Source organism: Clostridium sp. CM039, assembly GCF_055081075.1.
In genome coordinates this window covers 3,716,544-3,774,214 of record NZ_CM143649.1, presented here as the reverse complement: position 1 = coordinate 3,774,214, position 57,671 = coordinate 3,716,544, and the positions used below count along the sequence as shown (strand labels likewise).

Here is a 57,671-nt window from a genome sequence, read left to right as displayed (position 1 = left end):
CAGTACATTTTTCTAGCATTCTTATTGCTTTTAGGGTTATTAGTTCCTCATCTCCTGGACCGACTCCCATTAAATAAACCTTTCCCATTAGTATCCCCTTTCTACTTTTTAATATGATTAATTATCTTCTAATATTTTTTTAGCTAGATCAGCACCTAGCTTTATATAATCATTTTTATCTCCTGAGAGTTGTTTTTTCACTATTTTCCCATCAACTTCAAACACACCAAGCATGTGCATAGTTTCTCCTTCAAAATAAGCATATGCTCCTATACAACCATGGCAATCCCCATTAAGTGTCGCCATAAAGCTTCTTTCTGCGTCTACGCAAATTCTAGCATCGTAGCAATCTAATTTTCTAATCATAGATACTTGTGGATGGCTTTTAACCATTTCAATACCTAATGCACCTTGGGCTATTGCTGGTACAACTTCCGTTGGTTCAAAATAGTTAGTAATTATCTTTTCCATACCTAGTCTTTTTAGTCCTGCAGCCGCTAGGATTATGCCATCTAGGTTTTCCTTTTCTATTTTTGCTATTCTAGTCTGTACATTACCTCTTATAGGTACAATCTCCACATCTGGTCTTAGTATCTTAATTTGAGTGCCACGTCTAATACTACTAGTTCCTATTCTTGCGCCCTTAGGCAAGTCATAAAAACTAATGTTGTTAAAGGCAACAAATGCATCCCTAACATCTTCTCTAACTGGAATAGCCACTATTTCAAACTCCTCTGGTATTTCGTAGGGTACATCCTTCATACTATGTACTGCTATATCAACTTTTTGCTCCAGCATTGCAACCTCTATTTCCTTTACAAAAAGACCCTTACCTCCTATTTTATCTAAAGTTACATTTAAAATTCTATCTCCCTTAGTCTCAATAAGTACCTTTCCAGAGTCAATATTAAATTTTTCTTTAATCATAGCCATAACTGTATTAGCTTGTACTTGTGCAAGTTCACTTCTCCTAGTTCCTATATTAATTTTCAAAATTTATTCCTCCTTTAACTTCAACTTTCAATTCTCAACTATCCCAAATTCAGCTCCATAAAACATTTCTAAAATAGTATTTTGCACTCCCTTATTATAGAAAAAGTAGAAATCTTCACTACATACAAAATTCATAATTTCCTTTTTGACTTCACTCTTCTTTACCATATTTCTCATGCTACATGTATAATTTATAAAACCTTCATACTCACAAATTTTATCTTCTATGACTTTCGACATGAAAAGTGTTGTTTTAGGGCTACCGTTTTTAGTATGTAATGCAAATTTCATATTGGGTGTACTTCTTTGAACTGGTGTTACAAATAACCCTTGTTTATAATCCCCGCAGTGTACATATAGTTTACTTTTTCTATCGCAGTATTCTTTTATACCATCATTTGTCTCTATATTATCTGTAGCAATAATTACAATATGATTCTGATCCACATATCTTTCATCATATTCACCCTTTATTAATTTTAGGTTATAAATATTTTGTAGTGTGTAAAATTCTAGGCAAAACTCTTTTGATACTACAGTAATATTACAACCTTCTTTTGAGAAAGTTTTACATTTTATAAGAGCTGCCTCTCCCCCACCAACTATAAGTATATTAATCTTATCTGATAGCAGTGAAATCATGGTATAATTTAAACCTGAAAAATCCTGCTTATTATGTCCACGCATTCCTTAGACCTCCCCTTCAAATGTTCCTCCTTTAACACCTCTATAGCTTTGTTTACATAGGCATTTGAAGTACTCTTCAAAAGTATCTCTGCTAATTTTTCATTATCCTTAGTCTCTTTCTTGTGCTTAAAAGTCTCTAGTCTTTCTTTGTAAACACCTTCACCATTGTGTTTTAACTTTTTTATAAAAGGCGATAACTCTTCCATGGTTTTCCACTCTATATACTCTTTTATAGCTTCATCCACAATGTATCTATTATCCCTCATAGAGGCTTCACGTCTTTTGTAGTTGGCATCATGGATATCGCCTAACATATCTATGTCATACACTTCATATAAGGGGTTTTCACTTACTATTTCTTCAATGTCCCTTGGTACAGCTAAATCAAATAATAATAAGTGTTTGCTCGGTAACTCCTTTAAGTGAACCACAGTATGAGGGGCCGTTGTACAAGATATAACACAATCCACCTTTTCATAATATTTATGTATGTCGTTAAACGGTATCATTTTCACCCTCGGATCTTCTATATTAGCCTTATGAATATCCCTAACTGCAATATATAGTAAATTTATTTTTCCCTCTAGTATATATTTTGAAGTTAATTCTCCTACCGCTCCATAGCCTAAAATCATAAAATTTTTGTGTCCCCTATCTATTGCTTCTTTAACTACCATAGAAGATGAAGAAACCGGTATCTCACTTATTTTAGATTTATTTCTAAACTTCTTGCCACAAGCGATAGCATTTTCAAAAAGTCTTTGAAGTTCCTTTTTAGTTGATTTTGAACCTTTTGCAGCTTCATAAGCATCCCTAACTTGCCCTAAAATTTGGTCCTCTCCAAGTAATAGTGAATCAAACCCACAGACCACATCCATTAAATGTTGTATTGCTTTTTCTTCCTTATAATTTTCTACACACTTTATTAAAGACCTATCCCAATTTAATGCCTTAAAAATCTTATCAACAATCTCTTCATCCTTAGATTTAAAATATATCTCTGTCCTGTTGCAGGTACTTAAAATAACTGCCTCTTCGCAAATATTTAAAAGTTCCTCTAAGCACTTTCCTTGGCGTTTTGGTATAATTGAGAGTTTTTCTCTAATTTCTATTTTCACATCATGCTTTAGCCCTATAAGTTGTATCATTATATCATCTCCAAAAATACATCACTATTACTAATATTTCATATATACGCATATTTCATATAACATGCATATTATTATTAAATAAAACATTGCCCCATACATTAATTTTATTGTATCTATTATATGTTCTTTCCCCAAATCGTTTATTTTGTTTCCTATTGTTGGTTTATACATTTTTTCTCCAAAATATTCATTCGTACCACCTAGTCTAACTCCCATAGCCCCCGCTGCTGCGCCTTCTGGATAAGCACAATTAGGACTTTTATGATTTTTTCTATCTCTTATCATCACTTTTATACTGCAAGCAATATTTCCTCGAACAAGTGGTGATGCCAAACAGATTAAAAATCCTGTTATTCTTGCTGGTATAAAATTAAATACATCGTCTGTTTTAGCTGGAAAGAACCCAATATATTTATATTTTTCATTCATATATCCAAGCATTGAATCCATGGTATTTATGCCCTTATACATCATAGCTAAAGGTGCTCCCCCTAATAATGCATAGAGAATAGGGGCTATAACACCATCTGCTGTATTCTCTGCAATGGTCTCCACATCAGCTCTTACTATTTCATACTCAGTAAGGGTTTTTGTATCTCTCCCTACAAGGTACGATAATTTAACTCTTGCGTCATAAATATCATTATTAACTAAAGAATCATAAACCTTCTTACCTTCTTTATGAAGGCATCTAGCAGCTATTGTCGTCCAAAGCAATATTATATTGAGAATATGGTACAACCAAAAAAACTTATTAGAAATTCTCAAAATTATAAAAGGCACTAAAAAACTAGAAAGTGCTACTATAACTACAATAATTCCGCCAAAAACTTTAATTTGACCATTAGTTTTACATATCGTTCTGCCTAACTTATCTAATTTAGAAATAAGCTTTCCTATATAAATCACCGGATGTTTAAACCAATATGGATCTCCAATTAATAAGTCTAACATTACCGCTAAAATTAAATCTATTATGTTCGTCTGAAATAGTATTGCCATTTTAATTCCTCACTATCTTATACTGTTATAATTTTTTAAATAGTTGTTAACTGTCCCTAACTTTTTCTTTTTATTCCTATGATTTTATAGATTGAATCCATATCTACATTATCTCTAACTATATCTGCTAGCTTGTCTAATTCTTTTTCTCTTAGATTTTCATAAACCTTAGATTTTTTAGGTTCCATAGCTTTTTTTACCCTTAAAGTATTAATCATATGTTCTCTAAACTCTACTCCATCAAAAACTCCATGAATATATGTACCCATAACATTTCCACCTGCATTTATTGCTCCATCGAAGGATGACGTATCAGAACCATTCTTATCATAGATTTCAAAAAGTGGTTTTGCATTATGACCATATTTACAAATTCCCATATGTATTTCGTAACCATAAGTTTCTATACTAGTATCCCTAATGTTAATGCTACGAGCCTTTACTCTTGTAGTTATTTTCTCATCTTCAAATATTGTGTCTACGTCTAAAAGCTTCATACCCTCTGTTTCTTTTGAATTTCCCTCTAAGCCATTAGGGTCACTTAAGCTATTTCCTAACATTTGATAGCCTCCACAAATGCCTAATACGTTACCTTGTACACTATATTGCTGAACCGCTTCTGCAAGTCCCGAATTTCTTAAAGAAATTAAATCATCAATAGTATTTTTTGTTCCCGGTATGATAAGGAGGTCTGGTGTGCCCAATTCTCCTTTAGTTGTAACAAATCTAACTGATACATCTTCTTCAGCCTTTAATGCGTCTAAATCCGTAAAATTCGATATATGTGGAAGCTTTATTACAGCAATATCAATAGGTGCAGTAATTTTTTTGTTAAATTCTACTGCACCATCTTCATCTTCGAGTTCCAATCTAAAATAAGGAACTACTCCTGCACATGGAATATGTATAATATCCTCAAGCATTGTAAGTCCTGGCTTTAAGATTTCTAAATCTCCTCTAAACTTATTAATAATAGTGGCTTTAACTCTTTTTTTCTCGGCCTCATTAAGCAAAAGCAAAGTCCCTGCTAGTGACGCAAATACTCCACCCTTATCTATATCTCCTGCGAGTATCACAGGTGCATCTATAAGTTCCGCCATTCCCATATTCACTATATCTCTATCTCTTAAATTAATTTCTGCTGGGCTACCTGCTCCTTCCATTACTATAATATCAAACTTCTTCTCTAATTCTTCAAACTGCTTTTTTAACATGTCTTTGAATTCCAATTTCATATTATGATATTCCATAGCTGTACTATTCCCAAAAACCTTTCCATTAACGATAATTTGGCACTTTTTATCCGAGGTAGGTTTTAATAAAATCGGATTCATATATACCTCTGGCTCCAATCCTGCCGCATAGGCTTGAAGCACCTGCGCACGTCCCATTTCTTTTCCATCCAATGTAATATAAGAATTCAATGACATATTCTGTGACTTAAAAGGACATACTGAAAACCCATCTTGCACAAAAATTCTGCAAAGTGCTGTTACTAATATGCTTTTTCCTACTGATGAAGCGGTTCCTTGAACCATTACTTTAGCCATTACTATTTCTCCTTTCTTCCTGCTTGTATTCTTATTTGGCACACAACAAAAAAACAGCAAGCTTGCGCACCTGCTGTTATGTACAAATTTTTCATTGCACTAACTTGAATTCTACAGTTCTTTCCCGCCGAAAGCTTAATATTACTAATTTAGGCAGGTCTCCTGGCTCTTGATACACTTTCTCTTATCACTTTCCCTTTCAGGTAGTTATAAAAGATTTTCTCTCAATTACAGTAGCGGGGGCTGCTGTGGAATTACACCACATTCCCTTTTCACCTTACTAATCATATACTAAAGTAGCTGCATCCACTTTAGTGGCTGATTAATAATAGGCACCTAAACAAATCTATTCATTTTTAACTAATATAATTCATAATTTTCATTTTTAAAATTTTCAATTTAATACATTTCTATGTAATTAAGTTTATAGCATTATGTTAATCCTGTCAATAAATAAGAATCTAAAATGCTTAAGCCTCATATGGTTATAAGTTATCTCCTGCGAAGCTGCAACAGTTCCACAGGAGATGCATTAATTCGCTAAATTAATTTTGCCTGTAGAAACATAGCTTGTTTGCCTATTTCTGTGAATTTAGCTTCATATTCTGTAACTACGTTATCTTTAAAATCACTCTTATGCAAATCATAGGTTGAAAATAATATTTCAAACCCACACTCTTTGAAATAATCTACCGATTCTTCGAATAACTCTGTATCATCTGTTTTGAACCAAACTTCAGATCCCGGTTTTAAGAATTTCTTATAGCTCGTCAAGAACTTAGTATGAGTTAATCTTCTTTTATTATGTCTGTCTTTTGGCCAAGGATTACAAAAATTTATATAAATTCTGCTTATCTCATCTTTTGCAAACACATCATCAATAAGCATAATGTTCATTGGCATAAGACGTACATTTATGTCTTGTTCCCCTTCAACTTCTCTTACTTCTATAACTTTTCTAAGGGCAAATACCAGAACCTCATCTTTTAAATCAATGCCTACAAAATTGATATCGAGATCTCTCCTGGACTTTTCTGATATAAATCTACCTTTACCGCAACCTAGTTCTAGATGAATTGCATTGTTATTTTTAAACTCTTCATTCCATTTTCCTTTGTGATCATATTGGTCAGTTATTACAATATGACTAGTTTCCAGCTCTGGCCTAGCCCAATATTTTTTTCTTAAGCGCATATATTTTTCTCCTTACATTCTAAATAATAAAAAATCACTATATGATTTTCTTAGCTTTATATTAATATTAAAACATCCCTGCAATATTTAAAAATTGTTTAAATAACCATAACCCTGGCGCTTGCACGATATAAGTAAAAACTGATTGTCCACCAGGTAATATAGGCAATATTAACACCATAAATATTAAGAATTGATACCTATAAATTGTATCTGGTAAATTGTAAAAAAACTTTGGGAACAAATCCCTAACTATATGAGATCCATCAAATCCCGGTATTGGCACTAAATTAAGAAAAAACAAAATACAATTTAGGTACCCTGTAATTATTAAAATTTGGCTAATAATAGTATATAATCCACCATGAATTGGTGGAAATTTCGAAAATAACACAGTAAGAATTGCAAATACAAACCCTAGAATTAGATTAGCAATTGGGCCTGCAACTGAAACTTTCAAATCATCCTTATAATAATTTTTAAATGCACTAGGATTTGTCTGAACAGGCTTTGCCCAACCAAACCCTACTAATATAATCATAAGAAATCCCATTGGATCTATATGTGCGATTGGATTCAGCGTAAGTCTCCCTTGAAATCGTGGAGTTTTGTCTCCTAACCTATCTGCTACGATAGCATGCGCATACTCATGAAAAGTAAATGCTAATAAAATTGCGGGTATCATCAAAATCTTATTTAATATTTGTTGTGTATCCAAATTTATTCCTCCTTATACTCCTACATGGTAGGCAATGTTAATCGCTACTCACCTTGTTAATGCATCTTTGACTTGTTATTTTTTAAGATGTCTACTATCCTATTATAACAAAGTTTATTGTTATTTTGAATTGAATATTCTTAAAATAAAATAATATATTCCCACAACTATATCCTTATGAATTAACTTATATTTTCAGATTATAGAAAAAACCTTATCTTAAAAAGATAAGGTCTTAAATAAACATCATAGTATCGACTACTTAAAAAGAACAAAAGATACTTCTTTATCATTAACCAATGATACTATTCCCTTAGTATACAATTGCAATAATTTTCCTTTATAGCTAGTTTCAGTTCCAGAACTAACATCTTTTATTACAGCTTTCATTACATCATTTTGATAGACCTTACCAAGAGATGTAACAAATAGATCATTTTTTTTAGAAGGTTTTTGTAAATCAATCACTTTCCAATTTTCAGTATTTTCTAATGTTTTCCCATAATAAATTTTGCTTACCAAATTATCTTTTAATTCTCCAAGATACACATTGTCCTCATCATCAGTGCCAATTAAAGTAAGTTTTTCTACACCTTTAATATTTATAGGTTCCTCAAGGGTGGTAGAATACATTTTATTATAGACTAATCCCTCGTACACCAAATTATCTTCATGGCGCGCTAATGCCATATTACTCACACTCTTTGGTATTGTATCAATTTTTGTCATCTCTTCGTCTCTGTCACTTCTATAGTCTCTGTCAATTCTATATATACTACTGCTACCACCTTCATTTAAAACCTTTATATAAATAACCCCTGTTAAAATTGATACTTGAATATCTTCTACTTCATCATTTGTACCAGTATAGGCTAATTTTCCTATCTTTACTTTTTCACCTTTTTCTACGTCATAAGAATATACTACTAATTTACTAGACTCATCATCACTTTTTTCTACTAAAAACATTCTATTTCTATCTGGAAGCCATTTATAAAAAGAAATTTCACTTCCATCTTCAGCCTCTATATTTTTAACGTTTCCATTCTTACCATCAGCAATTTTTAATTCTTTATTCTCATAATAGCATAAATATTTAGCACCATAGGATACTAATATATTTTCTGCGTTTGCTGGCAATGTAATATCAATATTTTTTAATTTATCGCTTTTATTTTCATCAATTTTTTCCGTAACCATTTTTGAATCAGTAGCTAAAAAATAATGATCTATATAAAATAGAACTAAACATTGCATGGATAACGAAAATACTATCCATATACTTATTCTTTTCTTCCAACTCATAGTTTCTTCTCCTTTAATTTAAAATGTACTATGCTCAAATTTCACTTTATTGCCTACTCTCCACATAAATAATTGAAGGTATAGATCTTTCTCCATAGCTGTCGCTAGGATTGTTTATAACTTCATCATCATAAAACAAGGTAGAAGAAGAACCTCCATCTAAATTAGTAGCATTATAAGCACCAAACTTATACAATTCGTCTTGTACCTCTCTTAAAGTAGCCCCTAAACTGCCTACCTGTCTACCATCGATAACTAATAATATTATTGCTCCATCTTTTCTTTGTCCAATAGCTGTTCTAGGTGCTATCCCCTGCCCTCCGACACCCGTATTTATAGTTTTCTGTCCATTAACTATAAGTGCCGGACCAAAAGATACCGCTTCCATCACTTCAAGCTCTTTCATTTCTTTAATTGAATGAGCTCCAACTAATAGATTTCCCGACTTAGTAAATGCTACAACCTCTGTTTTTTCATTTTCATTTTTTATATCATTAAAAATTTCTTTACCATTAGACATTATAATTCCTGTTGGATTTGCTCCCGTTCCTGCCCATTTTGTGTCACCAGCTTTATCTGTAAACGCGCCACCATTAACCGCTGCAATTGCATTATTATTTTTTGCAATATCACTAGTTAATTGCCCTTCCCTTAATTGCCCTTCCCGGTTGAGCTTACTACTATACCCTACTTTTAATCTAGTCGCGTCACTGATTACTAACACATGCCCTTTAAATTTTGTCCCTTTAATATCATATCTTTCAATACTATTATCATCTTTATTTTCTACATTTACGCCAGCCAAGTTATCTTGAGCTATAGTTTCCACTACTTGGTCCTTCATAATTTCTTTTATTTTTTCATCGGATAAAAATGATGTTGCTAGCCACTGTAATGAAAGAGTGGTCATTGCTGAACCTACCACTGTAGTCTTTACATTTTTAAACGGACCATAATAAATCATAAATGGGCCTGTAATAGCTGTAAAAGTTAATTCAAATATTATAAAAAATAAAACAAGCGTGCTTTGACTTCTTTTTTTTCTCTTCCCACATTTTTCTATTTTTTTCATCTTTCCCATCCTTTTCTTTATTATGTACTATCATATTATACAATAAAACTATATATTTTAACACATCTTTTAAATGTAATTTTTGTGAATATAAATATCATATGATAAATTAATACAAAAGAGAGTATAAATTTTTATACTCTCTTCTATAGAATTAAATTTTTATAATTTTTTAGAGCCTTCGTATGCTAGGGGCGACCTCTCACATTCATCATATTTCAAAGTTACTTGATAACACAAGTCACTACCCTTCATTTTTTCAGAGGCATAACACAAACCATTTGACCTCGAATCAAGAAAAGGATGATCTATTTGTTCTGGGTCACCTATAAGAATCAACTTAGTTCCCTCTCCAACTCTAGTTATTATTGCTTTAACTTGTTTTGGCGACAAATTTTGTGCCTCATCTATAATTACCCAATTTTTAACTATGGACCTTCCTCTAAGATAAGCAACAGCTTCAGTAGTTATAATTCTCCTATCAAACAAGTCATTTATTTTATCTAATAGTTGCTTCTCATTTTTGTAACGTTCTTTTTCATCAGATTCCACAAGTATCTCTAAATTATCAAATATTGGCCTCATGAATGGTGATATTTTTTCTTGTTCTGTACCAGGTAAAAACCCTATTTCCTCATCCATAGTAACATTGGGTCTGCAAATTAAAATTCTTCTGTAATGTTCATTACTATCCTGTAATATTTTTTGAAGACCTACCGCTAATGAAAATAATGTTTTAGCTGTTCCTGCAGGTCCTTTTATAATTACGAGTGGTGCTTTTACTGAGTCAGCGCTTAAAGCTTCCAGCATAAATTTCTGACCTACATTTCTTGGCGAAACTCCTGAAGGTTTACTTTCCTTATTATAAAGAGGTAGTACATTTTTACCATCATATCTAGCTAGTGCCGTTTGTTTAGGATTTTCCATTGAATGAATTATTAAAAATTGATTTGTGTATAAAAATGGAGTGGTATATTCTTCTGTTTCCTCATCATATTTAAGTAAGGCACCAACTTCCAAATTTTTTTTACTAAAAAACTCCTGAAGCTTTTCTGGAGATACAAATACCTCTATTCTTCCTGTATACTGATTGTCATATTCCGGTACAAATTTTTCATAAAAATCTTCTACATTAATATCTACGGCATCTGCCTTTATCCGTTGGAAAATGTCTTTGGTTATTAACCATACATCCTCGCCTTGCTCTTTAAGCCCTTTACATACCTGCAATATTCTATTGTCAGCTTTATCTTTATTCCAAGAATCAGGAATTTTGGTATCATAATGATTCATCTCTACTCTAAGTCTTCCTCCACTTGTTAAATCAATACCCTCATTTAGTTTCCCCTGCTTCCTAAGTTTATCAATAAGTCTAGCCGCATATCTAGCATTAGCCCCTAAATCACTTTTATCTTTCTTAAAACTATCTAATTCCTCGAGTACCACTTCAGGTATTATTACATCATTATCTCCAAAAGATAATATGGCGCTTGGTGAATACAAAATAACATTTGTATCTAGTACATAGGTTTTTTTCAAAATGTCAGCTCCCCCTTTCTCTATTACTAATATATGTTACTTATCCTATAAATGAATTAAAAATAAAATAAAATTTAAAATTCCTATTAATTCTAAATATATTATTTTTTTGACAAGTAATAGTTTTTATTATATAATAAAACCTACAACGGATTTGATAACATTATAGGATGGTGTATATGGATAACATTACAACAATTTTTAAAGAGAAGAAATTAAAACTTACACCTCAACGGATTGCTGTTTATAAATATTTGCAATCAACAAAAGAGCATCCTTCTGCAGAAGTGATTTACAAAGCTCTGCAACCAACGTATCCTACTATGAGTTTAGCTACGGTTTATAAAGCATTGAAAACTCTTATAGAAGTTAAATTAATAATTGAACTTAATGTAGGTGAGGGTAACTTTAGATATGATGGCAATGTGTCTTCACATCCTCACATACATTGCATAAGTTGTGGCAGGGTTGATGACATAGAAGGCATACGTTTTTCAAATATACGCGAAGATGTAAAACAGCATACTAGCTATGAAGTTTTAGAGAGTAAAGTATATTTTTATGGTTTATGTGAAAATTGCAAAATAATTAAATAAAGAAAGAAGTATGAAATTAAATTCATACTTCTTTCTTTATTTACCAAATCATTTATAACTTTCTTTTAATAACTCTTCCCATTCTTTAGAGCTATAACCACCACCTAAAATCTTTTTCAAAGCCAAAAGTACATTGTTTTTGAGTTTATCAGGTAAATTATATAATATAGGTATATTATTATCATTAGCTTTATATATATGTTGAACCATTATTTTACCAATACCTGTGACTTTATTATTTGCGATTTTATTTCCACTTATAATTCCTTTCTGCACAATTCTTGCTTGAACCTCATCACTGTAAATATATTTAATAAACGCATCGGCATTATCGCCATTCTTTGCATTTACAGGAACACTTAATAAAGAATTAATTATAATAGGCCCATTAGACCCATACTTTGAATTATTCTCGTAATCTCCTATTATGCCTATGTTACTTCCATTAAGTTTAGAATTATAATAAGAAATACATACTAATAATGGAGAATCGCCATTATTAAAACCCGTAATATTTTGTTCATTACCTAATTCAAAAGAGTCTTTAGTAATTCCATTATTTTTTGTTAAAGAATCAAATTCTTTAAATATTCCCTGTACATCTTTCAATTTTTTATAAGATTCCTCACCACTATCATATTTTTCCTCAACGTCATGAATACTTATGCTCTTGCTAGCTATTAATGAAAATAGAAATCCACTCGCATCTACATCTCCCGTTAACACTACAGGAGTTTTCATACCCTTACCATTAATTTGCTTTAGCACATTTAACCATTGTTCTAAATTATTAGGGTTAGATATTTTTAATTTCTCAAGATTCGCTTTATTATATAGTAGCTCAATAGAATATGGCACAACCCCTATTCCATAGTATTTATCTCCTACTCTACCATAAGAACTCATAATATTATAGTATCTATTATTTATAGTATTATCATCATAAGAATCTTTCATATCACTCAAAACTCCATTTTTACTAAGTTCAATAAGTTTATTCCTATTAGTAAAAATCACATCAATTTCTGTTCCTAAATTAATGGTCTCCATGATATCACTTTTATCACCTAGTGCATCATTTAGTTTTACTTCAACATCAGGGTTGTTCTTTTTAAAATCATCAATTAAAAGCTTAATTACTTTTGAAGAAGACTCATCAGTTGTGTCTAAAAATATATTTAATTTTTTTTCTTTTTCATCCATTTTGCATGATGAAAAGCTAAACACCATAGTTAAAACTATAAGAACACAACATAAATTTTTTAATGATTTTTTCATAAGTTCACCTCACTTTATTAATAAATATGAATCTTTTTTAAATTTATTTAATATAAATTAATTAAACATACAATTGTTACATATAATTTAGAGGGGGGTGTAATATATGAAATTACAGATACTATTTTTTAAGAAGAAAATTGTCTATTATACTTTAGCAATTATTACCTTTACCATAATGCTTACATTCTTTTTGTTTTTCAGAAAATGTTCAATAAGTACGTTTAATGTTGTTAATGAAAACAAAATGATGCAAGCTGATCTAACAGCAGATGGAAATAAGGATATTCTCTACATAAAAACAGATGCAGATAAATATTATATCCAAATAAATTCAGAATCTAAAAGTTATTACCTAGAGCCTTCTAAAAAAAGTAACACAGTGGGAAATTATTATTCACAGTGGCCGATGCGACTTACTTTAATGGACATATCTAGAAATAATATACCTGAAATATTTACTCAAGCATCAGTAAAGGATGAGGCTATTCAGCATGTATTTCTTTGGACCGGAGAAAAATTTGATGATATATTTTGCAGCACAAACAATATTTTAGGTTTTATAGATAGTAAAAATAATAAAACTCCTAAAGTTATATCTGGAAATATTAAAGATGGTGAAATGAACTTAGTCAGTTATATTTTCATTAAAAATAATTTAAAGTCTTTTAACTATAATTATGCCGATAATTATATGGGTAAAAACACCATGTTAGGTTTTGTAAACCTGATGGAAAGCTTTCCATTGTCAGAATTAAATATGTCAAAAGAACTTTTCGCACCTTATTTAAATGGTAATGATATTTCACTATTAGGCGATTTATCAAGCCAAAAAATACATTTTACTTTTCAAGATGCCGTTTTCAAAGATTATAATTGGGACAAAGACGGTAATGCCAGTGAAATTCTATGGACATTAAATTTTAAAGGAACTAATACAAATGATTTAAAAGAAACAAAAAACTATACTATAGACCTAATTGTAAAGCTTATGCCTAATGAGAATAAAGTTTCTATCTTCAAGATCAGCTCTGTAACCCTTAAGTAATAAAGCGATATTATTAAGATATACACAATTATAAAAGGGACCGTATTATCGGTCCCAAGGGGGATGGGGGGTTACGCATAAAATAATTATTTTATGCTAATGGAGATTTCAACTCCGATTACATTTATAATATTACCCTTTTTACGGAGTTTTATTCATTATAAAATATATTTAAATTTTTTATATAGAATACACATTTATTTGTAGAAATTCTAATGTCTTGAGGTATCATTTTCCTCTACGATTTTATTGAGCACTTCAATTTTTTTATCATCTACTAGATGAGCTAATATAAAAATAAGCTGTTCCTTATCCTCATCCTCTAAGAATTGTAAAATGCTATGTGTACTTTCTTTAGGACTCGTATGTTTAAATTCAACGTCTTTGCTTTCAAAAGAATCATTATTCGATATGGAATTCATAATATCATCAAGATTTGGATTGTTTAAGTCTAGATTATTTAAATCTATTCCAGATAGCATATTTGAAATTTCGCTTAAATCTATACCACCCATACCTGAAAATATATTTGATAACATGTTATCTTGCCCATCTTCATTTGAATTTACTAAATCATTATTCTCATTAAGATCATTGTTTTTTTCATTACTATTACTATTACCATTATTACGATTACTATTACTATTACCATTATTACGATTACTATTATTACTATTATTACTATTATTATTTTTATTTTGATTATTTTGATTATTATTACCATTTTGATTATTATTATTATTTTTTGCTGAATTCGATGTTGAATTTACATTTCCTGAATAACTATCCGCTGAGTTGCCTCGCATGTTATTACCTTGCCCTCCTAAACTGTCCATCAAATTTCCTAACATATTATTGTCTTGTCCGCCTAAACTGCCAATTAAATTTCCTAGCATATTATTGTCTTGGCCACCTAACCCAGAAATTAACCCTTCAAGCATATTATTGCCCCCGCCATTATTTCCTCCAAGAAAGCTAGTTAATAATCCCATCAAAGGATTTGCAGAATTTCCATTAATCATTTGTGCTAATGGGTTATTGCCAGAATTGTTATTGTTATTATTGTTGCCGTTGTTATTATTATTGTTACTGTCATTGTTATTATTTGCATTATTATTATTATTTTCATTATTCATATTATTTCTATCATGTTTATGATGTTTTGACATATTTATCACCTCATTTATAAATGGGAGAGCATAAGCTCTCCCTGATTTTTAGAATTAACAACAACATCCTCTCGCTGGTGTTTCAACATTTCTACCTTTACAACAACAACAAACTATGAATATCAATATTAGCAAGAAAGCATTTTTGTTTTCAAGTAGACATGTTCTTTGAAGTATAATTAAGAGTATTAACGCACAACATGGATTTGTACATATACTTGAAAACTGATTTCCATTTCTACATCCACATTCTGATGTTCTATCACAACATCTTCTTACACGACGTCTTCTTTTTGACATATAAAACTCCCCTTCCTGGGCCATGTTTTAATGCACTATTTATTTTAACTCAAGTTAATTAATATTTTAATTTATCTATTTGTGCAATTACAATTATTTATCTAACAATCTTCATCACAGTTATCTAGATTTATAAAATTATTTGTGCATCCTCTGCCTTGTCTACCATTATTGCCACCACATGCGAATATAAGAATTAAGATTATTATCCAGCAACATGCACCGCCGCCGCCGAATCCGCCACATCCGCCACCAAATCCACCAAATCCGCCAAATCCACCTCTACTACTTGAGCCACATCTGCAAAGTTCCTTGCAGTGTTTAGGATCGCATCCGCAGACAGTTCCACTCTCTTGTCCTTGACCCCATCCTCCGCATAAGCATAATAGAATAATGATCCAAATTATTGAGCTTCTTCCGCCGCCGAATCCGCCACATCCGCCACCAAAGCCGCGTCCACAGTCACAGTCTCCTCTGTTGTTACAGTTGCCACCTCCGATGCCACAGTTGCCACCGCCTAAATTTCCTTTGCCACTACTCAAGCCACTTAATAAGCTATTCATATCCATTTACTTGCCTCCTTATTGTTGTTTTACCTTTTAAAATCTTTTTCTTTGGTTCTAATATATACTATTCTTGTAGAAATAAATTGACACAGATTTTCAAATTAAATCATCTTTTCCATGTGCTTAAATCATTACCTGCGATCTGTATATTTTTTACACATGCTAAAGGCAAAAAAAAATAGACCTCATTACTTTATGCACAAAGTACTAGTTTGCACGCCGTAATGTAGGTCTCTTTTATTTTTTATTCTTCTATGTGATCATCTTTAAACATGTTTCCTAGTAACTCTTTTACACCTATTTTCTTTAGTGAGGAAATATTAATAATTTCCTCATTCGCCTCAAGAGCAAATGTTTCCCTTATCAACTTATTATTTTTTACAAGCTCTGCTCTATTTAACTTATCTTTTTTTGTTGCCACTATTACAACTTCATAACCAAAATGTTTAATCCATCCGTACATTAGAAGATCATCTTTAGTTGGCTTACGTCTACAATCCACAAGTAATGCTACCTTTTGAAGTTGTGGTCTACGAATTAGGTAGTCCTCCATCATCTTACCCCATTTAGCTTGTTCAGTTTTTGATACTTTTGCATATCCGTAACCTGGTAAATCAACAAAATAAAAGCTATTGTTTATTAAAAAAAAGTTTATAAGTCTAGTTTTTCCAGGTGTTCCACTAACTTTAACCAGCTTTCGCCTATTTGTTAACGTATTTATTAAAGAAGACTTTCCTACGTTGGACCTACCAACGAAAGCATACTCTACCATATTATCTGTAGGATACTGGTTAGGTTTTACTGCTGAAATTATGAATTCAGATTGTTTTATCTCCATTATATATCTCTCCAATTAATGCATTTTCAAGCACATGTTCTACTTTACTTGCAATTATAAATTTTAGTTTATTTTTAATACTATTTGGTATTTTTTGTATGTCTTTTTCATTATTTTTAGGTATTATAATTGTATCAATTCCTGCCCTATAAGCAGCTAGCGATTTTTCCTTAAGTCCACCAATAGGCAGCACTCTTCCTGTAAGTGTAATCTCCCCTGTCATCGCTACATTATGTCTTACTTTTTTGTTAGTTAAGGCAGATACCATTGCAGTTATCATAGTTACCCCGGCCGATGGTCCATCTTTAGGCACCGCTCCCTCTGGTACATGAATATGAATATCTTTATTTTTATAAAAATCTTTATCAATATTATATTTGGCTGCATTAGCTCTAACATAGCTGTATCCAGCTTTAGCAGATTCTTTCATAACATCTCCTAATTGACCGGTAAGTTGAAGCTTACCAGTTCCATCCATAGCACTTACCTCTACAGGCAAGATAACCCCACCAACCTCTGTCCACGCAAGGCCTGTTACAACTCCTACTCCATCTTCCTCGTCAGCTTTATCATAGGTATATAAAACTGGACCTAAATATCGTTTAACATGTGAAGTTGTAACATTAACATTTTCTTTACCCTTTTCTACCGTTTCAGTTATTGCCTTTCTTATAACTGAGGCAATTTTTCTTTCAAGATTTCTAACCCCTGATTCCCTAGTATAATTTTCGATAATGCAATTCACCGAAGAATCGGAAAAAGTTATTTTATCATCATCCATATTATGTTCTTTTAACATCTTTGGAATAATGTGATTTTTAGCGATATGGAATTTTTCTTCTGAAGTATAGCCTGACACCTCAATAACTTCCATTCTATCTAGTAATGGTCTTGGAATGGTATCTAATTTATTTGCAGTAGTTATAAATAAAACTTTCGATAAATCAAAGTCTAATTCTAGGTAATGATCCCTAAAAGTTGCATTTTGTTCACTATCCAAAACTTCTAAAAGCGCATCTGCCGGGTCACCCTTAGAATCACTGCTCATTTTATCAATTTCATCTAATAAGAATAATGGATTTCTATATCCGGCTTGTTTCATGGCATATATAATTCTACCTGGAATTGCTCCCACGTAAGTTTTTCTATGTCCTCTTATTTCAGCCTCATCTTTTACTCCACCAAGTGACATTCTAACGAAATTTCTATTTAATGCATTAGCAACAGACTTTGCTATAGATGTTTTTCCAACTCCTGGTGGACCTACCAAACAAAGTATAGGACCCTTAAGCGTATTACTGATTTTTTTAACTGCTAAATATTCTATTATTCTTTCCTTAACATCCTCGAGCCCATAATGTTCCGCTTTAAAAACTTCTCTAGCCTTGTTAATATCAATGGTATCTTTAGTCACTTTATTAAAGGGTAGTGCTAATATCCAATCCAAATAGGCTTTTGTTACTCCACTTTCAGAAGAATAACTCCCTGAACTTTTCAATCTATTTAGTTCATAAATTGCTTTTTCTTTTGCCTCTTTAGGAAGCTTTGCCTTTTTTATTTTATTTTCATATTCTACTATTTCTCTCTTATCTTCGTCATCTTCTCCTAATTCTTCTTGTATAGCTTTTATTTGTTCTCTTAGGTAATATTCCTTTTGGATTTTATCAATTCTACCTTTAACCTTGGTTCCAATCTTCTTTTCTATTTTTAATACTTCAACCTCATTTTTTAATATAAATAACAATTTTTCTAATCTTTTAATAACTTCTACTGTTTCAAGCAATTCTTGTTTTGTCTCTGGCTTTAGTATTAAATATGAGCTTACCATATCACAATATCTTCCTGGCTCTTCCGTCTCTTCTAAACTGAATAAAGCATCTGGGAAGTTGTTAACTGATAGATTTATGTATTCTTCAAAGGCTTTATCTATACTTCTAATGTATGCCTTACATTCCTTATTATCTTCATACAGTTCATCTTCAATAATTTCTACTTCCACCCGTACAAAAGGTTCCTTCTCTTTGTACTCAAGAATCTTACCTCTCTTTATTCCCTCAACTAGTACCCTAATTGCATCTCCTGGCAACTTTAATATTTGTTTTACGTTACAAATAGTACCAATATTATATATATCCTTCTCTTCTGGTTCTTCAATTTTTGATACTTTCTGTGAACCCAGAAAAATCTCTTGATTATTTAGCATAGCATCCTCTAATGCAAGTATAGATTTTTCCCTACCAACATCAAAGTGCAATACCATATATGGAAATATATTCATGCCTCTTAACGGAATTAACGGAAGAAGTTTTGTAATTTTATCCATTTTTCTCCCTCTTTTCTATATTATATTAATTTTTTTCTATTAATGTAAAATCAAACTTCTACTTTACAAAGAATAGATATCACAAACTATAAATATTTGATCATTATATTTTTATGTTTTTATATTTCGACTACTATAGTATACCTATAATACAATTATTTTTCAATACTACAAAGTTTAAAATAAAAAAGGTAATCTACTATAATTAAATAGTGATCACCTTTTTTTTAAAATATGATTTATCCTTTTAATGATTCAGCTGCTATAACATCCACATCTTTCTCAAATGCAATTGAAATATTTTTAGGATTCTCCTGAAGTAACGCCTCACGAATTACCTCACTAATATTACTCACTGGTATAATCTTAATATTTTCAATACTTTTAAAACTATCTTGCCAATTATCCCTCGGAATAATAACTCTTGTGGCACCTGCTTTTTTTGCAGCAGCGATTTTAGCATTGACACCGCCTATCGGCTTTACATTACCATGAATTGATATCTCTCCTGTCATTGCAACCATATTATCAACTGGCACACCTTTTATTGCACTATATATTGCAGTTGTTATGCTAACCCCGGCTGATGGGCCATCTACTGGTGATCCACCTGGAAAGTTTACATGAATATCATAATCATCACAATCTATATCAAAATATTTTTCGAGTACTGTAACCACATTTTCTACTGATGATCTCGCAGTACTTTTTCTTTTCAATTTTTTATTGCTACTACTTATTTCTTCTTCTTCAATAATTCCTGTAATTTTAAGAACACCTTTTCTAAGCTTTATTTTTTTTGCACTAGCTTCAATTTCCATTACCGCTCCTATATTAGATCCGTAAACCGCAAGCCCGTTTACATATCCAATTTGTGGTTTATCGGATATCATATTTTCGAACCTTGGGGAGTACTGACCATTTTCTATAACCCACTCAACATCCTCAACACTTACTTCATCTCTATCATCGTTAATAGCCATACCACTAGCTAACTGAATTAAATTAACAGTATCACGTCCATTGCTAGAGTATTTACCAACAAGCTTTAATGCTTTTTCACATATTTTAAGACCTATTTTATTTATTGAATTTTCAGCGATTGTTTGTAATTCTTCTGGTAGTAATGCCCTAAAAAATATCTCTATGCACCTTGACCTTATTGCAGGCATTATTTCTTCTGGATTACGTGTAGTTGCACCTATAAGTCTAAAATCAGCTGGAAGCCCTTCATCAAATACTTCTTTTATATAAAGCGGCATGTTAGGATCTTCTCCATTATAATAAGCGCTATCTAAAAATACTTTTCTATCTTCTAATACTTTAAGGAGTTTATTCATTTCTATAGGATGTAGCTCTCCAATTTCATCAACAAATAGAATTCCGCCATGTGCTTTTGTAACCGCTCCAGGCTTTGGTTGAGGTACTCCAGCCGCTCCGAGTGGTCCGGCTCCTTGGTAAATGGGATCGTGAACGGATCCAATAAGCGGATCTGCAATCCCTCTTTCATCAAATCTAACAGTTGTTCCATCTATTTCTACAAACTTAGAACATTCATTAAATGGAGATCGTTCTCTTTTTTTAGCGTCTTCAAGTACTAATCTAGCAGCCGCTGTTTTTCCTACTCCAGGTGGCCCATAAATTATGACATGTTGAGGATTAGGTCCGCATATTGCTGCTTGCAGTGCCTTAATTCCTTTTTCTTGTCCTATAACCTCCTCGAATCTTGTCGGTCTGCTTTTTTCAGTAAGTGGTTCTGTAAGGCTTATGCTTTTCATTTTTCTTAAATTTTCCATTTCTTTTTTGTTTCCTTTATTAACAACCACCTTACTACTTTGCTGACTTTTTAATGCATTAAAAAAATATAATCCAATAACTATTGTAAAAAAAAGTTGTATTGCCATAAGAAGTTTCATTGTCATATTATTTAAAGTTTAATATTTAATATATTAAACTAATCCTCCTTTCTCATATTAAATTTGCATATTTTAGTAAATATTGCATCATTTATATTATGGTCAAGAAATGAATAATATATTCTTCTTATTCCATATATTATTCAAATTTTTAATTTTATAATTTCCTCAAAATAAAAAAAAGACAGATATATAATCCGTCTTTCTTCTACATTAATATTACACCTGCGTAGGTGATGATTTAGTCTTAGTTTACTATGCTGTTTCTGGGCCTTTTTTAGTTTTAATTTTCTGTGCAATCTTTAATTTTTCTCTTTTTCCACTTTCAGCTAAGACTAATTGTGGGTTTCTAGTTCTAATAGTATCCTCATTAACTATTACTTTAGATACTTGTTCATTAGATGGAATATCAAACATAATTTCCTTCATTGTATCTTCTATAATAGATCTAAGTCCACGAGCTCCAGTTTTTCTTTTGATAGCTTCTTTAGCTATAGCTTTTAACGCTTCTTCTTCAAACTCTAATTCTACGTTATCCATCTCAAACAATTTCTTATATTGTTTAATGAGCGCATTTTTAGGTTCACTAAGAATTTTAACTAATGCTTCTTCATCTAACGCTTCAAGAGTAACTACTATCGGAAGCCTTCCTACAAACTCTGGAATTAATCCAAATTTCAATAAATCTCCTGGCATTATAAATTTCAACATTTCTCCTACATTTGCTTCTTCTTTTGATCTTATTTCAGCTCCGAAACCAACAGATGTAGTTCTAGTTCTTTTTTCTATAATTTTATCAAGTCCATCAAATGCTCCTCCACAGATAAATAAAATATTTGATGTATTTATCTGAATAAACTCTTGATGAGGATGCTTTCTTCCACCTTGTGGTGGAACTGATGCTGTAGTGCCTTCTAATATTTTAAGTAACGCCTGTTGAACGCCTTCTCCAGATACATCCCTAGTTATAGAAGGATTTTCAGATTTTCTAGCTACCTTATCTATTTCATCTATATAGATAATACCTTTTTCTGCTTTTTCTACATCATAATCAGCATTTTGTATTAATTTAAGTAAGATGTTTTCTACATCTTCTCCTACATATCCTGCTTCAGTAAGTGTAGTCGCATCGGCTATTGCAAAAGGTACATTTAAATATTTTGCTAATGTTTGAGCTAGTAAAGTCTTACCACTTCCTGTAGGTCCAAGTAATAATATATTACTTTTTTGAAGTTCAACATCACCTTCATTAACATTTGAATTTATTCTTTTGTAATGATTATATACTGCTACAGCCAAAGATTTTTTAGCGGTATTTTGCCCAACTACGTACTCATCTATATATTTTTTTATTTCTGCAGGTTTTGGTAACGACCCTAGGTCTAGTTCAACATCCCCCTGGAATTCATCTACAATTATTTCAGAACATAATTCTATACACTCATCACAAATATACACTCCTGGTCCTGCAATTAATCTTCTAACTTGTTCTTGGGTTTTACCACAAAAAGAACATTTAAGTTGTTTTTTTTCATCAAACTTTGTCATATTTTCACCTCAACTAACCTTATTTCGTTTAATGTTATTTCTTTTTAGATATAACTTCATCTATTAATCCATACTCCATAGCTTCTTGTGCACTCATGAAGTAATCTCTTTCAACATCATGTTGAATTTTTTCAATTGATTGTCCAGTTCTTTCACTATAGATTTTATTTAGTGTAGCTTTAGTTTTCATAATTCTTTTTGCGTGAATATCAATATCAGTTGCCTGACCTTGGAACCCACCTAAAGGCTGATGTATAAGTATTTCGCTATTAGGTAATGCAAATCTTTTTCCCTTTTCACCAGCATTTAATAAGAACGATCCCATGGATGCTGCCATACCAATACAAATAGTTGAAACTTGTGGTTTTATATATTGCATTGTGTCATAAATAGCCATCCCTGCTGTAATTGATCCACCTGGACTATTTATATATAAATAAATGTCTTTATCAGGGTCTTCCGACTCTAAATACAATAACTGAGCAACAACTAAACTAGCAGTGACATCATTTACCTCTTCTCCTAGGAAAATTATTCTATCATTTAATAATCTCGAATAAATATCATAGGATCTTTCGCCCCTATTAGTTTGTTCAACAACCATTGGCACTAAACTCATATAATTCACTCCTTTACTCTAATAATAGTACTGTTTAACTAGGTAATCTATTCCTTAATTCTATCCCAAGTAATTATTTTTTAATCAATTAATTTTATCCTGTATTTAAAATTAATTGCCAGAGAAATATCTGGCAATTAATTCTAGTATAAATTATGCAGTAACTTTTGCACTATCAACTAACATATCTATTACTTTTTCATTTACAACATCAATTTGTAGATATTGTTTTTGCGCTTTCATAATTAAGTCTGCTGTTTTATCTATTTCTTTGTCTCCATATTGCGCCGCAACTTGTTTAGCTTTTTCTAACAGTTCTTCATCACTAGCTTCAAATTTTTCTATTTTCGCTATCTCTGTTATTACCAAATCAGTTTTAACTCTCTTTTCAGCTGCTTCTTTCATGAACTCCCTAACCTTTTCTTCAGTGTTGTTAGTGTACTGATAGTACGATTCAAGATCTAACCCTTGTTGTTTTAATTTCATTTCTAAATCTTTGAGCATTATATCAGTTTCTCTTTTCACCATAATTTCTGGAATATCCATTGCTACGTTAGAACAAACTGCATCTATTACAGCTTCTTCAAATTCTTTCTTTTCTCTATCTGCACTTGATACCTCAAGTGATTTTTTAATGTTATTTCTTAATTCTTCTAAAGTATCGAATTCTGACACTTCTTTAGCAAATTCATCATCAATAGCTGGTAATTCTTTTTCTTTCATGCTTTTAATAGTTACATTAAAAGTTGCAAGTTTTCCATTTAAGTCTTCTCTTCCATATGCTTCTGGAAAATTAACTTTAACTTCTTTAGTTTCTCCAGCTTTTAAGCCTATTAATTGTTCTTCAAAGGTATCAATAAATGATCCTGAACCAATTTCAAGTTCAAAATCTGTTCCTTGTCCGCCTTCGAAAGCTACATCTTCAACAAATCCTTCGAAGTCTATAATTGCTATGTTGCCCATTGCAACAGCGCCATCAAGCTTCTCTTCAACTCTAGCATTTTTTTCTTGCATGCCTTTTAACTGATTTTCAATTTCATCATCTGTTACCTTATATTCAGTTTTCTTAACTTCTAATCCTTTGTATTCTCCAATTTGAACTTCGGGTGCTACTGCAATTGATGCAGTGTATACAAAATCTTTTCCTTCCCCTATTTCAACAATATCAATTTGAGGATAATCCAATGGCTTTATATCATACTCTTTTAAAGCTTCTGGATATGTATCATCACAGCAGAAGTTTATAGCATCTTCAAAGAAAACACCTTCACCATACATTTTCTTTATTATATTCATTGGAGCTTTACCTTTTCTAAACCCAGGTATATTAATAGTCTTTGAGTTTTTTGCACAAGATTTTTTCAAAGATTCATTAAATCTTGTTGCTTCCACCGTTATTTCTAATTTAATAATATTTTTTTCTAATTTTTCCATTTTAATGTTCATTATATTACTCCTCCTAATCGCCACAAATGCTTATTACTTTAAATATTATAACATAACTTTTCATGTATTTACAAATATTCTTAAGCATATTTGCTCAAATAGTCTAATGCTATAATTATAACCAAATTGCTTATAATTTACAAGTTAATTTTGCCAAGCTTTTCTCCTTGCTATAGTATAGAACTGTCACTTATAGAAGTGCGAGGCTTTCCTTCTGAACTATTGTTAAATTTTTCAACAACAAATTCCTTTGCTTGTGTCAGTTCCTCGCAACTTAAATAATTGCTGCTATAAACTTCTATAGTTCCTTTTCCACTATACTTAACGCTCTTAAGTTTGTTATATATATATTCATAATCCAAATTACCTTTTCCAGGTAAAAGACAAGGGGAATTTTCATCTCTATCATTAATATGAAGGTTCACTATATTTTCACCCATAACCTCAATATACTTTTCTATAGAAACATTGGCTTTATACGCTTGTTTAAAATCTAAAGTAAAATATATTGGGTACTTACATTTAGCAGCCAAAAATGTTAAAAACTTTAAATTTGCCGACATACACCAAGATACATTTTCCTGCGCCAATTTAATCCCCATTTCCATTGCAATATAGGAAAGTTCATTATATGTATCTATAACAAATTTAGTATCAAGCTCATTAAAATCTGCACTGCGCATACCATGAAATGTATAACAGCTTGCACCTAATATCTTTGCTGCCCTACAAACTTTTTTAAAATGTTTTAACATGTCCAGGCGTCTTCTGTCATATTTATCAAAAAGATACGGCTCAAATGAACTTGAAAATGCATGAACCGAATTTACATTGAATTCATAGGTTTCTTTTTTTTCAAGTAACCTCTTTAAAAAATCTTCCTCGTACTCACCCGGTGTATTAAAAAATATTTCACCATGATTAAACCCTAACTCTTTCATCTTTTTTATACTGTTTTCCGTACTCAAATTAGGATAAAAACATGCCGAAGATAATCCTATATCCATGCTTAACCTCTTTTCTCTACTGCGTTACTTCACCTAATGAATTTACATACACTACCTGACCATCTACAATTGTTTCAAGCCCCTTTGCCGTTATGTTTTTAAAAGTAATTTGCTTACCATATAATGACATTACCTGCGTATGCTCATTATTTTTTAAATTCACCTTCCATATATATTGAACTTCCTTTTCCTTCATCCAAGGTAATTCACTAACGTATGCAATATTATCTTCATCAATGAACTTAGGTGTAATTGACCAAATATATGTTGGTTTCTCTTTAAGCTTATTTACTTTAGGAAAAACTTCACCTTTACTAGATTTATATTCTTTTTTTGTGATGTCTTTAGTGATTTTATTCACATCAATGTATAGCATATCCTGGTTTTTCGTACTCTGCACTACTATTGCTTTCTTACTTGGACTTATGTCATATGATATATCTTTAGTGTTTGATACACCTTTTATATTTTTTTCGCCTGATTTTACATTATATTCAACGCTAATTTTCTGCCCATCCGAAAATGAAGCAGTAAAGATCTCATTTTTTTCAACCGCTTCCGCTTTTAAAGCAGCCTCTGCCTTTGCTTTTGCTGAAGCCTCTGCAGCTTTCGACTTTTCATCATCTGCCTGTTGTTTAACAACTTCTTCTGATTTTTTTTGTGATTCCGCTGCCTTACTTCCCTTATCCTCTGCATTGATTTTTGGTTTACTTAATAAAAAATCAAAATCTGTAGCTAAAAATATGCTCAACCCTATTATAGGTACAATAATCAATAATAATATTGTTTTTCTTCGTTTTTTCACTTCTTTCTCATAATCCTTACTAAACATGCTAGGCTTCTTCATATAATTTACCTCCATTATAATTGATGCAGTATTATTAATTATACATCATTGTAAATGAAAATAATATGGTTTTTTAAAGATGACATATATGTCTCTTTGTTTATCCCATATCATCTACCCCTTTAGCGATATATATTTTCCAAGTAGTCTATATTAAATAATCTTCTGCAAAACTGCAACATCTAATTTGATTAATAGTCTGCATTGATATAATTTGTTAAAGTTTCAAGTAATTAAGCATATTTTTCTATTATAATCCAATCCAGTATGGCCTTGTTTCATTTTAAAAACATCCTGTTGTTTTTCTTCGTTAAATGTTTAACACTTCTAAAGTGTTGTATTTCAACGTTCGCATAGTCATCTGAATATTCTCAATTTTCCAACTTTTATAAAACACTTGAACTGTTTCATTTTTAATATTACAATATATATATCGACATAATCAATTTAAATTACCACTACTATATATCGATTATTTTATGAATTCGTTGTGATTTTACGTAAAACCAATCACTTTAAAAAATATTATAACATTAATGTATTATAAGGAGGAAAACAAATGTTTAAACAATGGACAGGCTTTAAAGGCGACCAGTGGAAAGATGAAATTAATGTAAAAGACTTTATTCAAAAAAATTATACCTTATATGAAGGTGATGATAGTTTCTTAGTAGGAACAACTGATAAAACTAATAAAGTTTGGAATAAAGCTAACTCCCTTATTATAGAAGAAATAAAGAAAGGTATTATAGATGTAGAAACTAATGAGGTTTCAGGCATAGATAATTTTGCACCTGGATATATAGATAAAGAAAATGAAGTAATTGTTGGATTACAAACAGATGCACCACTCAAAAGAATAGTAAACCCATTTGGTGGCTTTAGAATGGTAGAGCAATCACTTGAAGAGTATGGCTACGAATTAAACAAGGATATAAAAAAATACTTCCCTAAGTATAGAAAAACTCATAATGAAGGAGTTTTCGATGCATATTCTGATGCTACTAAAGTTGCAAGAAACGTAGGATTATTAACTGGACTTCCAGATGCATATGGTAGAGGAAGAATAATAGGAGATTACAGAAGAATAGCTCTTTATGGATTAGATTATTTAGTAGAGCAGAAGAAAAAAGATTTAAAAGAATTAACAGGACGTGCATCAGATGATTTAATAAGACACAGAGAAGAACTAAGCATGCAAATTAAAGCACTTGGTCAAATAAAAAGCATGGCTTCAAAATACGGCGTTGATATTTCAAAACCGGCTACCACTGCACAAGAAGCTGTACAAGCAGTTTATTTAGGATACCTTGCAGGAATAAAAGAAAACAACGGCGCTGCAATGTCACTTGGACGAACTACTACTTTCTTAGATATTTATTTTGAAAGAGATTTGGCGAAAGGTTTAATAACCGAAAATGAAGCTCAAGAGATTATTGATCAATTCGTAATTAAACTTAGAATGGCAAGACATCTTAGAACTCCTGAATATAATGATTTATTTGGTGGCGATCCAAATTGGGTAACAGAATCAATAGGTGGCGTTGCTCTTAATGGCAAAGCAATGGTAACAAAGAATTCTTTTAGATTCCTTCATACATTAACAAACCTAGGATCAGCACCAGAACCTAACATGACTGTACTTTGGTCAGAAAAATTACCAGAAACTTTCAAAAAGTATTGCGCTAAAATGTCTATCGAAACTGATGCCGTACAATATGAAAATGATGATATAATGAGACCAATATATGGTGAGGATTATGGTATAGCTTGTTGTGTATCTGCTATGGAAATTGGTAAGAGAATGCAATTCTTTGGAGCAAGAGCTAACCTTGCAAAATCTTTATTACTATCACTTAATGGCGGAGTCGACGAATTAAAAGGCAAACTTGTGGTACCTGGAATTGAAAAGACAACTGATGAAATTCTTGACTACAAAACAGTTAGAAAAATGTATTCAAAAGTTTTAAAATATGTTGCGCAAATGTATGTGGATACAATGAATACCATACATTATATGCATGATAAATATGCTTATGAAGCTGGTCAACTTTCTCTTCATGATAGTGATCTTAAATACTTCATGGCATTTGGAGTAGCAGGACTTTCTGTTGCAGCCGACTCCTTAAGTGCTATAAAATTTGCTAAGGTATCTCCAATAAGAAATGAGAATGGCATAACCGTTGATTTTAAAATTGAAGGAGATTTCCCTAAATACGGAAATGATGATGATAGAGTTGATGATTTAGCTGTTAATCTTATAAAGGAATTCAGCGATAATCTTAAAACACACCCTACATATAAGGGAGCAGAGCATACTTTATCAGCACTTACTATTACATCAAATGTAGTTTATGGTAAGAAGACAGGAGCAACTCCTGATGGAAGAAAACAAGGTATAGCACTTGCTCCTGGAGCAAACCCAACACAATGTAACGATGAAAATGGAGCATTAGCATCATTAAATTCAGTTGCTAAGATTCCTTATAGAAATTATTGCCAAGACGGAGTTTCAAATACTTTTTCAATAGTACCAGCTGCACTTGGAATAGATGAATCTACAAGAATAAATAATCTAGTTTTCCTTTTAGATGGTTATTTTGCACAAAGTGCACACCATTTAAATGTAAATGTACTAAATAGAGAAGTTTTAGTTGATGCTTATGAGAATCCAGACAAATATCCAACACTCACAATAAGAGTTTCAGGATATGCGGTTCATTTTAATAGATTATCAAAAGAACAACAACTTGAAGTTATTAGCAGAACTTTCCATGATAAAATCTAAATAATTTTATATATTATGAGAGGTGCTTATTATAAGCACTTCTCAATTTATATAAAACTAATTGTGGGTTTCATTTTATATTAAAGCAAAAATATTGTTTTTGTTTTAATATGAAATGAATATAATCTAGTTTTGACATTGAAATTTCTTGTAACAAATCTGAAGGAGGAGTATATATGGTAAAAGGTAAAATTCATTCTATAGAGAGCATGGGCCTGGTTGATGGTCCTGGAATAAGAGTAGTAGTTTTTTTTCAAGGCTGCAAACTAAGATGTGCCTATTGCCACAACCCCGATACTTGGAATCTAAGTGGCGGCATTGAAATGACTGCGGAAGAAATTGTTCAAAAAATCATTAGATTCAAACCATATTTTAATAGATCTTCCGGTGGAGTTACTTTCTCTGGCGGCGACCCGTTAGTTCAACCACAATTTCTACTTGAGTGTTTAAAATTATGTAAACAAAATGGTATCCATACTGCCATAGACACAGCTGGTTTTGGTGATGGTGACTATTCAGAGATATTAAAGCATACAGATTTAGTTCTTTTAGATATAAAGCATACAACTGGTCAAGGTTATGTTAATTTAACTGGCAGAGATTCAACTGATGTTAATACATTTTTAGAAGCGTTAAGACACTCTAAATCTAGAGTTTGGGTAAGACATGTTGTTGTACCCGGAATTACAGATTCTGTGGAACATATAACTAAACTCGCGAAAATTATTAGTAAAGAGGTTCCGCATGTTGATAAACTAGAGCTTCTTTCCTATCACGTTCTTGGAGTAAATAAATACGAAGCTTTATCTATCCCTTATAAATTAAAAGGTGTAGAACCAATGGATAAAGTTAAAACTAAAGAACTCCAAACACTAATAAATAATTTACTTAAGATCAAATAAAAATACGAAATTTTTCCTGCATCACTACAAATTAGAGTTTGAAACATGGAAATCCATTAAGGAATTCTAATGTTTCTACTCTTCTTATTTTAAGTCACTTCCGGAGAAGGTTCATGCTATTATGTATATGACGTCGCAAGCAAAACCCATATCAATTATGATGTGGGTTTTGCTATATTAACATCCTGAATATAATTTAAGGTACTAATTGTATAATAAGTAACGATTGACTCAGTTGAATTTTTGCAGTAAAATAATAAACGAACATATGAATATGTGAACATATGAATATATAAACAACTACATATAAAAATATAGATTTTGTTATTGGAGGTTTTCATTTACTTAATCCCTCATCCCACAAATATAAAACTATAGAATTTATAATCTATATAGGAAGATATTTTAGTACAAATCCAAATATTATTAACTCAATAAGGGAGGAAAGTATGCATTTACATTTACAATATAGGATTATTTCAAAATTTTATGATTTAGTAGACGTTTTCTACTTTAATTGTACAAAGACCAATCCAAGAGAAGGTATATTGGACTTTATATCAGAGCAAAAATCAAAAGTATTGGAAGTTTGTATTGGAACGGCTACCAACAGTATTATTATTGCAGATAACAGAATAAACACTGAAATAGTTGGCATTGATTTATCTAAAGAAATGTTAGCACTTGCCAAAGAGAAAATAGAAAAAAGGGGAATCCGAAATATCGAAACCCTTGTTATGGATGCAACAAATATGAACTTTGATGACAATTATTTTGATGTCGTCTTAATTTCATTAGTTTTACACGAAGTTGATGATAACATAAGGTATAAAATAATGAAAGAAGCCAAAAGAGTATTAAAAAACAAAGGCAAAATAGTCGTTGTTGAATGGGCTCAACCTAAAAAACTTATTCAAAAACTTCTATTTTCAATTATTAAACTATTAGAACCAAAGGGATTTAAAGAGTTTTTACAATTGGACATAAAAGAATATGTTGAAAAATTTTCTCTAAAAGTCTTGAGTGAGAAAAAATGTGATTATACTCGAATATTTGAAATTACAAAAGAAGAATAATTTTAGTAACATAGTGCGTTATCTTCTTAAACAACTATTAGCAACCCAATTATATCTTTTTTCTTAGAGAATGCTAATAAAAGTATATATTGCGTAGAATGCGTTCGAGCGACGCTTAGTAATTCTTAATTAATATTATTTTCAGTTGAGTAAAGAAAAATGCATGTTTGAACGCAGCAAGTTTGCATTTTTTAGCAACTTAAAATAATATTAATTTTAGAATTTCTTGGCAAAGCGAGCGCATTTCAGCAATATATACTCTTCATTACAGCATTCTGTGAGAAAAAAAGATTACATTTATTTTATATTTCTACTACCAGGTTTTATGTAAGCTGTTCCAGCTTTACAAAGTGGGCACTCTGATGGATCGTAACTTTCAATATCTAGTTTTATTGAGCTATAGATAGGATAATCAATAGTGCTACTTCCTCTATCTACTATGCAACATATCCCAACTACTTCTGCCCCAAGTTCTTTTAAGACTTTTATTGTTTCTAAAGAAGACTTGCCAGTAGTTACTACATCCTCTGTAATTAAAACCTTTTGTCCCTTTTTAATTTCAAATCCACGTCTAAGTTCGAAGGTGCCGTTTACTCTTTCAGTAAATATAGCAGGCTTTCCTGTTTGTCTACCTACTTCATAAGCTACTATTATACCACCCATCGCCGGGCCTACTACCACATCAAAATCTATATCTTTAATCTTTTCTACTACTACACTTAGTACCTTTTCAGCCTTGTCTGGATACTGAAGCAATTTTGCACATTGGCAATACCTATTGCTGTGTCTTCCTGAAGATAACAGAAAATGTCCCTCAAGTAGCGCACCTGATTCTTTTAATATATCTAAAACATTAATATTCATAGTATCTCCTCCTATATAATCCCTCTAATTTCACTTAGATCTTTAATACCTTCTTTTATCATATACTTCTCAATTCCGTCGATTATATCATTGCAAATATCCGGTTTTATGAAATTGGCAGTTCCAACTTGAACCGCCTCTGCTCCCACCATTATAAATTCTATAGCATCCTCAAAGCTAGTTATACCACCCATACCTACAACTGGTATATTTACAGCTTTACATACTTCATGTACCATTCTGAGTGCCATAGGTTTTATAGCTGGTCCTGATACCCCTGCATATATATTATTAAAAATCGCTTTTCGTTTATGTATATCAACTGCCATACCTTTAAACGTATTTACTAAAGATAATGCATCTGCTCCAGCTTCACAGCATTTATATGCCATATCTACTATGTCCTCTGCATTCGGTGAAAGTTTAACCATAAGAGGTTTCTTGCAAATACTCTTAATTTCTTTCACTGCTTCATATGCTACCTTTGATTTAATTCCAAAAGCCATACCCCCACATTTTACATTAGGGCAGGATATGTTTAATTCGACTATATCTATAGCCTCATTATTTAATTTTTCTATTGCCATTATGTATTCTTCTATACTACCTCCACCAACATTTGCAATTATAGCTGTGTTATATTGTTGCATTTGCGGAAGTTGTGTATTTATAAAATTTTCAATACCTGGATTTTGAAGTCCTACACTATTTAGCATTCCCCCACGGGTTTCATAAATTCGTATTCCATCATTACCTTGCTTTTCATTTATCGTAAGACCTTTACTTGATATGCCGCCAAGTCTTCCAATATCGTAATACTTACTATACTCCTCGCCAAATCCAAAAGTTCCAGATGCAGCTATGACTGGATTTTTTAAATGCACACCGCATAATTCTACTTTAGTCATTAAAAATCAAATCCTTTCCTTCAAAGACTGGACCATCCTTGCAGGTTCTCTTATTTCCACCCACGGTTTTACAAGTACATACAAGACATGCACCTATTCCGCAAGCCATATGGTTTTCCATAGACACATATACTGGCACTTTTTCATCACAACACATATTTACAACCTTTTTCATCATAATTTCTGGTCCACAGCAAATAACAGTTTCATATTCTTTTACATTTATTATGTCTGTTACGTATCCCTTATGACCAATTTTACCACTTTCTGTGGATAAGTTAATTTTATTTACATATTTTTCCACAGAATCCACAGAATAATCCACAGTCCTAAACCCTGCATACAAATCTATTTCACACGACCTAAGTTTTTTGATCAGATAAACAAGTGGCGCTATTCCAATTCCTCCAGATACAACAGCAATTTTCCCTTTTATTTTTTCCACATCAAATCCATTTCCGAGTGGCCCCATTATCTGAAGTTCATCATTTGCGCAGAGTTTACTAAGATATTTTGTACCTTGACCTACTATTTGGTATAAAAAACTTATTTTCTCATCATCCACATCATACACACTTATAGGTCTTGGTAATAATGGCTCCATTTCTTTTACCTTTAACATAAAAAATTGTCCTGGTTTTACGTTAAACTTGCCCTTTATAGAAAGCTTATACACGCCATCACTTATTTCAACATTTTCATATGTCTTTTCTACTGAACATATCAAATAAACCCCTCCAGCATTTTAATAAAGAATATATCTTATTTTTTGTTTGCGGCTTTTCTTATTTCGTCTCTCATTTTTATAGCTTCTTCGCGAGCACACTGTTCAAAACGAATTTGACCATTATCTGCTTTCTTGTATGCAAGCAAAATACTTCTAGATGCATTTACTACTCCACCATTCCCATTTTTCAAATATATGGCTACATCTTTCGCTGCTCCACCTTGTGCTCCATACCCCGGTATTAAGAAAAACATTTTTTGAAGATCATTTCTCATCTTTAACCCTTCATCTATATGCGTGCACCCAACTACTCCACCTATGGAGCTATATCCACACTCTCCAATAAATTCACTTCCGATTTTTAATAACTTTTCCCCCACAATATCATAAACCTTTTTATTTTCTTTATTCTCTATGTACTCTATATCTTCTGCTCCTTTATTGGAGGTTCTTACTAGTGAGAATAATCCCTTTTCCTTATTTTTTAAATAAGGAAGATATGGTTCAATACTATCCATCCCCATGTACGGATTTATAGTTATAAAGTCACTTTCAAAATCCCCTTCAAAATGAGCTTTAGCATACATTTGTGCAGTTTTTGCAATGTCTCCTCTTTTAATATCTGCAATCACTATGCCACCTTTGCTTTTTATATAACTCAAGGTGTCTTTGTATACTTTTAAACCTTTTAATCCAAGAGCTTCATAATATGCTATTTGCACCTTATAGCAAGCTGATACATCAAAAGTAGCATCAATTATCATTTGATTAAATCTGTATAACGCGTGCTCCTCATGCATAAACTTATTCCTAAACTCTACTGGTAAATATTCTAAATCCGTATCAAGCCCAACGCATACATGACCGTTTTTTTCTACACTTTTAAATAATTTATCTATAATCAAAGATTATTCCGCCTTTACCATTTTATTTACAAATCAACACTTTGTTTGTTTCTACTTATCTTTATAAATTATTCTCCCTGCCTTAATAGTACACATTACCCTACCTACTACAGCCTTACCCTCAAATGGGGAATTGTGTCCTTTAGATAAAAACTGCGAAGGATCAATGTTATATTTAGATTTAGTGTCTAACAGTACCAAGTCTCCATCATAACCTATTTTTATTTCGCCCTTGTTAAATCCCATAATTTTAGCTGGGTTTTTTGACATCAATTCAGAAAGTTTATTTAAAGTAATATGACCTTCTCCTACCAATTTAGTGTAGCATACAGGAAATGAACTTTCTAGTCCTGATATACCAGGAGCGCCCTTTATTTTATCCTCAACACTATGTGGCGCATGGTCAGTAGCTATAACATCCACAAAGCCATCTTTTATAGCTTGTATTAAGAAGCTTACATCCTCAACTTTCCTCATAGGTGGATTTACCCTATAGTTTGTTTCTTCTGTTAATGCTAGATGATGCGGCGTAACTTCACAGGTTATTCGTCCCCCCTGCTGTTTTCCTTTTATAATATCTTGCATAGCTTCTTTTGTACTAACATGAGCTAAGTGAAGTTTACAACCTGTGAATTTTGAAAGGGCTATATCTCTCCATGTCATCATATTTTCAGCAAGCCTTGTATCAACTTCTACTAACTCTTCATTTTCAGCATGAGATATTACTGTTAAATCCTTTTCTTTAGCTTTAACCATTGCCTCAAGCATTATACGACTATCATAAACCCCTTTACCATCATCCGATATAAATCTTACTGCATTGGTTAACTGACCTAGGTGATCTATAGATTTCCCCAATAGATCCTCTGTAATAGATGCACATTGATGAATGTCCAAGAGATTTATTTCCCTAGATTTTTTGAGCACCTTATCTATTGTATCCATTGAGCTACATACTGGTTTTGTATTTGCCATAAGGTTTACCGCAGTATATCCACCCCGCACTGCGGCCTGGCTTCCCGATAGTATATCTTCTTTATATGTATACCCCGGTTCTCTAAAATGACTGTGAAGATCTATAAAAGAAGGGGCTAAAATATATCCCTCTCCATTTATTACCTCACAGTCTTTTTCTAGTTTTTTTCCTATTTCATATATTGTTCCTTTATTTATATAAACATCGCCAATAAAATCCTGTGATGAATCAACTACCCTTGCGTTCTTAATTAACAATTCCATAGTTCTACCATCCCTTCACACTGTATTACGATTTTTTTTGTACGGTCTAAGTCACAATTTAAACCGTACACTTTATATTAATAATTATGTGTTTTATTACGATACAGTAGTATGGTTATTAATCTCATCACAATATATACATCTATACTCGCCCTTTTCACTATTTGCTAAGTAGAAACTATTCAAAATTTCTTGCTCTACAGATGTTATGCATCTTGGATTATTGCATCTTATAACATTATCAATTTTATCTGGCAGCTTTAGTTTAACTTTATTTTCAATTTTTTCTCCAGTTATTATATTTATTGTTATGTTAGGGTCTATAAACCCCAACACTGTAAAATCTATATCAATCTCGTTTTCTATTTTAATTATATCCTTTTTTCCGAGCTTCCCGCTATGTGCATTCATAATAAGCGCCACTGTAAATTGAGCATTATCAAGACCTAAATAGTTGAATATTTTGAGTCCTACACCCGCTTTAATATGATCTATTACTATTCCTCTTTTTATGCTATTTATTGTTACCATTACTTATCCACCCCCAAAAGTTTAGCAATAAGTGCCATTCTTGCATACATACCATATTTTGCTTGTCTAAAGTAACATGCCCTTGGATCAGCGTCGATTTCCACAGCTATTTCATTAACTCTAGGTAGTGGGTGAAGAATTATCATATCTTTCTTAGCTTTTAGCATTTTTTCTTTATCCAGTATATAAATATCTTTAAGTCTTATATAATCTTCCTCGTTAAAAAATCTTTCTTTTTGAACTCTAGTCATATATAAAATATCTAAATCTCCAATAACATCCTCTAATTTTTCAACTTCAAGGAACTCCATATTATTTTTTTCCAATACTTCCGATTTAATGTATTTAGGAATTGTTAATTCATTTGGTGAAATTAGTATAAATTTAATGTTTTCATATCTTGACATGGCTTTTATTAATGAGTGAACTGTTCTACCAAACTTTAAATCACCACAAATTCCTATGGTTAAGTTTGATAATGACCCTTTAATATTTCTTATGGTTAAAAGATCTGTTAATGTTTGAGTTGGATGTTGATGCCCACCATCACCGGCATTTATTACTGGCATTTGAGAGTGCATAGATGCAACTTTAGGAGCTCCTTCTTTGGGATGTCTCATGGCTGCAATATCTGCATAACATTCTACTGTCCTTATAGTATCTGCTACACTTTCCCCTTTTGCTGCCGAACTTGATTTCGCCTCAGAAAAACCTAAAACCTGACCTCCAAGTCTTAACATTGCCGCTTCAAAGCTTAATCTTGTTCGTGTGCTTGGTTCATAAAATAATGTTGCCAAAACTTTCCCATCACATATATGAGAAAAATTTTCAGGTTTTTTAATTATTTCATCTGCATAATCAAAAATCTCCTCAAGCTCTAATATTGTAAAATCCATTGGTTCAATTAAGTGTCTTCCTTTTAGCATATTACATCCACTCCTTCTCAGCCTCTCTGAGCTAAATTTAAAGGTACTATAAGTACTTTTAATATTACATTTACTTCTAAACAAAAAACGCCATCTCTTTTATGAGAAGGCGTAGTAATATCGCTGTAAAACATCTACTTCCTTCTCAGCCTCTCGGGCAAAATTAAAGGTTCTTTATTCTTTTACCTATAATACTATACATTTTAATCCCTGTCAACATAATTTACCACAAAACCATAGCTCATAAATTTCTAGTTTTAACTTTTTTAATAAGTTAAATTTTAAATATCAAGACTTTTTCAGTTGCCTCATTTCAATGACCTTTTTTTATGTAGTTATTTATATGCTTCAGGCGATATCTCTGATGATGCTTGAATAGTTTTATAATAAACTTTTGTACCATCTTTATTTAAAATCTTCAAATCCCCCTCTTTGGCTCCTTGCTCTAAATTATTCTGCAATTCCTGTTTAACCTTATTCATATCATCATTAATATGCTCTTCTGGAGTATCCGCAAATACATTTACTGAAAATAGTGATGCTCCTGATATTACAAGTAGTAATGCTCCTGTGATTATTCCTTTTTTCTTTGATTTCAAATTTAACATACTCTCAATTCTCCTATTCATTATATTTTTATCATCATTAAAGGGTGATATTAAGCTATTTGATAATTTAAACTGATTATTAAATTTCATTGAGTTTATAAGTGTTAAGGCATAATTTTTTCTTTCATCTATTCCTAGTGATTTTAAGAGCTTTTCATCACAGGATAATTCACAATCTTCATTTAAAATACTTTTTAACTTATAAATTAAAGGATTAAAGAAATGTAATGATATAACTAAAATGCTTAGAAGTTTATATATCCAATCTTTTCTTTTAAAATGAATCAATTCATGTTTTATTATCCATTTTAAATCTTCATCTTCATATGTTCTTTCTGGTAATATAATTGTTGGTTTTACTATACCTATAATAAATGGTGTTGAAATACTACTGCAAAATTTAAGAGGAATATTTCTTTTGATACCCATTTCTTTTTTCGATTTGCTATATATTCTCATGATTTTTACATTGTATATATTTCTTGAAGTCTTTTTAATACTGCTATTAAATTTTTTGTTACATAAAATAATAAATAAAAATATTATTGTAGATGTTATGAAATAAAGATATGGAATTATACTTATAACATGACTAATTTTAGCCATGTTATCATAGATACCACTAGGAATTACATTATCTTTTACCATTAACACATTCTTAGGAACATATATTGAAATTTTAAGGGGCAGAACCATTTTTAAAATTATAACTATACAAATATAGTAATTGAAATTTGCACTATATTTACTAAGTACCTTTTTTCTAAATATTAATAGCAATAAAATCCAAAAGGTTCCTATTAATGAGGCTTCTATAATGTTTTCAAACAATGTTTTTAGCATATTATCACCTATTTTTTATCATTCTATCTAGTTTTTCTAAATCCTCGTCTGATAATATGTCCTTAGTATCATGTAACATTGATACAAGGCTAGTTAAAGAATTACCATGAATATTTTTAAGGAATTCCTTTGTTTCTAAAGACTTATATTCTTTTTCTTCTACCTTTGGAAAATAGTAAAACTGCTTTCCTCGTTTTTCTGCTGAAAGAAAATCCTTTTTTATTAAACGTTTTAGAAGTGTAGCTGTTGTTCCAGCTTTCCATCCCTTTTGAAGAGTGATTATCTCAGCAACCTGGTTTGTTGATAAAGTTTCTTCATTACTCCAAATTAAATTCATAACTTCCAATTCTGTTTGTGGAAGTTTTTTTAAATCCATCATTAAAGCCTCCTTTAATTTAATAATACAAACGTATTATTAAATTGTCAATACATTTGTATTATTTTCTTTAATAAGTATAATTACAACTATAGCTATTTAATCTTTATTATATTAATACCTGACGATTTAAGTCATACCTATGCTACTCTCCTATTTGAGCTAAAGAAGAGCCCAAAATAGTACAAAGTCATCTAGGTCATAGTAATATTTCTATTACCTTAAACACCTATACTCATGTACTTGAGATTATGAAGGTGAAGGCTGATACAAAACTTAATGACTTGTATAATTATATGGGGTCAAAATAACCCTCATTTTTTCATAAAATTTTATAAGGGTCAAAAGAGGGCAAAAGTAAAAGCCTTACAAACTTAGTGTTTGCAAGGCTTTGGTGGTGCGCCCAGAGGGAGTCGAACCCACGGCCTTCAGATTCGAAGTCTGCCACTCTATCCAACTGAGCTATGGGCGCATAATAAAATAATTTTTAAAAAGTCTTTAGTATAAATACTAAAGACTTTTATTGGAGCGGGTAGAGGGAATCGAACCCTCGTAATTAGCTTGGAAGGCTAACACTCTACCATTGAGTTATACCCGCATGTTTGGAGCGGGAGACGAGATTCGAACTCGCGACGTTCACCTTGGCAAGGTGACGCTCTACCACTGAGCCACCCCCGCATATTGTTGTTTTTATAAATAGTATTTGGTGCAGGTGAAGGGAGTTGAACCCATACACCCGAAGGCGCTAGATCCTAAGTCTAGTGCGTCTGCCAATTCCGCCACACCTGCATATTATTACTATTTTGGTGGCTTACCGGGGAATCGAACCCCGGACACCATGATTAAAAGTCATGTGCTCTACCAACTGAGCTAGTAAACCTTATTAGTTAAATTCAAACCTATACATCTAAGTAAAGAGTCCGATGCCTTACGGTTTTGAAAGGCATCCCAATTTTAAATGGGGTGGACGATGGGACTCGAACCCACGACAACCAGTACCACAAACTGGCGCTCTACCAACTGAACTACGTCCACCGTATTGGGAATTTTAAATTTATTAAGGTTATATTATTTTCTAATACAATAACCCTTTATTTGTAATTTTATTTTTAAATGGGGTGGACGATGGGACTCGAACCCACGACAACCAGTACCACAAACTGGCGCTCTACCAACTGAACTACGTCCACCGTATGGTGCGTCTTAAGGGATTCGAACCCCTGGCCCACGCCTTAGAAGGGCGTTGCTCTATCCAACTGAGCTAAAAACGCTTATATGTTAATGCTCAGTTGAACGTTAACATATTTGGAGCGGGTAGAGGGAATCGAACCCTCGTAATTAGCTTGGAAGGCTAACACTCTACCATTGAGTTATACCCGCATATTATATTTTAATGGTCGGGGTGACAGGGATTGAACCTGCGACCTCATGGTCCCAAACCACGCGCGCTCCCAGCTGCGCTACACCCCGGCATATATTAAAAAATGGTGCGACATCGGGGGCTTGAACCCCGGACACCCTGATTAAGAGTCAGGTGCTCTACCAACTGAGCTAATGACGCATATTGGTGCATCTTAAGGGATTCGAACCCCCGGCCCACGCCTTAGAAGGGCGTTGCTCTATCCAACTGAGCTAAAGATGCTTGTATACTTAAACTAATATGTATAAACATATTTGGAGCGGGAGACGAGATTCGAACTCGCGACGTTCACCTTGGCAAGGTGACGCTCTACCACTGAGCCACCCCCGCATATTATTGTTTTTATACATAGTAATTCATTTGTAAATAGTAATGGTGCAGGTGAAGGGAGTTGAACCCATACACCCGAAGGCGCTAGATCCTAAGTCTAGTGCGTCTGCCAATTCCGCCACACCTGCATATTATTACTATTTTGGTGGCTTACCGGGGAATCGAACCCCGGACACCATGATTAAAAGTCATGTGCTCTACCAACTGAGCTAGTAAACCTTATTGGCTGGGATAGCAGGATTTGAACCTACGGATGCCACAGTCAAAGTGTGGTGCCTTACCGCTTGGCGATACCCCAGCATTAAATGGGGTGGACGATGGGACTCGAACCCACGACAACCAGTACCACAAACTGGCGCTCTACCAACTGAACTACGTCCACCGTATGGTGCATCTTAAGGGATTCGAACCCCTGGCCCACGCCTTAGAAGGGCGTTGCTCTATCCAACTGAGCTAAAGATGCTTGTATATTAGTGTTTAAATAAACATTAATATATTTGGAGCGGGTAGAGGGAATCGAACCCTCGTAATTAGCTTGGAAGGCTAACACTCTACCATTGAGTTATACCCGCATATAGTGGTCGGGGTGACAGGGATTGAACCTGCGACCTCATGGTCCCAAACCACGCGCGCTCCCAGCTGCGCTACACCCCGCTACCCATTAAACTTTAAAACCATTTAATGTCCTAAATTAATCCTGACCTCATAACCATTTAAATTCAATGATTTTTTCTGACGACATGGATTATTCTACACCATATGTTTTAATACGTCAATACTTTTTTTAAAACTTTCTCATTTTAATATTAAAATAAATCCTATCAACCTGTTATTTTTTATTTTAACTTATTTTAGTCTGATTAAAAAAACTAAAATTTTAGAAGTTCACATTTAAAATACCTAGCTATAAACAACTAGAATCTTATCAAATTTGGCTCTATGCATCCCTGGTTGATACTTATAATAGCAAAGCTCCGAGCTCCATCTCTTGGTAGTGACGCACTTCCAGGATTTATATACCATATTCCTTCTTCAAAATCTATTTTTCCAATATGTGTATGTCCATACAAGACTATGTCAGCCCCCGTTTCTAAAGCCTTATATCTTAATTTAGCCAAACTCTCTTTTACACTATATCTATGTCCATGAGTTAAAAAAAATTTTTTTAAGCAAATTTCTTTTACCCTGTCATTAGGTGTACTTGTAGAAAAATCACAATTGCCTTTAACATTAATTATTTCTCCATTATAATGCTTTCTTATAATGGATATGTCGTCTACATTATCGCCTAAGTGGATCAACACATCTAATCCCTTTATTTCGCATCCTAGCCGTTCTATGCTGCTAATAATGCCATGTGTATCGCTTATAACACCTATTCTCATTTAAAATCACCCTCTTCATTAATATAACGTATGCATCTTAGACTTTTTTGAGATGCCTAATAATTATACATCATATATTAATTTTTCAAGCTCACCTTTTAGTTTATCTAGTGCCCTTCCCCTATGACTAATAGCGTTTTTTTCATTACTTTCCATCTGTGCAAAAGTTTTATTGAATTTTTCCACAAAAAATAGCGGGTCATATCCGAAACCTTCTTCACCTCTAAAATCTGCTGTGATTATCCCCTCTGACTCTCCTTGTACTTTTACTATTTCATCTTTATTAATTATAAGTACCATTGCGCAAATGAATTTAGCTTTTCGCTGTTCTTCTGTTTTGCCATCTAAAAGGTGCAATAATTTTTCATTATTCGCTTTAGTATTTCCGTGTTCCCCCGCAAACCTCGCTGAAAAAATGCCTGGAGCTCCATTTAATGATTCTACTGCTAATCCCGAATCATCGGCAAGTACCATATCCCCATGGGCTATTTTGAAAATTTCACTTGCCTTTATATCTGCATTCTCCATGAAAGTGCTTCCTGTTTCCTCTACATCAATGTTAATATTGGCTTCTTTTAAAGATAGTACTTCAAAAGGAAACCGTGATAATATTTCTTTTATTTCCTTAATTTTATGGTCATTATTACTAGCAACTATTAATCTTCTCATTGTATACTCCTCACAACTCTCTAGGGTAGATAATAATTAGTAATCATTATCTACTCTAAAAGTAATCTATTTTAAAAATTATATACTAAATAACTCATCTCTAGTAGGGGGCAAAACATCTTTACAAGTTTCATCTTTTACTAATATCCCTCTAGACGCAGTCATTTTTCCTATTACCGTAGCTTGTACTCCATTGCTATTTAATTTATCCACCAATTCTTTCCCAGATGCCACCGTTATTAGCATGCTTCCAGAAGATATAAATTTCAAAGGGTCAATATTAAGTCTTTCACATATTTTATATGTAATATCACTAATTGGCATTTTATCACTATACGCCTTAAATCCTAAATTGCTAGCCTCCGCAACTTCCCATAATGCTCCTAGAACACCACCTTCAGTTATATCATGCATAGAATTAACCCCGAACTCTCCTGCTATACGTCCTTCATTAACCACACTAATGCTACTAATATAGTCTTTAGCTATTTCTATTTCTTTAGGAGTTAAAACGCCTTGTATCCTGTCTAAATGATCATTTACTATAATTGAAGTTCCTTCCATACAAAGCAGTTTGGTAACGACAATTTCATCTCCGATTTTTGCACCTGAAGTTGCCACAGCACCTTGTGCTTTCCCTTTTCCTATAGCAGTGCATGAAACTATTATTTTATTTACAGCTTCTGTAACCTCAGTATGTCCACCTAATATCTCCACATTCAGTTTTTTTGTCTCTTCATCAATTTCACTCATAATATTTTTTATATCTTCTATCGTCGCTGTTGGCGGTACAAGAATTGTAACTAAAATGCCTACAGGCTCAACTCCACAAGAAGCTATATCATTGCAATTTATATGAACTGCTAATTTGCCCATATTTTTATCAGCTCCGGTTATTGGATCTGTAGATACTACGCACTCATATTCGCCAAAATTTATTACACTGCAGTCTTCGCCTATTCCACTTCTAATTCTTACATCGCCCCGGACAACACTTTTATTGTTGTCAATTATTTGTTTTAAGTCATCCCAATTTAATTTTCCAACTTTCATTTAAATTCTTCCTTTCTAATTTCATAAATCTAGCACATTTTAACAATTGTAATCATATTATCTATATAAGTACTAATTATATGGTGGTGTTATGTTGAATTTTCTAGGACCTTTTTTAAAAACCAATACATTAAACAAAACTAACATAAAAAATCAATTTTTCTACTTATCAAAAGAATCATTAAAGGATATAGTTTTCGATTCTAAATGTGGCATATATATTCCCTCACGCGATTTAAAATCTAAATCCTTTTCTAAGATTGATATTAACACAATTAATTTAAATTCTCCACTTTTATGTGTTTACAAAAAAGCAGATGCTAAATTAAAATCGAAAGAAGGCATGTTAAATTGGAATGAGAACAAAGTAAAGAAAGAAATAACTGTTAATAGTAATGCATTCATGACTTTATCACTACTGGAACTCGTAGACTATTATAATAACTTTAAGGACGTCGATGATACAAAATATGATCTAAGCTCTATTTACCTTAAACTTTGCAAAGAACAATTAGAATTTTATGCTTCTTATTTTCGAAATAAAGATGGGCTCTTTGTTGACAAAAAAGATTTAACTAATCCATTAAACCAAGAATTTAATTTTGAAGATAAAAACAATAAATTCAAATTTTCTGATCAAGCCTTTATGATGTCTGCTTACTACAAATATTCTACTTATAATAACGTAAAACAAGAGCATGAATATAAACAATTTGCTCTAGATATCCTAGATATGTTTTCTCAGTATAAGGAAGAAATTTACAATGTTTCTTTTGAGGAACTTAATAAGATATGCTTAGCATTAAATATTTTTTATAAGTACTCTGGCTTAGAACTATGCGAAACCCTATTGCTAGATTTTTTAGATTTGCTTATAGATCAATATAATGCTAAGCCATCTTTAATTGTTAATGCTAAATTAGATCATTCCTGTATGCTTTTTATAAACTGTACGCTTATGTATAATAATACATTAATTCTTAAATTTAAAGATACTAGTGACGATTTATATGAAAAGCTTACAGACTTATACGATGCCGATAAAGGTATCTTGCTAAAGGAAAGTGCTGATAAAGAGACAAATTATACTTGTGATGAGCTCTTATTATACATTTACAGCCAAATCATATATTCTGATTTTAACAATATTGAAGATAATTCTTTCATGCTTCAGGATATTTTCAAACATCAAATTTTGGATTCTGGTATAATTTTAAGCTGGCCTGAGTCCCCCTCTTTAGATAACGCTGAACATTACAGGGATTTTTCACTAAAATCAGAGGATTTGATACAAGAGGATGATTTTAGAATGCCTGAAATCCCCACACCTGAAACCAATGAATTAGCTTCTATATTCATTAAAAATGTGGTATACAATAAACGAAAGGAGAGCTTTAAGCAAAGTAAGTTATCTTTTGATAGCAGCAAAAATATGTTTATATTCTTCTTAACAATATTTTTCCACACTCACTAATATTAAGAGTTAATAATTTTCTCTTATATTATGCTATAACAAAAAAGTATATATGGCTAAAATGCATTCTACGCAATATATACTTTTATTAGCATAGTATAAGAAAAAAAGCTTAATTTTATTTGGAATCAGTCTTAGCCTCTTTATAAGCATAATCAAACACTAAATTCCCGCTTTTAGTTAAATAGATATCTTTAATATTTTCTCTTTTACAAATAACTGTATTGCCTATATATATAGGTATACATGGTAAGTCTTTTGCTAATATAGATTGTGCATGATTATAAATTGTTACTTTATTTTTATCGGTTTTCTCCATCAATGCTTTTTCTATAGTTTTATCATAATCCGAACTCTTATATCCATAAATATTATCTTTTGAATATGATGTCCATCTAGTAAAGAATTTATAAATGTCTCCATATTCCTCATCATTTTTTGAAAATACTATGTCATAATTTCCCTCTTTAAGTACTTTTTCGAGTTCATCTTTTGTGTATCCAGTGCACACTACCTTTATACCTAAATATTCTTTAATATTTTTAGCTATTTCCTTGCTTATTTTAGTATCAAAATTTTTATTTTCATATACCATAACTAATTCTTGTTTTTCTTCATAATTACTACTTTTTTTTAAATATTCTAAGCCTTTAATTTTATTCTGGGATGCATTAAAAATCACTTTACCACTATTGTCATTAGACCTAGTAAAAGGTGTATAATTTATTGTTGGAACCGCTACATCTTCTGATATAGTTTCTATAATTAATTCCCGATCTATAATTGAACCAATTGCATTTCTAAAATTTATATCCACTGAATCTCTTTTTTCTAGTATATTTTTAGTTTTTAGATTGAAATTCATATAATACATACTCTGCGATAGTTTAACTTCAGTTTTATTTTCCGTGCTAAGGGCACTTACTTCACTTATTGGTGGACTTACAAGTACATCAATTTTTGAGGTATCACTATACTGCGAAGTTTCAAAATTTGCTAAAGCTTTCTCTTCATCCTTTATAGAAGTAAATAGCATTTCATTACTAACAATTTCATTGGCTCTCCAATACTTTTCGTTCTTTACTAATTTTATTTCTCCATCTTTGTTTACCTCTTTTATAATAAATGGACCACTATATTGAATTTGACTGTAGCTATCTTTCCAGTTCCTTGTATCCATATTATTTCCCCTTAAAGTGAAAACTGGATTGCTAAGGATATTTATAAAGTTCTCATTAGGATTATTTAGCCTTATCTCTAATGTTAAATCGTCCTTTGCAACAATACCAACATTTTCAAAATCTACTTTTCCTGCACTAAAATCCTTAGCCCCAAATATGCAATATAATTGCTTAGCAAAAATATTTCCTTTTTCCAATAAAATGTTGTGAAAGAACCTTTTAAAATCATCAGCTTTTATAGACGTTCCATCGTTATAATGTAGATCTTTTCTTAATTTAAAGGTATACCCTATTTTGTCCTTACTAACCTCAATTTTTTCTGCCATGGCAGGTACAATTTTACCATCTTTATCTTCTCTTACTAATCCTTCAAATAAAACTAATAACAAGTCTTTTTCGCGAACACTATCATTATTTGTCATAAGCAAGTCTGCCGGCAATTCTCCCAAGTTATAAACTAAATATTTTCTAGATGTTGTTGGTTTTACTTTCTTTTGAATACATCCACTGGTTAGCATCGTCATAAAAATCAACATTATACATAATAACTTTTTCATAATTACCCCCAATATGTGTATTATTAAGAGTATTAACTTTTCATATATGAAATAATCAAATATCCAATAAAAAATAAAAAAGTATATATTACTATTAATGCATTCACTTCGCTAAGAACTACTAATTTTATTTTCAATTAATCTCCTGAAAAACATAAACTCGCTGTCGCTCAAACATATGTTTTTCTTAACGTATCTTAATTAAAAATAAAAAAAGAAGTTCTAAAGCTTGTTTCAATGCATTATACGCAATATACACTTTTTTTTGCGCTTAATTCTGTAATATATTTTAACTATATATTATATAAATGAATACATATAATCATTGTACTGTGTAAAATTGACTTGTTATTTATCTTAATGTACATTATTATATTAATATGTACTTACAGATTTTATATATGTAAGTATTTAGGAGGCCTATTCCATGTTAATCCTGACTATAAGAATTTTTTCTATATTTTCCATGTTAATTTTTATGCTTACATCGATATGGGGCTTTATTTTATTAATTAAAATATTTAATCAGTTAAGATATAAAAATTATTTACTGGAAAAACTTCTACAAAACGCCTCTAGCTCATCTTCAAAACAGAGACACAAGGAATATCCTAAAGATGATTTTAAAGTCGAAGATATTTCTAGTCCAGGTGAAAAATAAATATTAGTAGCGCAACATAAAGAAGACGTCATTTGACGTCTTTCTTACATTTTCCACACTATTTTAACATATTTACTAGTTCTTCTTCAGATATGACTGTAATTCCAAGCTCTTGAGCTTTGGTAAGCTTACTTCCGGCATTCTCGCCTGCTAAAACGTAACTGGTTTTATTAGAAACAGAACCTGATACTTTTCCTCCATGATTTTCTATTATCAATGTGGCATCACTACGCCCCATTGACGTAAGGGTTCCAGTTACTACGAATGTTAACCCGTTAAATAGATTATCGACCTGATTTGAGTCTTCTACGGCCATATTTACGCCATACTCTTTTAACCTATCAATTATTTCTCTGTTTTTATTATCTTCAAAAAATCTTAGTACACACAAAGCACTTATTTCACCTATATCAGAAACCTCTATTAGTTCATCCAATGTTGTATTTTGCAAACATTCAATAGATTTATAATGCTTCATTATGGATTTCGCTGCTATCTTACCAATATTAGGAATTCCGAGGCCTGTCAGCAATCTTTGTGCTTCATTTCCCCTTGATTTGTCTATAGCATCTAGTAACTTATCTGTATTCTTTTCTTTTCCAATTATACCTTTCTCTATAAGCTCCGCGCGGTAATTAAACAGTGAATATACATCTGCTACATCTTTAATATATTCTAAACGGATAAGTTCCTTAATATAAGCCGTACCAAACCCTTTTATATCCATAGCATTCCGACCAACAAAATTAATTATGTGTCTTTCTAATTGAGCCATACAGTTAGGATTTGTACATTTGATATCAGCCGTATCTTTTTCACGGACAGTAGGTGTTCCACATACCGGGCATCGGTCTGGAATTTGGAATCTATTTAACTTCTCAGAACGTTTTTCTTTGACTACAGCCTTAATTTTCGGGATAATCTCTCCTGATTTGTATACAACAATTATATCTCCAATCCTTATATCTAAATCATTGATAAAATCTTGGTTATGAAGAATTGCTCTAGATACAGAAGTTCCGCATAAACGAATTGGCTCAAAAATTGCTGTAGGAGTAATTCTTCCGGTTCTTCCTACTGATAGTTCAATATCAATCAATTTTGTTTCTTTTTCTTCTGGAGGGAACTTATATGCTATAGCCCATTTGGGAACTTTTGAAGTATTACCAAGCTTTTTTCTATCTTCCAAGTTATCAATTTTTATAACAACTCCGTCAATATCGTATGCTAAATTACCTCTATCTTCTCCTATAGCCTGGATAGTATTCCACACTTCATCAGCTGTTTTACATTTCACATAATTCTCAATAACTTTTACACCCTGTTTTTTTAACCATTCATAGCCTTCGGTATGTGTTTTAAATTCAATTCCTTTGGAGTCTTGAATATTAAAAATAAACAGAGATAATTGTCTTTCCTTTGTTATTTTACTATCTAACTGCCTCAATGTACCAGCAGCACAGTTTCGAGGATTAGCAAATATCTTTTTCCCTAATAGCTCTTGCCCCTCATTAACCTTATCAAACGCAGCACTTGCCATATATACCTCACCACGAATCTCGAGGTATGGCACTTGCTCTTTCAGTTTCCGCACGACATCCCCAATTACTTTAGCATTTTCAGTGACATCTTCACCTTGAATGATTCCATCACCGCGAGTTACAGCTACTGTTAATTTACCTTCTACATAACGTAGTGACATTGACAAACCATCAATTTTAAGTTCAACAACAAATGTTGGATCACTAAGTTCTTCAATCATTTTATTTACATAGGCATAGACTTCTTCTTTTGTAAATACGTCTTGCAAACTGAGCATTGGTACATTATGTTTTACTAATACCCCAGCTTTTCTTTTAGCGTTCCCACCTATGTTTTGAGTCGGGGACTCTAATGTGATAAGTTCTGGATATTCTTTCTCTATTGCTTTAAGCGCAAGCATCAATTGATCATATTCATAATCTGATATTTCCGGATTATCTTGGTTGTAATATCTATCACTGTGATATTTAATTGTCTTTTTTAATTCTTCAATTTCATCTTTTACACCAATTTTCATAAACTACACCCTTTCCCACGAAATCAACGTTCATCTGCTAGGTATATGAAATAAAATAACTAGCACACTCACTAGCTATTTTATCCAAAATGCCTTAGCGCATTCAAATAAATAGCAAATCAGTATGCTAGCCCTATTTTCATGTGCCTTATAACATTTCTAAAGGCGCTTTATCTAATATCAGCTTTTTTATTCCCATGTTATCAAACGCTATTGAAATCATTGTATCATTATCAGAACTCGATTTTGACACTATGGTACCTATTCCAAATTTAGTATGTCTAACTTTCCTACCTACCGTAGCTTCTCTATTCATAGCATTCTCACTATTGACACTTTGCTGCCCTGGATCATTTCCTTTCGCTGTAGCTGATGCATAATCTTGAGGCGAAGTTTTACTTAGTAGTCCATGCGGATTATAATTTTGTGAATTTCCAGTGTTTTTTCTCTTTAATACCTGCACAGTCCTATTCTTAGCTCCCCCGATAACTTCTTTTAAATCCGGAGAAATTTCACTGATAAAATCAGAAGGCTGATACCCAACATTTCTTCCAAATACCATTCTACTCTCGGCAGATGTTATGTAGAGCTTCTCCTCCGCCCTTGTTATAGCAACATAGCACAGGCGCCTTGATTCTTCCATTTCAGTAAAGTTGTTAAGCGAAGACATGCCGGGGAATATCCCATTTTCCATACCAACCATAAATACTACTGGAAATTCTAACCCCTTTGCACTATGAACAGTCATCATTGCCGCAGTCTCTACTGTTTCATCAGGGTCATCAGTGCTCGAACCTAAACTTACTCCTTCTAAGAATGTTAAAAGCGACTTATCTTCTGAAGTTCTTTCAAATTCTACAGCATCTGATACTAATTCCTTTATATTCTCTACCCTGCTCTCATCCTCTGGTTCCTTAGAAAGTTCTAATTGCTTTAAATACCCTGTATCACTTATTATAGATTTAATTAACTCAGAGACTGTTCCTGTTTCATTTTTGGCCATAAAGCTATTCATAAGACTTACAAACTTATTTATAGATGCTTTATTTCTAGTTGTCAATGTAGGTATAAAATCTACATCTAGAATAGCACTATACAAGCATTGATCTATACCTGTTGCAAATTCTTGAATCTTTTGAATAGTTGCATCTCCTATACTTCTTTTAGGCACATTTATAATTCTTTTTAAAGCGATATCGTCAAGTGGGTTATTAATAAGCTTTAAATACGCCATTATATCCTTTATTTCTTTTCTATCATAGAATTTTAATCCTCCCACTATTCTATATGGAATCAAATTTTTTCTGAAACTCTCCTCAAAAATACGTGATTGAGAATTCATCCTATATAAAATTGCAAAGTCCTTATAGCTTCTATTTTCCTCAGTCATAATTCTCTTAATTTGACTTGCTACAAAATTTGACTCGTCTCTATCTGTAAACGCTCTATATAAATTAATTTTCTCTCCACAATCTTTTTCAGTCCTTAGAGCCTTATCTTTTCTTTGAGAATTATTCCTTATAACTTCATTAGCTGCCATAAGTATATTTCCGCAAGATCTATAATTTTGCTCGAGCTTAACAACCTTTGCCTTTGGATAATCTTTTTCAAAATCTAAGATGTTGGTGACATCCGCACCTCTCCAAGCATAAATACATTGGTCATCATCTCCAACTACGCATATATTTTCACGCTCATCTACTAAAAGCTTTATAAGCTCATACTGTGCTTTATTTGTGTCTTGATACTCATCAACCATAATGTACTTGAATTTTGAATGATAGAAATCCAAAACTTCCTTATTATTTTTTAAGAGTTCAACTGCTTTAAAAATTAAATCATCAAAATCTAGTGCATTGTTACCTTTTAGTCTTTTTTGATAAAGAACATACACATCAGCGATTTTGTTTTTTCTATAATCGCTTTCATTTTCTTTTTTAAATTTTTGTGGACTAATAAGTTCGTTTTTAGCACTCGATATTTTACCTAAAATTTCTGAATCTGTTAGATCTTTTTCATTTATTTGAAGTTCCTTCATACACTGTTTAATCAAACTTTTTTGATCATAGCTATCATAAATAGTGAAATTCTTATTATATCCCAGCCTATCTATCTCTCGCCTTAAAATCCTAACACAACTAGAGTGGAAGGTAGAAATCCACATATTATCCGCTATATTGCCTACTAAAGAACGCACTCTGTCCTTCATTTCACCAGCCGCTTTATTAGTAAAAGTTATGGATAAAATTTGAGACGGATATATAGCTAAATCCTGAATCATATGCGCAATTCTATAGGTCAAAACCCTAGTTTTCCCAGATCCCGCTCCAGCTAATATTAGCAATGGGCCATCAACTGTTATTGCAGCCTCGCACTGCTCTTTGTTTAACAAACTTTTCAAATCCATGAAACCACTCCTTATATATTATATTAACCGTCCCTCTCTATCCGCATCTAAAATGTCGTTAAAAATGAATACACTTATTTCGCTAATTCCAAACGCTCTAATATAAGTTTATACCCATCACTACCATAATTTAATGCTCTGCCGATTCTACTTATTGTAGCAGTACTTGCCCCTGTTACACCTGCTATATCCAAATAGGTCCTTTTATCTGCTAACATTCTTGCTACTTGAATCCTTTGCTCAAATGCTTTAATTTCATTTATAGTGCATAAATCTTCAAAAAATCTATAGCATTCTTCCTTTGTTTGAAGGCTTAAAATGCCATCAAAAAGGAAATCCATATCATTACTTTCTAATTTAGAACTGTATTCACTCATCATCCTTCACCTCTAATAATCATAGATTCATATATACTATTAAATCATCTACTGGGTCTCTACTCATCACCTGAACACTTAAAAATCATATAAAAAAATGCAGCTTATTAATTTTTTTTAAATAAACTGCTGTGAAGTATAAAATATTTATTTGATTGTACCTAAATTATTACTTAGATAAGTATATTATTTAACTAAATTTAACATCACTGTAGTTATAGCAAAGAAAATTGCTGAAACTACTGTGATTCTTACTAGTACTGATTCTGCTGTTTTTGTTTTATTTTTTGCAAAAAAAGTTTCAGAAGTTCCTCCTATAAGGCCACTTAATCCATCTGATTTACTAGGTTGCATCATAACGGATACAATTATAGCAATTGAAGTTATAACCTGTAAAACTACTAGAAAACTATGCATGTGTACACCTCCAATTCATCGAATACATAATTATTTTAGCATACTCTAAGACAGTTTACAATGAATTGTAAAATTTAAGAGTATAGCCTATAAAGACTATACTCTTAATTAATTATCTATTTATGTTATAGAATGCTTTCAATCCTCTGTACTCAGCCATTTCTTCTAATTCTTCTTCTATTCTTAATAATTGATTGTATTTAGAAACTCTTTCGCTTCTAGCTGGGGCACCAGTTTTAATTTGTCCTGCATTCATAGCTACAACTAAGTCAGCTATTGAAGTATCTTCTGTTTCTCCTGATCTATGAGAAACTACTGCAGTATATCCTGCCCTTTCAGCCATTTCTATAGCATTTAGTGTTTCAGTTAATGTACCTATTTGGTTTAATTTTATAAGAATTGAATTTGCAGTTTTTCTTTCAATTCCCATTTTTAATCTGTCAGTGTTGGTTACAAATAAATCATCTCCAACTAATTGAACTCTATCTCCTATTTTATCAGTTAAGTACTTCCAGCCTTCCCAATCTTCTTCAGCCATTCCATCTTCAATAGATATAATTGGATATTTGTTTACAAGTTCTACATAGTAGTCAGCCATTTGCTCTGGAGTTAATATTCTTCCTTCTGAAGCTAAGTTGTATTTTCCATCTTCAAAGAATTCAGAAGCTGCTGGATCAAGAGCAATATAAATATCTTTTCCAGGAACATATCCAGCTTTTTCTATAGCTTCTATTATGATTTTTATAGCTTCTTCGTTTGATGATAAATCTGGAGCAAATCCACCTTCATCACCAACACCAGTCGCTAGTCCTTTAGTTTTTAATAATGCTTTTAATGAGTGGTAAACTTCTGCACTCATTCTTAAAGCGTCCTTAAAAGAAGTTGCTCCAACTGGCATAACCATAAACTCTTGTAAGTCTACATTATTGTCAGCATGGCTTCCACCATTTATAATGTTCATCATTGGAACTGGTAAAACCTTAGCATTTACTCCACCAATATATTGATATAGTCCGAGTCCTAATGACTCAGCAGCCGCTCTAGCACATGCAAGAGATACTCCAAGAATTGCATTAGCACCTAGTTTAGCCTTATTAGGTGTGCCATCAAGATCTATCATTGCTTTGTCAATTGCTATTTGATCATATACATTCATTCCAACTATCTCTTCAGCTATTAGATTGTTTACATTATCAACGGCTTTTAAAACTCCTTTACCGTTATATGTATCCTTGTCTCCATCTCTTAACTCTACCGCTTCAAATATGCCAGTAGAAGCGCCTGATGGTACTGATGCTCTTGCTATCGTTCCATCTTCGAGTGTTACTTCAACTTCAACAGTTGGAAATGCTCTTGAGTCCAGAATCTGTCTTGCATAAATATCAATTATTTCAATAAAGTTTTTCATGTTATCTAACCTCCAAATTTTTTCTCTATGTTATTATATCCTAAGTTAACTTAAGTTAATCCTATACTTTACGGAAACTTAAGTTAATCTTAGATAATACATTATTCAATTTAGTTTTCTTTTAACCTATTTAATTAAAGATTTTCCTGTCATTTCACTTGGTATACTGAGTCCCATAGCTTGGAGCATAGTTGGTGCAATATCCGCCAATATTCCACTATCTTTTAGACCATTACTGTGATTTGAAACGTATGTGAATGGAACTAAATTTGTAGTATGTGCTGTCATTGGCTTTCCAGACGAATAATCAAGCATTTGTTCAGAGTTTCCATGATCTGCAGTTATAAATACGCTGCCGTCCTTGCCTAGAACGCACTCAACAATTTTTCCAAGGCATTCATCCACTGTTTCTATAGCTTTTTTAGCAGCTTCAAAAACGCCTGTATGACCTACCATATCTGGGTTAGCATAGTTAAGTATAATCATGTCGTATTCATCTGTTTCTAGTCTCTTTAATAATTCTTCTGTAACCTCTTGCGCACTCATTTCTGGCAATAAATCATATGTTGCTACTTTAGGTGATGGAATTAATGCTCTATCTTCATTTACATTCGGAGCCTCAACACCTCCATTAAAGAAGAATGTAACATGGGCGTATTTTTCAGTTTCAGCTATTCGGAGCTGTTTTTTACCCATTTTACTAACATATTCTCCAAGCGTATTAGTGTAACTTTCTGGCGTATACGCTACATCAACGTTTTCTATAGTTATATCATATTGCGTAGTACATACAAAGTTCAAATTTAAAGTTTCTCTTTTAAAACCATTAAATACTTTATCATTTAATGCCCTAGTAAGTTCGCGAGCTCTGTCCGGTCTAAAGTTAAAGAATATTACACTATCGTTATTACTTATAGCTGAAACAGGCTTATTATTTTCCATTATAACAGTCGGAAGAACAAATTCATCTGTCTTATTATCATGGATAGCTTTTTTAACTGCCTCTATTGCTGAGGTATTTTCCTCACCCTTAGATAAAACCATAGCATTATATGCAAGTTCAACTCTTTCCCATCTCTTATCTCTATCCATAGCATAATATCTACCACATACAGTAGCAATTTTACCCACGCCTATTGTATTCATATATTCTTCGAGTTCTGCTATGTATTGTAGTGCTGAACCTGGTTGCACATCCCTACCGTCTAACAATGCATGAACATAAACATTTTTAGCACCTTTATCCTTAGCAAGCTTTATTAAAGCTTTTAAATGATCAATATGAGAGTGAACTCCTCCATCTGACAATAATCCTAAAAGATGCACCGAAGAATTTGCCTTAATAGCTTTATCTATAGCTTTATTAAAAGCAAGGTTTTCAAAAAAGTTTCCTTCTTCAATTTCTTTTGTTATTTTCGTAAGTGCTTGATATATAATTCTACCAGCACCTATGTTTAAGTGGCCAACTTCTGAATTTCCCATTTGACCCGCTGGTAGTCCTACCTCTAGGCCACTTGCATTTAATTTCGTACTTGGATATTTCTTTATTATTCTGTCATAGTTTGGCTTACTGGCCGCAACTACTGCATTTCCATCTACGTTACTTGATAATCCGAATCCATCTAAAATCATTAGCATTACTGGTTTTTTTGACATTTTTGTTCCCCCATCCGTTGTTTCTAAAATAAAATACATGTATATGTATCAATAGTTCACAGTTATAATTAACTAACTAAAGTAGATTAATCTACTAAAGTAGCTAAATCCACTAAAGTGGCTGCATCTACTAAAGTAGTCTAGCCACATTAGTGGATTCATTTACTATAACATCTTAATAATTTACTATTCCTGCGAAGTCTTGTGCCTTAAGGCTAGCTCCTCCGATTAATCCACCATCTATATCTGATTTACCCATTTGTTCTTTTATAGTTGTTGGTTTAACAGATCCACCATATTGAATTCTAACTTTTTCTGCTACTTCTGCTCCGAACATAGCTCCAACAGTTGCTCTTATAAATGCAATTGTATCATTAGCCTGATCAGCAGTTGCAGTTTTACCTGTACCTATTGCCCAAATTGGTTCATAAGCAATAACCAATTTTTCCACTTGTTCTTTTGTAAGTCCTTCTAAATCTAATTTTACTTGACTAGCTAAGACTTTTTCTGTAATATTTCCTTCTCTATCACTAAGAGTTTCCCCTACGCAAAGTATAGGAATAATACTATGGCTATAAGCAGCTTTAATCTTTTTGTTTACAGTTTCATCAGTTTCATTGAAATATTGTCTTCTTTCACTATGACCAATTATAACATATTCAACGCCCATATCTTTTAGCATTCCTGGTGCAATTTCACCTGTAAAAGCACCATTTTCTTCAAAATGCATGTTTTGAGCTCCTACCTTTATATTTGTACCCTTACTTGCCTTTATTACTGCGTCTAAACATAAAAATGTAGGACAAACTACAACATCACATTTTGCATCTTTAACTAACGGTTTCATTTCCTCAATTAAAGTTACAGCCTCAGCTACAGTTTTATTCATCTTCCAATTTCCTGCAATTATACCTTTTCTCATCAAAAAACCCCCAAGTATTCTTTTATTGTAAGTAATAATTATTAGTATTGTTATCTGGACAACAATTAATGTATATTAAAAAATTTGAAATGTCTTATTTAACTTTAACTATTTATTTGTAAGAGCTTCAATTCCTGGAAGTAGCTTACCTTCTAAGAATTCAAGAGATGCTCCACCACCTGTAGATATATGAGTCATTTTATCTCCAAATCCTAATTGATTAACAGCTGCTGCACTATCTCCACCACCTATTATAGTAGTTCCATCGACTTTTGACATAGCCTCAGCTA

Annotated in this window: 51 protein-coding genes, 20 tRNA genes and 1 riboswitch (2 of these 72 cut by a window edge); of the genes, 7 read left to right on the top strand and 64 right to left on the bottom strand. The window is 32.1% G+C overall.

All coding sequences use genetic code 11. The features are described 5' to 3' along the window. The 11 genes from cobA to ACWJJ2_RS17690 all read right to left on the bottom strand — a co-directional run. On the bottom strand, positions 1-88 hold the start of the coding sequence (gene cobA, locus ACWJJ2_RS17740) for a uroporphyrinogen-III C-methyltransferase (RefSeq protein ID WP_216301931.1). Its footprint begins 1,370 nt before the window's first position; the window shows 88 of its 1,458 coding nt (coding positions 1-88); its start codon is at positions 86-88; the stop codon falls past the left edge of the window. A 29-nt stretch (positions 89-117) separates the two neighbouring features. Next, positions 118-993 (bottom strand): hydroxymethylbilane synthase, encoded by an 876-nt coding sequence (gene hemC, locus ACWJJ2_RS17735; protein WP_220286077.1) that lies wholly within the window; start codon positions 991-993, stop codon positions 118-120. Positions 994-1,020: 27 nt separating this feature from the next. Continuing rightward, positions 1,021-1,680, bottom strand: coding sequence for an NAD(P)-dependent oxidoreductase (locus ACWJJ2_RS17730; RefSeq protein ID WP_220286078.1), 660 nt, complete (start codon positions 1,678-1,680; stop codon positions 1,021-1,023). Continuing rightward, positions 1,644-2,828 (bottom strand): glutamyl-tRNA reductase, encoded by a 1,185-nt coding sequence (gene hemA / locus ACWJJ2_RS17725; protein ID WP_220286079.1) that lies wholly within the window; start codon positions 2,826-2,828, stop codon positions 1,644-1,646. Before hemA ends, ACWJJ2_RS17730 begins: the two co-directional genes overlap by 37 nt. A 30-nt stretch (positions 2,829-2,858) precedes the next feature. Further along, on the bottom strand, positions 2,859-3,809 hold the full coding sequence (gene cbiB / locus ACWJJ2_RS17720; protein WP_216302036.1) for an adenosylcobinamide-phosphate synthase CbiB: 951 nt from the start codon (positions 3,807-3,809) through the stop codon (positions 2,859-2,861). Between the two features lie 80 nt (positions 3,810-3,889). Continuing rightward, a complete protein-coding gene (locus tag ACWJJ2_RS17715; RefSeq protein ID WP_216301928.1) occupies positions 3,890-5,383 on the bottom strand; it encodes a cobyric acid synthase in 1,494 nt (497 codons plus the stop codon). Positions 5,384-5,518: 135 nt separating this feature from the next. Then, positions 5,519-5,702, bottom strand: a riboswitch (cobalamin riboswitch). A gap of 221 nt (positions 5,703-5,923) precedes the next feature. Further along, positions 5,924-6,577, bottom strand: coding sequence for a tRNA (guanosine(46)-N7)-methyltransferase TrmB (trmB, locus tag ACWJJ2_RS17710; RefSeq protein ID WP_216301927.1), 654 nt, complete (start codon positions 6,575-6,577; stop codon positions 5,924-5,926). A gap of 67 nt (positions 6,578-6,644) precedes the next feature. Next, on the bottom strand, positions 6,645-7,262 hold the full coding sequence (locus ACWJJ2_RS17705) for a site-2 protease family protein (RefSeq protein WP_187351393.1): 618 nt from the start codon (positions 7,260-7,262) through the stop codon (positions 6,645-6,647). Between the two features lie 291 nt (positions 7,263-7,553). Beyond that, the gene (locus ACWJJ2_RS17700) at positions 7,554-8,600 is read right to left on the bottom strand and encodes a hypothetical protein (RefSeq protein WP_216301926.1); all 1,047 of its coding nucleotides are present in this window, start codon (positions 8,598-8,600) and stop codon (positions 7,554-7,556) included. 46 nt (positions 8,601-8,646) lie between these two features. Continuing rightward, the gene (locus tag ACWJJ2_RS17695) at positions 8,647-9,672 is read right to left on the bottom strand and encodes a phosphodiester glycosidase family protein (RefSeq protein WP_216301925.1); all 1,026 of its coding nucleotides are present in this window, start codon (positions 9,670-9,672) and stop codon (positions 8,647-8,649) included. A gap of 162 nt (positions 9,673-9,834) precedes the next feature. Beyond that, on the bottom strand, positions 9,835-11,211 hold the full coding sequence (locus ACWJJ2_RS17690) for a PhoH family protein (RefSeq protein WP_216301924.1): 1,377 nt from the start codon (positions 11,209-11,211) through the stop codon (positions 9,835-9,837). Positions 11,212-11,390: 179 nt separating this feature from the next. On the opposite strand from ACWJJ2_RS17690, the gene perR reads away from it, so the two are divergent. Then, positions 11,391-11,807, top strand: coding sequence for a transcriptional regulator PerR (perR, locus tag ACWJJ2_RS17685; protein WP_165411623.1), 417 nt, complete (start codon positions 11,391-11,393; stop codon positions 11,805-11,807). A gap of 48 nt (positions 11,808-11,855) precedes the next feature. Here perR and ACWJJ2_RS17680 read toward each other — a convergent pair whose 3' ends face one another. After that, complete coding sequence (locus ACWJJ2_RS17680) at positions 11,856-13,085, bottom strand: ABC transporter substrate-binding protein (protein ID WP_216301923.1); 1,230 nt, start codon at positions 13,083-13,085, stop codon at positions 11,856-11,858. A 106-nt stretch (positions 13,086-13,191) separates the two neighbouring features. Here ACWJJ2_RS17680 and ACWJJ2_RS17675 point away from each other — a divergent pair, with 106 nt between their 5' ends. After that, positions 13,192-14,133, top strand: a complete 942-nt coding sequence (locus tag ACWJJ2_RS17675) for a VCBS repeat-containing protein (protein ID WP_216301922.1) — start codon at positions 13,192-13,194, stop codon at positions 14,131-14,133. Between the two features lie 212 nt (positions 14,134-14,345). Here ACWJJ2_RS17675 and ACWJJ2_RS17670 read toward each other — a convergent pair whose 3' ends face one another. The 11 genes from ACWJJ2_RS17670 to ACWJJ2_RS17620 all read right to left on the bottom strand — a co-directional run bounded on the left by ACWJJ2_RS17670 (position 14,346) and on the right by ACWJJ2_RS17620 (position 26,712). Beyond that, positions 14,346-15,302: a hypothetical protein gene (locus ACWJJ2_RS17670; protein ID WP_462953624.1), complete on the bottom strand. Its 957-nt coding sequence runs from the start codon at positions 15,300-15,302 to the stop codon at positions 14,346-14,348. Between the two features lie 54 nt (positions 15,303-15,356). Further along, entirely contained in the window at positions 15,357-15,602 is a 246-nt protein-coding gene (locus ACWJJ2_RS17665; RefSeq protein ID WP_165412004.1) for a hypothetical protein, read from the bottom strand. 101 nt (positions 15,603-15,703) lie between these two features. Beyond that, complete coding sequence (locus ACWJJ2_RS17660; RefSeq protein ID WP_253198077.1) at positions 15,704-16,171, bottom strand: hypothetical protein; 468 nt, start codon at positions 16,169-16,171, stop codon at positions 15,704-15,706. 241 nt (positions 16,172-16,412) lie between these two features. Further along, positions 16,413-17,006 (bottom strand): ribosome biogenesis GTP-binding protein YihA/YsxC, encoded by a 594-nt coding sequence (gene yihA, locus ACWJJ2_RS17655; protein WP_165412005.1) that lies wholly within the window; start codon positions 17,004-17,006, stop codon positions 16,413-16,415. Further along, positions 16,987-19,329 carry an endopeptidase La gene (lon, locus tag ACWJJ2_RS17650; protein ID WP_216301920.1) on the bottom strand — a complete coding sequence of 781 codons (2,343 nt, stop codon included), beginning with the start codon at positions 19,327-19,329 and terminating at the stop codon, positions 16,987-16,989. The genes yihA and lon overlap by 20 nt, the downstream gene beginning before the upstream one ends. Before the next feature lie 239 nt (positions 19,330-19,568). After that, positions 19,569-21,251: an ATP-dependent protease LonB gene (gene lonB / locus ACWJJ2_RS17645; protein ID WP_165412007.1), complete on the bottom strand. Its 1,683-nt coding sequence runs from the start codon at positions 21,249-21,251 to the stop codon at positions 19,569-19,571. A gap of 249 nt (positions 21,252-21,500) precedes the next feature. Beyond that, positions 21,501-22,793, bottom strand: coding sequence for an ATP-dependent Clp protease ATP-binding subunit ClpX (gene clpX, locus ACWJJ2_RS17640; protein ID WP_165412008.1), 1,293 nt, complete (start codon positions 22,791-22,793; stop codon positions 21,501-21,503). Positions 22,794-22,827: 34 nt separating this feature from the next. After that, on the bottom strand, positions 22,828-23,412 hold the full coding sequence (gene clpP, locus ACWJJ2_RS17635; protein ID WP_216301919.1) for an ATP-dependent Clp endopeptidase proteolytic subunit ClpP: 585 nt from the start codon (positions 23,410-23,412) through the stop codon (positions 22,828-22,830). Positions 23,413-23,565: 153 nt separating this feature from the next. After that, the gene (gene tig, locus ACWJJ2_RS17630) at positions 23,566-24,858 is read right to left on the bottom strand and encodes a trigger factor (RefSeq protein ID WP_165412010.1); all 1,293 of its coding nucleotides are present in this window, start codon (positions 24,856-24,858) and stop codon (positions 23,566-23,568) included. 170 nt (positions 24,859-25,028) lie between these two features. Then, positions 25,029-25,865, bottom strand: a complete 837-nt coding sequence (locus ACWJJ2_RS17625; protein WP_216301918.1) for a sugar phosphate isomerase/epimerase family protein — start codon at positions 25,863-25,865, stop codon at positions 25,029-25,031. Between the two features lie 16 nt (positions 25,866-25,881). After that, entirely contained in the window at positions 25,882-26,712 is an 831-nt protein-coding gene (locus ACWJJ2_RS17620) for a hypothetical protein (protein ID WP_462953623.1), read from the bottom strand. Positions 26,713-27,271: 559 nt separating this feature from the next. Here ACWJJ2_RS17620 and pflB point away from each other — a divergent pair. The 3 genes from pflB to ACWJJ2_RS17605 all read left to right on the top strand — a co-directional run bounded on the left by pflB (position 27,272) and on the right by ACWJJ2_RS17605 (position 31,478). After that, complete coding sequence (pflB, locus tag ACWJJ2_RS17615; protein ID WP_220319592.1) at positions 27,272-29,500, top strand: formate C-acetyltransferase; 2,229 nt, start codon at positions 27,272-27,274, stop codon at positions 29,498-29,500. Positions 29,501-29,676: 176 nt separating this feature from the next. Then, entirely contained in the window at positions 29,677-30,402 is a 726-nt protein-coding gene (pflA, locus tag ACWJJ2_RS17610) for a pyruvate formate-lyase-activating protein (RefSeq protein WP_216301915.1), read from the top strand. A 449-nt stretch (positions 30,403-30,851) separates the two neighbouring features. Continuing rightward, positions 30,852-31,478 (top strand): class I SAM-dependent methyltransferase, encoded by a 627-nt coding sequence (locus ACWJJ2_RS17605; protein WP_220319591.1) that lies wholly within the window; start codon positions 30,852-30,854, stop codon positions 31,476-31,478. 297 nt (positions 31,479-31,775) lie between these two features. Here ACWJJ2_RS17605 and pyrE read toward each other — a convergent pair whose 3' ends face one another. From pyrE to ACWJJ2_RS17445, 32 genes are all read right to left on the bottom strand, one after another. Then, complete coding sequence (gene pyrE / locus ACWJJ2_RS17600) at positions 31,776-32,342, bottom strand: orotate phosphoribosyltransferase (protein WP_216301913.1); 567 nt, start codon at positions 32,340-32,342, stop codon at positions 31,776-31,778. Between the two features lie 11 nt (positions 32,343-32,353). After that, positions 32,354-33,250: a dihydroorotate dehydrogenase gene (locus ACWJJ2_RS17595; RefSeq protein WP_216301912.1), complete on the bottom strand. Its 897-nt coding sequence runs from the start codon at positions 33,248-33,250 to the stop codon at positions 32,354-32,356. After that, positions 33,243-33,977, bottom strand: a complete 735-nt coding sequence (locus ACWJJ2_RS17590) for a dihydroorotate dehydrogenase electron transfer subunit (RefSeq protein WP_216301911.1) — start codon at positions 33,975-33,977, stop codon at positions 33,243-33,245. Before ACWJJ2_RS17590 ends, ACWJJ2_RS17595 begins: the two co-directional genes overlap by 8 nt. Before the next feature lie 35 nt (positions 33,978-34,012). Then, entirely contained in the window at positions 34,013-34,882 is an 870-nt protein-coding gene (gene pyrF / locus ACWJJ2_RS17585) for an orotidine-5'-phosphate decarboxylase (RefSeq protein WP_216301910.1), read from the bottom strand. A 51-nt stretch (positions 34,883-34,933) separates the two neighbouring features. Then, positions 34,934-36,121: a dihydroorotase gene (locus ACWJJ2_RS17580; RefSeq protein WP_216301909.1), complete on the bottom strand. Its 1,188-nt coding sequence runs from the start codon at positions 36,119-36,121 to the stop codon at positions 34,934-34,936. A gap of 96 nt (positions 36,122-36,217) precedes the next feature. After that, positions 36,218-36,652, bottom strand: a complete 435-nt coding sequence (locus tag ACWJJ2_RS17575; RefSeq protein ID WP_165412713.1) for an aspartate carbamoyltransferase regulatory subunit — start codon at positions 36,650-36,652, stop codon at positions 36,218-36,220. Next, positions 36,652-37,578, bottom strand: a complete 927-nt coding sequence (gene pyrB, locus ACWJJ2_RS17570; RefSeq protein WP_165412712.1) for an aspartate carbamoyltransferase — start codon at positions 37,576-37,578, stop codon at positions 36,652-36,654. The genes ACWJJ2_RS17575 and pyrB overlap by 1 nt, the downstream gene beginning before the upstream one ends. A gap of 335 nt (positions 37,579-37,913) precedes the next feature. Then, the gene (locus tag ACWJJ2_RS17565; RefSeq protein ID WP_220319589.1) at positions 37,914-39,029 is read right to left on the bottom strand and encodes a M56 family metallopeptidase; all 1,116 of its coding nucleotides are present in this window, start codon (positions 39,027-39,029) and stop codon (positions 37,914-37,916) included. A 4-nt stretch (positions 39,030-39,033) separates the two neighbouring features. After that, positions 39,034-39,408 (bottom strand): BlaI/MecI/CopY family transcriptional regulator, encoded by a 375-nt coding sequence (locus ACWJJ2_RS17560; RefSeq protein WP_224579030.1) that lies wholly within the window; start codon positions 39,406-39,408, stop codon positions 39,034-39,036. A 392-nt stretch (positions 39,409-39,800) separates the two neighbouring features. Next, positions 39,801-39,877: transfer RNA gene (locus tag ACWJJ2_RS17555), tRNA-Arg, on the bottom strand. A 52-nt stretch (positions 39,878-39,929) separates the two neighbouring features. After that, positions 39,930-40,003 (bottom strand) — tRNA-Gly (locus ACWJJ2_RS17550). Positions 40,004-40,008: 5 nt separating this feature from the next. Further along, a tRNA-Gly gene (locus tag ACWJJ2_RS17545) sits at positions 40,009-40,083 on the bottom strand. A 26-nt stretch (positions 40,084-40,109) separates the two neighbouring features. Then, positions 40,110-40,194, bottom strand: a tRNA-Leu gene (locus tag ACWJJ2_RS17540). A 15-nt stretch (positions 40,195-40,209) separates the two neighbouring features. Then, positions 40,210-40,285 (bottom strand) — tRNA-Lys (locus ACWJJ2_RS17535). A gap of 79 nt (positions 40,286-40,364) precedes the next feature. Beyond that, positions 40,365-40,440, bottom strand: a tRNA-His gene (locus ACWJJ2_RS17530). A 79-nt stretch (positions 40,441-40,519) separates the two neighbouring features. Continuing rightward, positions 40,520-40,595 (bottom strand) — tRNA-His (locus tag ACWJJ2_RS17525). Positions 40,596-40,599: 4 nt separating this feature from the next. Next, positions 40,600-40,676 (bottom strand) — tRNA-Arg (locus ACWJJ2_RS17520). Positions 40,677-40,711: 35 nt separating this feature from the next. Next, positions 40,712-40,785, bottom strand: a tRNA-Gly gene (locus ACWJJ2_RS17515). A gap of 14 nt (positions 40,786-40,799) precedes the next feature. After that, positions 40,800-40,875, bottom strand: a tRNA-Pro gene (locus ACWJJ2_RS17510). Positions 40,876-40,890: 15 nt separating this feature from the next. Then, positions 40,891-40,966, bottom strand: a tRNA-Lys gene (locus ACWJJ2_RS17505). Positions 40,967-40,970: 4 nt separating this feature from the next. Then, positions 40,971-41,047, bottom strand: a tRNA-Arg gene (locus ACWJJ2_RS17500). Between the two features lie 33 nt (positions 41,048-41,080). Beyond that, positions 41,081-41,155 (bottom strand) — tRNA-Gly (locus ACWJJ2_RS17495). Positions 41,156-41,198: 43 nt separating this feature from the next. Continuing rightward, positions 41,199-41,283, bottom strand: a tRNA-Leu gene (locus ACWJJ2_RS17490). A gap of 15 nt (positions 41,284-41,298) precedes the next feature. Next, positions 41,299-41,374: transfer RNA gene (locus ACWJJ2_RS17485), tRNA-Lys, on the bottom strand. A 4-nt stretch (positions 41,375-41,378) separates the two neighbouring features. Beyond that, positions 41,379-41,453 (bottom strand) — tRNA-Gln (locus ACWJJ2_RS17480). 8 nt (positions 41,454-41,461) lie between these two features. Then, positions 41,462-41,537, bottom strand: a tRNA-His gene (locus tag ACWJJ2_RS17475). A gap of 4 nt (positions 41,538-41,541) precedes the next feature. Then, positions 41,542-41,618, bottom strand: a tRNA-Arg gene (locus ACWJJ2_RS17470). 35 nt (positions 41,619-41,653) lie between these two features. Then, positions 41,654-41,727: transfer RNA gene (locus tag ACWJJ2_RS17465), tRNA-Gly, on the bottom strand. A gap of 6 nt (positions 41,728-41,733) precedes the next feature. Further along, positions 41,734-41,809: transfer RNA gene (locus ACWJJ2_RS17460), tRNA-Pro, on the bottom strand. 260 nt (positions 41,810-42,069) lie between these two features. After that, a complete protein-coding gene (locus tag ACWJJ2_RS17455) occupies positions 42,070-42,540 on the bottom strand; it encodes a metallophosphoesterase (protein WP_216301908.1) in 471 nt (156 codons plus the stop codon). A 63-nt stretch (positions 42,541-42,603) separates the two neighbouring features. After that, positions 42,604-43,209, bottom strand: a complete 606-nt coding sequence (locus tag ACWJJ2_RS17450; protein WP_216301907.1) for an XTP/dITP diphosphatase — start codon at positions 43,207-43,209, stop codon at positions 42,604-42,606. A gap of 78 nt (positions 43,210-43,287) precedes the next feature. Continuing rightward, positions 43,288-44,262 carry an AIR synthase family protein gene (locus ACWJJ2_RS17445; RefSeq protein ID WP_216301906.1) on the bottom strand — a complete coding sequence of 325 codons (975 nt, stop codon included), beginning with the start codon at positions 44,260-44,262 and terminating at the stop codon, positions 43,288-43,290. Positions 44,263-44,353: 91 nt separating this feature from the next. On the opposite strand from ACWJJ2_RS17445, the gene ACWJJ2_RS17440 reads away from it, so the two are divergent. Continuing rightward, positions 44,354-45,736 carry a hypothetical protein gene (locus tag ACWJJ2_RS17440; RefSeq protein WP_253198076.1) on the top strand — a complete coding sequence of 461 codons (1,383 nt, stop codon included), beginning with the start codon at positions 44,354-44,356 and terminating at the stop codon, positions 45,734-45,736. A 118-nt stretch (positions 45,737-45,854) separates the two neighbouring features. Here ACWJJ2_RS17440 and ACWJJ2_RS17435 read toward each other — a convergent pair whose 3' ends face one another. Beyond that, positions 45,855-47,474, bottom strand: coding sequence for a peptide ABC transporter substrate-binding protein (locus ACWJJ2_RS17435; protein WP_462953622.1), 1,620 nt, complete (start codon positions 47,472-47,474; stop codon positions 45,855-45,857). A 427-nt stretch (positions 47,475-47,901) separates the two neighbouring features. Here ACWJJ2_RS17435 and ACWJJ2_RS17430 point away from each other — a divergent pair, with 427 nt between their 5' ends. After that, on the top strand, positions 47,902-48,135 hold the full coding sequence (locus tag ACWJJ2_RS17430; protein WP_220286093.1) for a hypothetical protein: 234 nt from the start codon (positions 47,902-47,904) through the stop codon (positions 48,133-48,135). A 58-nt stretch (positions 48,136-48,193) separates the two neighbouring features. Here ACWJJ2_RS17430 and ligA read toward each other — a convergent pair whose 3' ends face one another. The 8 genes from ligA to ACWJJ2_RS17390 form a co-directional block, all read right to left on the bottom strand. Beyond that, the gene (ligA, locus tag ACWJJ2_RS17425; RefSeq protein ID WP_462954360.1) at positions 48,194-50,188 is read right to left on the bottom strand and encodes an NAD-dependent DNA ligase LigA; all 1,995 of its coding nucleotides are present in this window, start codon (positions 50,186-50,188) and stop codon (positions 48,194-48,196) included. A gap of 154 nt (positions 50,189-50,342) precedes the next feature. Continuing rightward, complete coding sequence (pcrA, locus tag ACWJJ2_RS17420) at positions 50,343-52,601, bottom strand: DNA helicase PcrA (RefSeq protein ID WP_216301903.1); 2,259 nt, start codon at positions 52,599-52,601, stop codon at positions 50,343-50,345. A 74-nt stretch (positions 52,602-52,675) separates the two neighbouring features. Further along, the gene (locus ACWJJ2_RS17415) at positions 52,676-52,978 is read right to left on the bottom strand and encodes a YerC/YecD family TrpR-related protein (protein ID WP_216301902.1); all 303 of its coding nucleotides are present in this window, start codon (positions 52,976-52,978) and stop codon (positions 52,676-52,678) included. Between the two features lie 186 nt (positions 52,979-53,164). Then, complete coding sequence (gene secG / locus ACWJJ2_RS17410) at positions 53,165-53,395, bottom strand: preprotein translocase subunit SecG (RefSeq protein ID WP_216301901.1); 231 nt, start codon at positions 53,393-53,395, stop codon at positions 53,165-53,167. A 112-nt stretch (positions 53,396-53,507) separates the two neighbouring features. Then, positions 53,508-54,803 carry a phosphopyruvate hydratase gene (gene eno / locus ACWJJ2_RS17405; protein WP_165412702.1) on the bottom strand — a complete coding sequence of 432 codons (1,296 nt, stop codon included), beginning with the start codon at positions 54,801-54,803 and terminating at the stop codon, positions 53,508-53,510. Between the two features lie 126 nt (positions 54,804-54,929). After that, positions 54,930-56,459, bottom strand: a complete 1,530-nt coding sequence (gpmI, locus tag ACWJJ2_RS17400) for a 2,3-bisphosphoglycerate-independent phosphoglycerate mutase (protein WP_216301900.1) — start codon at positions 56,457-56,459, stop codon at positions 54,930-54,932. A gap of 175 nt (positions 56,460-56,634) precedes the next feature. Continuing rightward, positions 56,635-57,381, bottom strand: coding sequence for a triose-phosphate isomerase (tpiA, locus tag ACWJJ2_RS17395; RefSeq protein WP_220286094.1), 747 nt, complete (start codon positions 57,379-57,381; stop codon positions 56,635-56,637). Positions 57,382-57,489: 108 nt separating this feature from the next. Next, positions 57,490-57,671, bottom strand: partial view of a phosphoglycerate kinase gene (locus tag ACWJJ2_RS17390; protein WP_462953621.1) — the 3' portion only. It continues 1,015 nt past the right edge of the window; the window shows 182 of its 1,197 coding nt (coding positions 1,016-1,197); its start codon lies beyond the right edge, outside the window — the gene reads right to left on this strand; the stop codon is at positions 57,490-57,492.

Coding starts and splice junctions, on each gene's coding strand:
- secG (WP_216301901.1), bottom strand. CDS start 53,395: ATGCATAGTTTTCTAGTAGTTTTACAGGTTATAACTTCAATTGCTATA.
- pcrA (WP_216301903.1), bottom strand. CDS start 52,601: ATGGATTTGAAAAGTTTGTTAAACAAAGAGCAGTGCGAGGCTGCAATA.
- ACWJJ2_RS17560 (WP_224579030.1), bottom strand. CDS start 39,408: ATGATGGATTTAAAAAAACTTCCACAAACAGAATTGGAAGTTATGAAT.
- ACWJJ2_RS17455 (WP_216301908.1), bottom strand. CDS start 42,540: ATGAGAATAGGTGTTATAAGCGATACACATGGCATTATTAGCAGCATA.
- ACWJJ2_RS17580 (WP_216301909.1), bottom strand. CDS start 36,121: ATGGAATTGTTAATTAAGAACGCAAGGGTAGTTGATTCATCACAGGAT.
- tig (WP_165412010.1), bottom strand. CDS start 24,858: ATGAACATTAAAATGGAAAAATTAGAAAAAAATATTATTAAATTAGAA.
- ACWJJ2_RS17680 (WP_216301923.1), bottom strand. CDS start 13,085: ATGAAAAAATCATTAAAAAATTTATGTTGTGTTCTTATAGTTTTAACT.
- ACWJJ2_RS17440 (WP_253198076.1), top strand. CDS start 44,354: ATGTTGAATTTTCTAGGACCTTTTTTAAAAACCAATACATTAAACAAA.
- ACWJJ2_RS17565 (WP_220319589.1), bottom strand. CDS start 39,029: ATGCTAAAAACATTGTTTGAAAACATTATAGAAGCCTCATTAATAGGA.
- eno (WP_165412702.1), bottom strand. CDS start 54,803: ATGAAAAACTTTATTGAAATAATTGATATTTATGCAAGACAGATTCTG.
- ACWJJ2_RS17450 (WP_216301907.1), bottom strand. CDS start 43,209: ATGAGAAGATTAATAGTTGCTAGTAATAATGACCATAAAATTAAGGAA.
- pflB (WP_220319592.1), top strand. CDS start 27,272: ATGTTTAAACAATGGACAGGCTTTAAAGGCGACCAGTGGAAAGATGAA.
- ACWJJ2_RS17660 (WP_253198077.1), bottom strand. CDS start 16,171: ATGGATATGAATAGCTTATTAAGTGGCTTGAGTAGTGGCAAAGGAAAT.
- ACWJJ2_RS17415 (WP_216301902.1), bottom strand. CDS start 52,978: ATGAGTGAATACAGTTCTAAATTAGAAAGTAATGATATGGATTTCCTT.
- ACWJJ2_RS17670 (WP_462953624.1), bottom strand. CDS start 15,302: ATGTCAAAACATCATAAACATGATAGAAATAATATGAATAATGAAAAT.
- ACWJJ2_RS17665 (WP_165412004.1), bottom strand. CDS start 15,602: ATGTCAAAAAGAAGACGTCGTGTAAGAAGATGTTGTGATAGAACATCA.
- ACWJJ2_RS17435 (WP_462953622.1), bottom strand. CDS start 47,474: ATGAAAAAGTTATTATGTATAATGTTGATTTTTATGACGATGCTAACC.
- clpP (WP_216301919.1), bottom strand. CDS start 23,412: ATGAGTTTAGTGCCAATGGTTGTTGAACAAACTAATAGGGGCGAAAGA.
- ACWJJ2_RS17430 (WP_220286093.1), top strand. CDS start 47,902: ATGTTAATCCTGACTATAAGAATTTTTTCTATATTTTCCATGTTAATT.
- ACWJJ2_RS17715 (WP_216301928.1), bottom strand. CDS start 5,383: ATGGCTAAAGTAATGGTTCAAGGAACCGCTTCATCAGTAGGAAAAAGC.
- gpmI (WP_216301900.1), bottom strand. CDS start 56,459: ATGTCAAAAAAACCAGTAATGCTAATGATTTTAGATGGATTCGGATTA.
- ACWJJ2_RS17445 (WP_216301906.1), bottom strand. CDS start 44,262: ATGAAAGTTGGAAAATTAAATTGGGATGACTTAAAACAAATAATTGAC.
- ACWJJ2_RS17730 (WP_220286078.1), bottom strand. CDS start 1,680: ATGCGTGGACATAATAAGCAGGATTTTTCAGGTTTAAATTATACCATG.
- ACWJJ2_RS17595 (WP_216301912.1), bottom strand. CDS start 33,250: ATGACTAAAGTAGAATTATGCGGTGTGCATTTAAAAAATCCAGTCATA.
- trmB (WP_216301927.1), bottom strand. CDS start 6,577: ATGCGCTTAAGAAAAAAATATTGGGCTAGGCCAGAGCTGGAAACTAGT.
- ACWJJ2_RS17695 (WP_216301925.1), bottom strand. CDS start 9,672: ATGAAAAAAATAGAAAAATGTGGGAAGAGAAAAAAAAGAAGTCAAAGC.
- ACWJJ2_RS17705 (WP_187351393.1), bottom strand. CDS start 7,262: ATGATACCCGCAATTTTATTAGCATTTACTTTTCATGAGTATGCGCAT.
- pflA (WP_216301915.1), top strand. CDS start 29,677: ATGGTAAAAGGTAAAATTCATTCTATAGAGAGCATGGGCCTGGTTGAT.
- lon (WP_216301920.1), bottom strand. CDS start 19,329: ATGGATAAAATTACAAAACTTCTTCCGTTAATTCCGTTAAGAGGCATG.
- perR (WP_165411623.1), top strand. CDS start 11,391: ATGGATAACATTACAACAATTTTTAAAGAGAAGAAATTAAAACTTACA.
- pyrE (WP_216301913.1), bottom strand. CDS start 32,342: ATGAATATTAATGTTTTAGATATATTAAAAGAATCAGGTGCGCTACTT.
- ACWJJ2_RS17700 (WP_216301926.1), bottom strand. CDS start 8,600: ATGAGTTGGAAGAAAAGAATAAGTATATGGATAGTATTTTCGTTATCC.
- yihA (WP_165412005.1), bottom strand. CDS start 17,006: ATGGAGATAAAACAATCTGAATTCATAATTTCAGCAGTAAAACCTAAC.
- ACWJJ2_RS17675 (WP_216301922.1), top strand. CDS start 13,192: ATGAAATTACAGATACTATTTTTTAAGAAGAAAATTGTCTATTATACT.
- ACWJJ2_RS17620 (WP_462953623.1), bottom strand. CDS start 26,712: ATGAAGAAGCCTAGCATGTTTAGTAAGGATTATGAGAAAGAAGTGAAA.
- ACWJJ2_RS17625 (WP_216301918.1), bottom strand. CDS start 25,865: ATGGATATAGGATTATCTTCGGCATGTTTTTATCCTAATTTGAGTACG.
- tpiA (WP_220286094.1), bottom strand. CDS start 57,381: ATGAGAAAAGGTATAATTGCAGGAAATTGGAAGATGAATAAAACTGTA.
- lonB (WP_165412007.1), bottom strand. CDS start 21,251: ATGACAATGAAACTTCTTATGGCAATACAACTTTTTTTTACAATAGTT.
- ACWJJ2_RS17575 (WP_165412713.1), bottom strand. CDS start 36,652: ATGGTAACAATAAATAGCATAAAAAGAGGAATAGTAATAGATCATATT.
- pyrB (WP_165412712.1), bottom strand. CDS start 37,578: ATGCTAAAAGGAAGACACTTAATTGAACCAATGGATTTTACAATATTA.
- clpX (WP_165412008.1), bottom strand. CDS start 22,793: ATGACAAAGTTTGATGAAAAAAAACAACTTAAATGTTCTTTTTGTGGT.
- hemA (WP_220286079.1), bottom strand. CDS start 2,828: ATGATACAACTTATAGGGCTAAAGCATGATGTGAAAATAGAAATTAGA.
- ACWJJ2_RS17605 (WP_220319591.1), top strand. CDS start 30,852: ATGCATTTACATTTACAATATAGGATTATTTCAAAATTTTATGATTTA.